Annotated in this window: 50 protein-coding genes, 1 other RNA gene and 2 pseudogenes (2 of these 53 only partly in view); 27 read left to right on the forward strand and 26 right to left on the reverse strand. The window is 73.3% G+C overall.

The genetic code is table 11. The features are described 5' to 3' along the window. Positions 1-446: the 3' end of a TIGR01777 family oxidoreductase gene (locus tag J2S41_RS25325; protein WP_310371133.1), read on the forward strand. 451 nt of this gene lie to the left of the window's left edge; only the last 446 of its 897 coding nucleotides appear in the window; the start codon falls outside the window, past its left edge; it ends in the stop codon at positions 444-446. Here the strand turns inward: J2S41_RS25325 and J2S41_RS25330 are convergent. From J2S41_RS25330 to J2S41_RS25340, 3 genes are read right to left on the reverse strand one after another with little or no spacing between them, the layout of a single operon-like run. Continuing rightward, entirely contained in the window at positions 404-1,345 is a 942-nt protein-coding gene (locus J2S41_RS25330; RefSeq protein WP_310371135.1) for an LLM class flavin-dependent oxidoreductase, read from the reverse strand. The two genes, J2S41_RS25325 and J2S41_RS25330, sit on opposite strands and share 43 nt — an antisense overlap. Continuing rightward, positions 1,345-1,740, reverse strand: coding sequence for an SCO5389 family protein (locus tag J2S41_RS25335; RefSeq protein ID WP_310371137.1), 396 nt, complete (start codon positions 1,738-1,740; stop codon positions 1,345-1,347). Before J2S41_RS25335 ends, J2S41_RS25330 begins: the two co-directional genes overlap by 1 nt. A gap of 49 nt (positions 1,741-1,789) precedes the next feature. Continuing rightward, the gene (locus J2S41_RS25340) at positions 1,790-2,761 is read right to left on the reverse strand and encodes an ATP-binding protein (RefSeq protein ID WP_310371139.1); all 972 of its coding nucleotides are present in this window, start codon (positions 2,759-2,761) and stop codon (positions 1,790-1,792) included. Positions 2,762-2,890: 129 nt separating this feature from the next. Between J2S41_RS25340 and lipB the strand changes: the two genes are divergently transcribed. Together lipB and lipA are read left to right on the forward strand one after the other, a co-directional pair. Next, positions 2,891-3,562: a lipoyl(octanoyl) transferase LipB gene (gene lipB / locus J2S41_RS25345; RefSeq protein ID WP_310371141.1), complete on the forward strand. Its 672-nt coding sequence runs from the start codon at positions 2,891-2,893 to the stop codon at positions 3,560-3,562. A 310-nt stretch (positions 3,563-3,872) separates the two neighbouring features. Then, positions 3,873-4,919, forward strand: coding sequence for a lipoyl synthase (gene lipA, locus J2S41_RS25350; RefSeq protein ID WP_374728163.1), 1,047 nt, complete (start codon positions 3,873-3,875; stop codon positions 4,917-4,919). Positions 4,920-4,938: 19 nt separating this feature from the next. On the opposite strand, the gene J2S41_RS25355 is transcribed toward lipA, so the two are convergent. The 3 genes from J2S41_RS25355 to J2S41_RS25365 form a co-directional block, all read right to left on the reverse strand. Next, positions 4,939-5,607, reverse strand: a complete 669-nt coding sequence (locus tag J2S41_RS25355) for a DnaJ domain-containing protein (protein WP_310371143.1) — start codon at positions 5,605-5,607, stop codon at positions 4,939-4,941. Positions 5,608-5,812: 205 nt separating this feature from the next. Further along, complete coding sequence (locus tag J2S41_RS25360) at positions 5,813-8,953, reverse strand: helix-turn-helix transcriptional regulator (RefSeq protein ID WP_310371146.1); 3,141 nt, start codon at positions 8,951-8,953, stop codon at positions 5,813-5,815. A gap of 160 nt (positions 8,954-9,113) precedes the next feature. After that, a complete protein-coding gene (locus J2S41_RS25365; RefSeq protein WP_310371148.1) occupies positions 9,114-9,272 on the reverse strand; it encodes a hypothetical protein in 159 nt (52 codons plus the stop codon). 212 nt (positions 9,273-9,484) lie between these two features. Here J2S41_RS25365 and J2S41_RS25370 point away from each other — a divergent pair, with 212 nt between their 5' ends. From J2S41_RS25370 to J2S41_RS25380, 3 genes and pseudogenes are all read left to right on the forward strand, one after another. Next, positions 9,485-10,177 carry a DUF4191 domain-containing protein gene (locus tag J2S41_RS25370; protein WP_310371150.1) on the forward strand — a complete coding sequence of 231 codons (693 nt, stop codon included), beginning with the start codon at positions 9,485-9,487 and terminating at the stop codon, positions 10,175-10,177. A gap of 13 nt (positions 10,178-10,190) precedes the next feature. Next, a pseudogene (locus J2S41_RS25375) lies at positions 10,191-10,424 on the forward strand (helix-turn-helix domain-containing protein); the annotation flags it as partial. 228 nt (positions 10,425-10,652) lie between these two features. Then, complete coding sequence (locus J2S41_RS25380) at positions 10,653-11,276, forward strand: ClpP family protease (protein ID WP_310371152.1); 624 nt, start codon at positions 10,653-10,655, stop codon at positions 11,274-11,276. A gap of 174 nt (positions 11,277-11,450) precedes the next feature. Here the strand turns inward: J2S41_RS25380 and J2S41_RS25385 are convergent, their stop codons facing one another. Continuing rightward, positions 11,451-11,810, reverse strand: a complete 360-nt coding sequence (locus J2S41_RS25385; protein ID WP_310376528.1) for an RDD family protein — start codon at positions 11,808-11,810, stop codon at positions 11,451-11,453. 271 nt (positions 11,811-12,081) lie between these two features. Here J2S41_RS25385 and glnA (J2S41_RS25390) point away from each other — a divergent pair, with 271 nt between their 5' ends. Further along, entirely contained in the window at positions 12,082-13,506 is a 1,425-nt protein-coding gene (gene glnA, locus J2S41_RS25390) for a type I glutamate--ammonia ligase (protein WP_310371154.1), read from the forward strand. Between the two features lie 129 nt (positions 13,507-13,635). Continuing rightward, complete coding sequence (locus J2S41_RS25395; RefSeq protein ID WP_310371156.1) at positions 13,636-15,615, forward strand: PAS domain S-box protein; 1,980 nt, start codon at positions 13,636-13,638, stop codon at positions 15,613-15,615. A 4-nt stretch (positions 15,616-15,619) separates the two neighbouring features. Here the strand turns inward: J2S41_RS25395 and J2S41_RS25400 are convergent, their stop codons facing one another. Further along, entirely contained in the window at positions 15,620-16,051 is a 432-nt protein-coding gene (locus tag J2S41_RS25400; protein ID WP_310371158.1) for a ComEA family DNA-binding protein, read from the reverse strand. 37 nt (positions 16,052-16,088) lie between these two features. Then, positions 16,089-17,672, reverse strand: a complete 1,584-nt coding sequence (locus tag J2S41_RS25405; protein WP_310371160.1) for a Ycf46 family AAA ATPase — start codon at positions 17,670-17,672, stop codon at positions 16,089-16,091. A gap of 133 nt (positions 17,673-17,805) precedes the next feature. On the opposite strand from J2S41_RS25405, the gene J2S41_RS25410 reads away from it, so the two are divergent. Together J2S41_RS25410 and J2S41_RS25415 are read left to right on the forward strand one after the other, a co-directional pair. After that, complete coding sequence (locus J2S41_RS25410) at positions 17,806-18,033, forward strand: TM2 domain-containing protein (RefSeq protein ID WP_310371161.1); 228 nt, start codon at positions 17,806-17,808, stop codon at positions 18,031-18,033. Positions 18,034-18,147: 114 nt separating this feature from the next. After that, positions 18,148-19,179 carry an ROK family protein gene (locus tag J2S41_RS25415; protein WP_310371163.1) on the forward strand — a complete coding sequence of 344 codons (1,032 nt, stop codon included), beginning with the start codon at positions 18,148-18,150 and terminating at the stop codon, positions 19,177-19,179. A gap of 123 nt (positions 19,180-19,302) precedes the next feature. Here J2S41_RS25415 and J2S41_RS25420 read toward each other — a convergent pair whose 3' ends face one another. Continuing rightward, on the reverse strand, positions 19,303-22,644 hold the full coding sequence (locus J2S41_RS25420; RefSeq protein ID WP_310371165.1) for an AAA domain-containing protein: 3,342 nt from the start codon (positions 22,642-22,644) through the stop codon (positions 19,303-19,305). 122 nt (positions 22,645-22,766) lie between these two features. Next, positions 22,767-23,204 carry an SgcJ/EcaC family oxidoreductase gene (locus J2S41_RS25425; RefSeq protein ID WP_310371166.1) on the reverse strand — a complete coding sequence of 146 codons (438 nt, stop codon included), beginning with the start codon at positions 23,202-23,204 and terminating at the stop codon, positions 22,767-22,769. 239 nt (positions 23,205-23,443) lie between these two features. Between J2S41_RS25425 and J2S41_RS25430 the strand changes: the two genes are divergently transcribed. Beyond that, positions 23,444-24,397 carry an IS481 family transposase gene (locus tag J2S41_RS25430; RefSeq protein WP_310376530.1) on the forward strand — a complete coding sequence of 318 codons (954 nt, stop codon included), beginning with the start codon at positions 23,444-23,446 and terminating at the stop codon, positions 24,395-24,397. On the opposite strand, the gene mptB is transcribed toward J2S41_RS25430, so the two are convergent. The 3 genes from mptB to J2S41_RS25445 form a co-directional block, all read right to left on the reverse strand. Next, positions 24,394-25,869 (reverse strand): polyprenol phosphomannose-dependent alpha 1,6 mannosyltransferase MptB, encoded by a 1,476-nt coding sequence (mptB, locus tag J2S41_RS25435; protein WP_310371168.1) that lies wholly within the window; start codon positions 25,867-25,869, stop codon positions 24,394-24,396. The two genes, J2S41_RS25430 and mptB, sit on opposite strands and share 4 nt — an antisense overlap. 92 nt (positions 25,870-25,961) lie before the next feature. After that, the gene (locus J2S41_RS25440) at positions 25,962-28,976 is read right to left on the reverse strand and encodes a bifunctional [glutamine synthetase] adenylyltransferase/[glutamine synthetase]-adenylyl-L-tyrosine phosphorylase (RefSeq protein ID WP_310371170.1); all 3,015 of its coding nucleotides are present in this window, start codon (positions 28,974-28,976) and stop codon (positions 25,962-25,964) included. Beyond that, positions 28,976-29,740: a type 1 glutamine amidotransferase gene (locus J2S41_RS25445; RefSeq protein ID WP_310371172.1), complete on the reverse strand. Its 765-nt coding sequence runs from the start codon at positions 29,738-29,740 to the stop codon at positions 28,976-28,978. Before J2S41_RS25445 ends, J2S41_RS25440 begins: the two co-directional genes overlap by 1 nt. 93 nt (positions 29,741-29,833) lie before the next feature. On the opposite strand from J2S41_RS25445, the gene J2S41_RS25450 reads away from it, so the two are divergent. The 4 genes from J2S41_RS25450 to J2S41_RS25465 all read left to right on the forward strand — a co-directional run bounded on the left by J2S41_RS25450 (position 29,834) and on the right by J2S41_RS25465 (position 33,614). Further along, positions 29,834-30,880, forward strand: a complete 1,047-nt coding sequence (locus J2S41_RS25450; RefSeq protein WP_310371174.1) for a sugar ABC transporter substrate-binding protein — start codon at positions 29,834-29,836, stop codon at positions 30,878-30,880. Between the two features lie 73 nt (positions 30,881-30,953). Continuing rightward, positions 30,954-32,135 carry a diguanylate cyclase domain-containing protein gene (locus J2S41_RS25455; protein ID WP_310371176.1) on the forward strand — a complete coding sequence of 394 codons (1,182 nt, stop codon included), beginning with the start codon at positions 30,954-30,956 and terminating at the stop codon, positions 32,133-32,135. Positions 32,136-32,220: 85 nt separating this feature from the next. Then, positions 32,221-32,829 (forward strand): RNA polymerase sigma factor, encoded by a 609-nt coding sequence (locus J2S41_RS25460; protein ID WP_310371179.1) that lies wholly within the window; start codon positions 32,221-32,223, stop codon positions 32,827-32,829. Further along, positions 32,826-33,614, forward strand: a complete 789-nt coding sequence (locus tag J2S41_RS25465) for a hypothetical protein (protein WP_310371181.1) — start codon at positions 32,826-32,828, stop codon at positions 33,612-33,614. Before J2S41_RS25460 ends, J2S41_RS25465 begins: the two co-directional genes overlap by 4 nt. Positions 33,615-33,847: 233 nt before the next feature. On the opposite strand, the gene glnA (J2S41_RS25470) is transcribed toward J2S41_RS25465, so the two are convergent. Next, positions 33,848-35,200: a type I glutamate--ammonia ligase gene (gene glnA, locus J2S41_RS25470; protein WP_310371182.1), complete on the reverse strand. Its 1,353-nt coding sequence runs from the start codon at positions 35,198-35,200 to the stop codon at positions 33,848-33,850. Between the two features lie 264 nt (positions 35,201-35,464). Here glnA (J2S41_RS25470) and J2S41_RS25475 point away from each other — a divergent pair, with 264 nt between their 5' ends. The 3 genes from J2S41_RS25475 (at position 35,465) to panB (ending at position 39,066) form a co-directional block, all read left to right on the forward strand. Continuing rightward, positions 35,465-36,286, forward strand: a complete 822-nt coding sequence (locus J2S41_RS25475; protein ID WP_310371183.1) for a hypothetical protein — start codon at positions 35,465-35,467, stop codon at positions 36,284-36,286. A 69-nt stretch (positions 36,287-36,355) separates the two neighbouring features. After that, positions 36,356-38,110, forward strand: a complete 1,755-nt coding sequence (locus J2S41_RS25480; protein WP_310371184.1) for an NAD+ synthase — start codon at positions 36,356-36,358, stop codon at positions 38,108-38,110. A 119-nt stretch (positions 38,111-38,229) separates the two neighbouring features. After that, a complete protein-coding gene (panB, locus tag J2S41_RS25485; protein WP_310371186.1) occupies positions 38,230-39,066 on the forward strand; it encodes a 3-methyl-2-oxobutanoate hydroxymethyltransferase in 837 nt (278 codons plus the stop codon). A 78-nt stretch (positions 39,067-39,144) separates the two neighbouring features. Here the strand turns inward: panB and J2S41_RS25490 are convergent, their stop codons facing one another. Further along, a complete protein-coding gene (locus J2S41_RS25490) occupies positions 39,145-39,591 on the reverse strand; it encodes a hypothetical protein (protein WP_310371187.1) in 447 nt (148 codons plus the stop codon). Here J2S41_RS25490 and J2S41_RS25495 point away from each other — a divergent pair. Further along, positions 39,578-41,719, forward strand: coding sequence for a hypothetical protein (locus tag J2S41_RS25495; protein ID WP_310371189.1), 2,142 nt, complete (start codon positions 39,578-39,580; stop codon positions 41,717-41,719). The genes J2S41_RS25490 and J2S41_RS25495 overlap by 14 nt on opposite strands. A 598-nt stretch (positions 41,720-42,317) precedes the next feature. On the opposite strand, the gene J2S41_RS25500 is transcribed toward J2S41_RS25495, so the two are convergent. Continuing rightward, complete coding sequence (locus tag J2S41_RS25500; RefSeq protein WP_310371191.1) at positions 42,318-42,512, reverse strand: hypothetical protein; 195 nt, start codon at positions 42,510-42,512, stop codon at positions 42,318-42,320. A 289-nt stretch (positions 42,513-42,801) separates the two neighbouring features. On the opposite strand from J2S41_RS25500, the gene J2S41_RS25505 reads away from it, so the two are divergent. Then, positions 42,802-43,068 carry a DUF3040 domain-containing protein gene (locus J2S41_RS25505; protein ID WP_310371193.1) on the forward strand — a complete coding sequence of 89 codons (267 nt, stop codon included), beginning with the start codon at positions 42,802-42,804 and terminating at the stop codon, positions 43,066-43,068. A 64-nt stretch (positions 43,069-43,132) separates the two neighbouring features. On the opposite strand, the gene J2S41_RS25510 is transcribed toward J2S41_RS25505, so the two are convergent. Then, positions 43,133-43,966, reverse strand: a complete 834-nt coding sequence (locus J2S41_RS25510; RefSeq protein WP_310371194.1) for an alpha/beta fold hydrolase — start codon at positions 43,964-43,966, stop codon at positions 43,133-43,135. Positions 43,967-44,088: 122 nt separating this feature from the next. On the opposite strand from J2S41_RS25510, the gene J2S41_RS25515 reads away from it, so the two are divergent. Genes J2S41_RS25515 through J2S41_RS25530 form a run of 4 tightly spaced genes read left to right on the forward strand, consistent with a single transcriptional unit; the run spans position 44,089 to position 47,025 of the window. Beyond that, positions 44,089-44,667: a TetR/AcrR family transcriptional regulator gene (locus J2S41_RS25515; RefSeq protein ID WP_310371196.1), complete on the forward strand. Its 579-nt coding sequence runs from the start codon at positions 44,089-44,091 to the stop codon at positions 44,665-44,667. Next, positions 44,664-45,440 carry a YqjF family protein gene (locus J2S41_RS25520; RefSeq protein WP_310371197.1) on the forward strand — a complete coding sequence of 259 codons (777 nt, stop codon included), beginning with the start codon at positions 44,664-44,666 and terminating at the stop codon, positions 45,438-45,440. The genes J2S41_RS25515 and J2S41_RS25520 overlap by 4 nt, the downstream gene beginning before the upstream one ends. Positions 45,441-45,450: 10 nt before the next feature. Beyond that, positions 45,451-46,209: a methyltransferase domain-containing protein gene (locus J2S41_RS25525; protein WP_310371198.1), complete on the forward strand. Its 759-nt coding sequence runs from the start codon at positions 45,451-45,453 to the stop codon at positions 46,207-46,209. 27 nt (positions 46,210-46,236) lie between these two features. Beyond that, on the forward strand, positions 46,237-47,025 hold the full coding sequence (locus tag J2S41_RS25530; protein ID WP_310371200.1) for an inositol monophosphatase family protein: 789 nt from the start codon (positions 46,237-46,239) through the stop codon (positions 47,023-47,025). Here the strand turns inward: J2S41_RS25530 and J2S41_RS25535 are convergent. The 6 genes from J2S41_RS25535 to J2S41_RS25560 form a co-directional block, all read right to left on the reverse strand. Beyond that, entirely contained in the window at positions 46,957-47,676 is a 720-nt protein-coding gene (locus J2S41_RS25535; protein WP_310371202.1) for a DUF2306 domain-containing protein, read from the reverse strand. The genes J2S41_RS25530 and J2S41_RS25535 overlap by 69 nt on opposite strands. Before the next feature lie 109 nt (positions 47,677-47,785). Continuing rightward, a complete protein-coding gene (locus J2S41_RS25540; protein WP_310371203.1) occupies positions 47,786-50,437 on the reverse strand; it encodes an AAA family ATPase in 2,652 nt (883 codons plus the stop codon). A gap of 9 nt (positions 50,438-50,446) precedes the next feature. Further along, positions 50,447-51,475 (reverse strand): phosphatidylinositol-specific phospholipase C, encoded by a 1,029-nt coding sequence (locus J2S41_RS25545; RefSeq protein ID WP_310371204.1) that lies wholly within the window; start codon positions 51,473-51,475, stop codon positions 50,447-50,449. Positions 51,476-51,570: 95 nt separating this feature from the next. After that, positions 51,571-51,798: a helix-turn-helix domain-containing protein gene (locus J2S41_RS25550; protein WP_310371206.1), complete on the reverse strand. Its 228-nt coding sequence runs from the start codon at positions 51,796-51,798 to the stop codon at positions 51,571-51,573. A gap of 3 nt (positions 51,799-51,801) precedes the next feature. After that, entirely contained in the window at positions 51,802-52,383 is a 582-nt protein-coding gene (locus J2S41_RS25555; RefSeq protein ID WP_310371207.1) for a DUF2975 domain-containing protein, read from the reverse strand. Between the two features lie 464 nt (positions 52,384-52,847). After that, positions 52,848-53,747: a hypothetical protein gene (locus J2S41_RS25560; protein WP_310371209.1), complete on the reverse strand. Its 900-nt coding sequence runs from the start codon at positions 53,745-53,747 to the stop codon at positions 52,848-52,850. A 176-nt stretch (positions 53,748-53,923) separates the two neighbouring features. On the opposite strand from J2S41_RS25560, the gene J2S41_RS25565 reads away from it, so the two are divergent. Continuing rightward, positions 53,924-54,388 carry a MarR family winged helix-turn-helix transcriptional regulator gene (locus J2S41_RS25565; protein WP_310371210.1) on the forward strand — a complete coding sequence of 155 codons (465 nt, stop codon included), beginning with the start codon at positions 53,924-53,926 and terminating at the stop codon, positions 54,386-54,388. Positions 54,389-54,426: 38 nt separating this feature from the next. Continuing rightward, positions 54,427-54,835: RNase P RNA component class A (gene rnpB / locus J2S41_RS25570), an RNA gene on the forward strand. 129 nt (positions 54,836-54,964) lie between these two features. Here rnpB and J2S41_RS39935 read toward each other — a convergent pair. Then, a pseudogene (locus tag J2S41_RS39935) lies at positions 54,965-55,165 on the reverse strand (GNAT family N-acetyltransferase); the annotation flags it as partial. 472 nt (positions 55,166-55,637) lie between these two features. On the opposite strand from J2S41_RS39935, the gene J2S41_RS25575 reads away from it, so the two are divergent. Next, positions 55,638-55,994 carry a hypothetical protein gene (locus J2S41_RS25575; RefSeq protein ID WP_310371212.1) on the forward strand — a complete coding sequence of 119 codons (357 nt, stop codon included), beginning with the start codon at positions 55,638-55,640 and terminating at the stop codon, positions 55,992-55,994. A gap of 401 nt (positions 55,995-56,395) precedes the next feature. On the opposite strand, the gene J2S41_RS25580 is transcribed toward J2S41_RS25575, so the two are convergent. Continuing rightward, positions 56,396-56,519, reverse strand: the final stretch of a protein-coding gene (locus J2S41_RS25580) for a hypothetical protein (RefSeq protein ID WP_310371214.1). 368 nt of this gene lie beyond the right edge of the window; 124 of the gene's 492 nt are visible here — the last part of the coding sequence; the start codon falls outside the window, past its right edge — the gene reads right to left on this strand; the stop codon is at positions 56,396-56,398.

The raw sequence follows: 56,519 nt of genomic DNA on the forward strand, positions 1-56,519 counted from the left end.
CCGAGGACGCCGGCGTGCGCGTGGTCTACCTGCGCTCCGGCCTGCCGCTGGACAAGCGCGGCGGCCTGCTGCAACCACTGGTGCTGCTGTTCCGGGCCGGGCTGGGCGGGAAGATCGGCAACGGCCGGCAGTACATCCCGTGGATCTCACTGGCCGACTGGGTGGGCGCGACCGTGTTCCTGCTGGAGCGCGACGACCTGGCCGGCCCGGTCAACGTGGTCGGCCCGGACCCGGCCACGAACGCGGCGTTCACCAGGGAGCTGGCGGCGGCGCTGCACCGGCCCGCGCTGATCCCGGTGCCCGCGTTCGCGTTGCAGGCGGTGCTGGGCGAGTTCTCCACCGAGATCCTGGCCAGCACGCGCGCGCTGCCGGGCGTGCTGCGGCGGGCGGGCTACGAGTTCCGTCACCCGACGCTGCCGGCCGCCATCCGGGCCGCGCTGGCGTAGACCGCCTCCTCCACCGCGCCGAGGTCGCCGGCCGCCTCGACCATGAGCAGCGTACGGCGTACCCCCGGTGGCTCCTCGATCGTCTCGTGGATCCGGCGGAGCCGGGCCGCGTAGGCGTCCAGGTCGCGGTGCGCGGGCGGCGAGCCGTCGATGCGCACGTAGTCGCGGGTGCGCGCGAGCAGTTCCTCCAGCATCGGCGCCGGCCCCGGGGCCAGGTGCACGGAGGCGTGGTCGGCGCGCTCGGGGTCGTGCCCGTGCGCCGCCGCGGTCGCGGACCAGCGCGCCAGCAGGTCCGCCTTCTCCGCGGCGTCGGCGTGCACGCCGAGCAGCAGCGGCAGCCCACGCCGGGCCGCCACCTCCACGGTCGCGGGCGTGGTCGCCGCGACCCAGACCGGCACGGCCGCGCGCGGCGAGACCGCCACCTCCCGAAATCTGTGGAAGTCGCCGTGGAACCCGACCCGGGGCGCGCCGGAGAGCCACGCGCACAGCAGGTCCAGCGACTCCGGGAAGCCGCGCTCGCGCCGGGACAGGCCGGTGCCGAAGACCTCCAGGTCCACCCACGGGCCGCCGCGCGCCACGCCGAGCCGGAACCGCCCGCCGGACAGCTCGTGCAGCAGCGCGGCCTCCTCGCCGAGCGCCACCGGATGCCGGGCCGGGAGCACGCAGGCGGCGGTGCCGATCTCGATCCGGTGGGTGGCGCCGAGCGCGTGGCCGGCCGCGACCGTCGCGGACGGCAGCGTGCCGTACGCCGTGAAGTGGTGCTCGGCCAGCCACACGTCGTCCAGCCCGGCCTCCTCGGCCGCACGCGCCAGCGACGGTACGGACGCGGGCCCGTGCGCGCCGAGCAGGAAGAGGCCGAGCCGCCGGCGGACCGGCGACTCGGCATCGGGACCGGACATCAGCAGTCGCGCAGCTCGGGGCTCTGGTTGGCGATCTGCGCGGTCGGCGAGATGAACCGCTGGTACGTCTCGCCACCCACCGCCGCGAGCTTGAACGCGGCAACCCGGTGGCAGTTCTGGAACGCGAGCTTCACGCCGAAGTGACGCTCCAGCCCGCCGCGGATGGCGTCGCTGGCGAGCGCGCGCAGCAGCTGGCCACGCTCCTTCTCGCTCGGCGGCGGGACGGCGTGGTCCTCGAACTCGCCGTCGCTCGCGGCGGAGCGGGACGCCACCTCGGACACGATCATCCAGGCGTACGGCAGCGACTGGCGGACGACGTCGACGAACTCGGCGTCGTTGACGACCTCGCCCCGCTCCACGCGGTCAAGCAGGGCGGTGGGTACGTCGAGGGACATACGGTTCTCCTAACGTGTTGCCCGTGAATCAGTTACCCACGGGAGTCTATTAACTCCGGAGAGCTACGTCGATGGCTGACGGATTGATAATGAAATCCGGATCGATCTGCTCCGTGAGGTCCGCGCCGACCCGCTCGCTGGCCCACGCCGCCGCGTTGCGCCGGTGGAACTCCGCGGCCTGGCGCGCGTACGTCGTCCAGTCCTTGCCGCACGCGTCCACCCGCGCGCGCATGTCGTCCAGCACCGCGCGGTTCGCCGGCTCCAGCGCCTCGATCGGCTGGAAGCGCCCACGTTCGGCCGCCTTCACGAACGCGGACCGGCCCACCCAGCCGACCAGGTCGTCGCCCACCTCCGCGCGCAGGAAGTCCACGTCGGACTCGTCGTCGACCTTGTTGCCGATCACCGCGACCCGGACCCCGAAGTCGCGGGCGTAGCCGGTGTACTGCCGGTAGACGCCCACGCTGCGCACGGTCGGCTCGCAGACCAGGAACGTCAGGTCGAAGCGGGTGAACAGGCCGGACGCGAACGAGTCCGCGCCCGCGGTCATGTCCACCACCGCGTACTCCCCCGGGCCGTCCGCGAGGTGGTTGAGCAGCAGCTCCACCGCGCCGACCTTGGAGTGGTAGCAGGCCACGCCCAGGTCCTCGGAGGCGAACGGGCCGGTCACCGCCAGCCGTACGCCGCGCACGTCGCGGACCAGCGCGTCGTACAGCGGGTTGGGCCGGTCGATGCCGATCAGCCGGGAGCCGCGGCCGGGCGGCGTGGTCTTGACCATGGCGGCGGCCGAGGAGATGCGCGGGTTGTCGCCGCGCAGGTACTCCTTGATCTCGCCGAGGTGGTCGCCGAGCGCGGGCAGCAGCACCGCCTCGTCGTCCGTGGCGCCGAGCGCGGCGGCCAGGTGCTGGTTGATGTCGGCGTCCAGCGCGAGCACCGGCGCCCCGCCGGCGGCCAGGTGACGCGCGAAGAGTCCGGCCAGCGTGGTCTTGCCGCTGCCGCCCTTACCGACGAAAGCTACTTTCACGAAATTTCCCCTACACGGCGTTGTGCGTATCAGGTCCCCCTAAATTGGTAGTCATTTCCAATAGCAGAGTCAAGCCGGAGTCACCCACGCGTGGTGATCATGGGCGGCGGGCCGGTCTACGCTGGAGCCGTGACGGACACGGTTACCGCACCGCACGCGGTGCGCGCGGGAGTCATCGGCTACGAGGCGGCCTGGGCCGAGCAGCGCCGACTGCACGACCTGGTGGTGGCGGGCGAGACGCCGGACACCGTGCTGCTGCTGGAGCACCCCAGCGTCTACACGGCCGGCAAACGCACCGAGCCGTGGGATCGGCCGGTGGACGGCACGCCCGTGGTCGACGTGGACCGCGGCGGGAAGATCACCTGGCACGGGCCGGGGCAGTTGGTCGGCTACCCGATCATGAAGCTGCCGGACCCGATCGACGTGGTCGCGTACGTCCGCCGGGTCGAGCAGTTGATGATCGACACGTGCGCGGAGCTCGGGCTGGCGGTCACCCGCGTCGAGGGCCGCAGCGGCGTCTGGGTGCTCGCGGACGAGCGCGGGCCGGACCGCAAGGTCGGCGCGGTCGGCATCCGGGTCGCGCGCGGCGCCACGCTGCACGGCTTCTCGCTCAACTGCGACTGCGACCTGACGTTCTTCGACCGGATCGTGCCGTGCGGCCTGCGCGACGCGGGCGTGACCTCCCTGAGCGCGGAGTTGGGCCGGCCGGTCACGGTCGCCGAGGTGCTGCCGATCGTCGAGCGCCGCCTCGGCACGCTCTCCGGGCCGATCGCGGCGGCGGGTGGCGAGGGCGGCGCGTAAACGCGACGTTCCGGCATCGCGCTCGATCCACCCGGCCGCCGACGCGCGACGCGGCGGTCCAGGCCACACCGCGGCAACCCGGCCACATCGGTGCCAGCCGTTGCCGCCCGCGGCAACCCGGCCACAGTGCGGCAGTGCGAGCCGCATCCGTGGCGGCGCCGGTCGTACCGTGGCGGGATTGTGATTTTTTCTGTGCGGTTCTCTGCCTTTCTGTGCACTCTTTTTCGGCGCTGAGCGGCCGTCGTGGAGATTGCCATTGGGTAACCGGCTGTTTGCCGTTTGTGGTGAGGGCCGTCACACGCGATCGGGCGTGAGCCACGTCGCGGTGCACCTCCCCGCGCCCGATGCCGGGCGTAGGCTGACTTTCGTGACGATCGAGCGCTCCGGGCCGCCGACAGCGACCGCAGTTACCAACAACTCCCACCCTGCCCCCGAGGGCCGGCGGATGTTGCGTATCGAAGCGCGCAATGCGAGCACGCCGATCGAACGCAAACCACCGTGGATCAAGGTGCGGGCCAAGATGGGCCCGGAGTACACGGAGCTGCGCGGTCTGGTCTCCCGGGAGGGCCTGCACACCGTGTGCCAGGAGGCCGGCTGTCCCAACATCTACGAGTGCTGGGAGGACCGCGAGGCCACGTTCCTCATCGGCGGCGACCAGTGCACGCGGCGCTGCGACTTCTGCCAGATCGACACCGGCAAGCCGGCCGAGTTCGACGCGGACGAGCCCCGCCGGGTCGGCGAGTCCGTCGCCACCATGGGCCTGCGGTACGCGACCGTCACCGGCGTGGCCCGCGACGACCTGCCCGACGGCGGCGCCTGGCTGTACGCGGAGACGGTCCGCCAGATCCACAAGCTCCAGCCCGGCTGCGGCGTCGAGCTGCTGATCCCCGACTTCAACGCGGACCCCGCGCAGCTCGGCGAGGTCTTCGACGCGCGCCCCGAGGTGCTCGCGCACAACGTGGAGACCGTGCCGCGGATCTTCAAGCGGATCCGTCCCGCGTTCCGCTACGAGCGCTCGCTCGACGTGATCACCCAGGCCCGCCGGGCCGGGCTGGTCACCAAGTCCAACCTGATCCTGGGCCTCGGCGAGGAGCGCGAGGAGGTCAGCCAGGCGCTGCGCGACCTGCACGAGGCCGGCTGCGAGCTGATCACCATCACGCAGTACCTGCGGCCGACGCCGCGGCACCACCCGGTCGAGCGCTGGGTCAAGCCGGAGGAGTTCATCGAGCTGCAGGCCGAGGCCGAGCGGATCGGCTTCGCCGGCGTGATGAGCGGGCCGCTGGTGCGCTCGTCCTACCGCGCCGGCCGGCTCTACCAGCAGGCCCTCGACGCGCGCTCGGCCGCGGCCGCCGCCTGACCTCCCGGGTCGTCCGCGGTCAGCGGGCGATCACGGGGCTCCGGGCACCGATGACGTAACCGCTGGTCAGCGCGATGGTGAGGACGCCGACCAGGATCAGCGCGGTGATCGCCAGGCCACGGCCCTGGGCGCCGGTACGCCGAATCCGCAACAGCGCGATCGGCGCGGTGACCAGGGCGGCCGGGGCGAACACGATGGCCAGCACGAGCGAGACGATGGCCAGGTTGTCGTAGCCGACCGGGCGTGCGGTGGAGACGAAGTCGCGGCGCGGGTCGGCCTGTCGCGGGGCGGACCAGGGGTTCGGTTCGGGCTCGTCCACCTCGGCGTCGTCGTCCCAGCGGTCCCACTCGTCGGGCTCCTGTGCGCGTTCCCACGCGTGCGGCGGGCCGGGCGCCGGCGATGCCGGGGGCGGTGAGGGCGCCGGGGGCGCCGAGGGAGCTGGAGGTGCGCCGACCAGCGAGGCCGTGCGGCGGTAGCGGTCGTACTCGCCGCGCAGCGTGGGGTCGGAGAGCGTGTCGTAGGCGACGTTCAGCAGGGACTGGACGTTGTCGCTGCCGCCGACGTCCGCGTGGTGCAGCCGGGACATGGCCCGCCAGGCGCGCTTGATCTGCTGAGCGTCCGCGTCCTCCTCCAGACCGAGCAGCGCGTACGCGTCGCGCCCGCCCAGCTCGCGGAAGTCGCGGCTCATGCCGGCCCCTCACGCGGCGGCCGGCGCTGATCGACCGTGCCGGGCGGGCGGGGCTCGGGCGTACCGGAAGCAGGCAAAGCCCCTCCACACGGCGTGAACCACTCCTTCCGGCCGAAGGAGTGGGTAACGCGAACGTTACCCAAGGCGATCCTAGATCGCCGCTCATCCACGCGGTCGGTTTCCCGTCGCATTTCGCCGCCCGCCCCTAGCCGGCCGCCGCCGGGGAGTCGAGCAGGCCCAGGCGGTGTGCGACCGCGGCGGCCTCCACCCGGTTCGCCACCTCCAGCTTCGCGATGATGCGGGAGACGTGGACGCTCGCCGTCTTCGGCGAGATGTACAGCTCGGCGGCGATGCGCGCGTTGCTCAGGCCCTCCGCGACGAGGCGCAGCACCTCCCGCTCGCGCTCGGTGAGCAGGTCGGCCCCGGGGGCGGCGGACACCGGCGCGAAGCCGGCGACCGTGCCGCGCAGGCCGAGCCGGCGGGCCAGCGTGGTGATCGCGGCGGAGAGCGGCGCGGCACCCAGCGCGCCGGCCAGCACGGACGCCTCCTCCAGCGCGGCGGTCGCGGTGTCCCGATCGCTCCCGGCGGTCACCTCGGCGAGATTGAGCAGCGCCCCGGCCAGGTGGTAGGGACGCCCGTCCAGCCGCCACGCCTCCACCGCGACCCGCCACGCGGCGACCACGTCCCCGGACCGCGCCGAGCCGGGGCCGTCCGCGAACGGACCAGCCTCGTCGCCGCCCGGCACCGCGCCTCCGGCGGACAGACCGACGCCGCCCACCGACGACCCGGCACCGCCGGTGGACGGGTCCGTGAGCGCGTCGAGCGGGCCGGGCGCGGGAGGGCAGCCGGCCGCGGAACCGTCCCTGAGAGCGGCAGCCGGGGCGCCCGACGTCGCCACGGCGGTGAGTGCGGCCAGTGCGGACGCCGGGACCAGGCCGGCGAGCAGGGCGGCCGTCTCGGCCGCGTGGGCGCGCTGGGGTGGGTGTTCGGCGAGCCAGGTGCCGGCGAGGTCCGCGATCCGGGTGGCCAGTGCGGTGTCGGACGCGTCGCGGGCGGCGGCGGCGATCGCGGCGGCCAGTGGCCAGTCGTAGCGCGGGTAGTCGCCGAGGCGCGGGTCGGCGGACGCGGCGCGTGCGGCCTCCAGCGCGGCGCGCTGGTCGCCCCGGGCGCGGGCGGCCACGATGGACAGCTCGACCAGCGGCAGCCGGAGCTGGTCCTCCAGGTAGGGCCGGGACAGGAAGGCGAGCGCCCGGGCAACGGCGTCGTCCGCGCCGGCCGCACCGCGACTCAGGCGCAGTTGCGCGCGCAGCGTCGTCCAGTGTGCGCCCAGGTTCCCGGGCGGGTCGAGCCGGGCCGTGTCGGCACAGCGCGCCTCCGCCTCGTCCCAGCGGCCCAGCGCGAACAGGGCCTCGGCCGCGTTGGAGATCAGGAAGAGGCCGACCGAGCGGCTGATGCCGACGCGTTTCGCCTCGGCCATGCCCTCGGACGCGACCCGCTCGCTGGCCGCCCAGTCACCGATCTCGAACAGCGAGTCGGAGTTGTTTATCAGCGCCTTGACCAGGCCCTCGATGTCGCCGCTGCGGCGGGCCAGCGCGATCGCCCGGCGCTGCTCGTCGATGCCGCCGCCGACCGAGTCGAGCCGGCACGCGACGCGGGACAGCGCCAGGATCGCGGCGATCTCGGCGGACGGGTCGGACGTGTCCCGCGCGGCGACCCGGACCACCTCGGCCGCGGCCCGGCCACCCTCCCGGCTGATCTTCGCCAGGTGGCCGGAGATGTCGGCCAGCAGGTGCACCCGGGCGGCCGAGGGCGGGCAGCGCATCGCCAGCTCCAGCGCGCGATCCAACTCCTCGGCGCCGTCGCTCTTGCCGAGCGTGCGCAGCAGGCGGCCGCGCTGCTCCAGCAGCCGGCCCACGCGCAGCGGCTCCGCGGCGTCGTCCGCCTCCGCGAGCGCGGCCCGGGTGAGGCTGACGCCGCGGTGGTAGTCGCCGGCCGCGGTGACCGCGCCGAGCGCCTCCTCCAGCAGGTCGAGGTGGGTCATGCCGAGCAGCGCGCCGGCGTCCGGCACCTGCTCCCACAGGTCGAGCATGCGGTCGAGCAGCCGGCTCTGCTCCGCGTACGCGTACCGCCGGCAGGCCGCGTCGGCGGCGGCGTGCGCGGAGACCAGCGCGCGGGGATGGTCGTGCGCCACGAACCAGTGGTGGGCGATCTCGGCGGGTGCCCGGGACGCGCCGACCAGCGACGCGTCCGCCTCGATGATCGCGGCGTAGCGCGCGTGCAGCCGGGTGCGCTCGCCGGGCAGCAGGTCGTCGTGGACGGCCTCGCGGACCAGCGCGTGCCGGAACTCGTAGCCACCGTCCGGGTCGGCGACCATGAGCTGGCCGGCGATCGCGGCGCGCAGCGCGGGCTCCAGTTGCTCGGCGGGCAGCCCGGCGGCCTCGACGAGCAGGTCGTGGCCGACCTGGTTGCCGCCGACGGACGCGATGCGCAGCACCCGCTGTGCCGCCTCCGGCAGCCGGTCGACGCGGGCCAGCAGCAGGTCGCGCAGCGTCTCCGGCATGGTGGCGCAGCAGTTCGGATCGCCGGTCGCGGCCAGCTCCTCGATGAAGAACGGGTTGCCCTGCGCGCGGTCGTGGATGTCGTCGACCGCGCGGGCGGTGGGCTCGGTGCCGAAGAGCTGGGCGAGCACGCGGGCGGTGCCGTCCCGGTCGAGGCGGTCCAGCTCGCGCCGCTCGACGCCGCGCACCCGGTCCAGCTCGGCCAGGTAGGGCCGCAGCGGGTGGCCGCGGTGCAACTCGTCCGACCGGTACGTCCCGACGAGCAGCACGCGGGACCGGCGCCCGGACCGGATCAGGAACGCGATCAGGTCCCGGGTGGACCGGTCGGCCCAGTGCAGGTCCTCGATCAGCAGCACCAGCGGCCGCTCCTCCGCCATCCGCGCGAACAGGCCGGCGACCAGGTCGAACAGGTAACCGCGGCTGGCCTGCGCCTCGCCGGGCTGGCCCAGCTCCGGCAGCAGCACCGCGAACTCGCGCTCGTGCCCGGCGAACAGCGGCGCGCCGCCGCGGCGCAGCACCTCGCGCAGCGCGGACGCGAACGGCGCGAACGGCAGGCCCTCCTCGCCCAGCTCCAGGCACTGGCCGGTGAGCAGTTGCACGCCCTCGCCCGCGGCCCACCGGCCGAACTCCTCGCAGAGCCGGGTCTTGCCGACGCCCGCCTCGCCGCCGATCAGCATCGCCGCGGTCTCCCCGCCGCGGGCGCGCTTCAGCGCCTCGCCGAGCGCGGCGAGGTCCGCGTCGCGCCCGACCAGCGCGGGCGGCCGGGCCGGGAGCCTGGATGCCGTCACGGGGACGAGCATGCCACGCGGGTGTGACGAATTCATCGAGGGCGCGGGCGGCGGCAGCAGGGACAGCACGGGCCGGGCGGCCGTCTCCGGCGCCCGGCCCGCGTTCCCCCGTGCCGACCCCTCAGCGGTTCCGGGGTGGTCCATCATCCGATACGCCGGTTCAGCCCCGCATCGGGGCAGGTCCGGACCGGCGCGGATGCCAGCGCCCCGCCTTCCGGGCGCGTACCCGGGCGGCCAGCGCGTCCGACCGCGCGGCGCGCATCAGGTCGGCCTCGCGGGTGCGGTGCAGGGCCAGGATGAGCTCGGAGTTCTGCAACATGATCGATCCGCCTTCCGTCTCGGTGACGTCACTTACGCTCCTCGGGAAGGCACCACCGGCGCATGGGGCGCGCGCCGCATTCCCGGGCGATATCGGCGCCTAAGACCCGCCTTAGTCCGCCCTGGTAAGGCCCTTTGGCGCCGTAAGGTACTTACGAAGTCCGGGCCGGGACGGGCGCGCGGAGCGGTGGCGCGGCACCGTAGACTCGACACATGGCAAAGCCCCAGGAGAAGGTCTCGTTCGGCCAGCGGCTGAAGCAGATCGGGATGGTGTTCCAGTTCACCGCCAAGCACGACCGGTGGTTCGCGCCGCTGCTCGCGGCCGCGCTGGTGATCCCGATCGCGCTCGCCGTGCTGGCCATCCTGCTGAACTGGGGCATCTTCACGGTCATCCTGTTGTTCCTGCTCGCGCCGCTGGCCGCGCTGGTCGTGCTGAGCGTCCGGTCGAACAGCGCGATGATGACCGCGGCCGAGGGCCAGCCGGGTGCCGCCGCGTCGATCCTGGAGCAGATGCGCGGCGACTGGCGGGTGCGGCCCGCGGCCAGCTCCACCACCAGCTTCGACATGGTGCACATCGTGATCGGCCGGCCCGGCGTGATCCTGGTCGGCGAGGGCGAGTCCTCCCGGGTCCGCAACCTGCTCGGCCAGGAGAAGAAGCGCCTGTCGAAGGTGATCGGCAACGCGCCGCTGCACGACTACATCATCGGCACCGGCGAGGGCGAGCTCTCCATCCGCAAGCTGCGGATGACGCTGCTGCGCCTGCCGCGCGACATCTCCGGCGCCGAGGTCAACGCGCTCGACAAGCGGCTCGCGGCACTGTTCGCCCGCCCGCAGATGCCGAAGGGCGCGATCCCGAAGAACATGCGTCCCAGCAAGGGCCAGTTCCGCCAGATGCGCGGACGCTGATCGGGAGGTCGTCGTGCCGCTGTTGCGCCGCATCATCGGGTCCGTTCTGCGCCGGCTCCGGCTCGCTCAGGGCCGCACGCTGCAGGACGTGGCCCGCGACGCCGACGTCTCGCTGCCCTACCTCTCCGAGATCGAGCGAGGGCGCAAGGAGGCGTCGTCGGAGATCCTGGCCGCGATCTGCCGCGCGCTCGGCATCGGGCTCGGCGACCTGCTCGACGAGGCCCGGCGCGAGCTCGCCCGCACCGATCCGCGCCGCACCGCGCCCCGCGCCATGGCCTCGGCCCGTGGCTCCGCCGGTGCGCCGCGCAGCGCGGCCCGGCTCTGCGGCGGCAACGCCGGGCGGCTGCGCGCCACCGTTGCGCTGGAAGCGATTCTCCGCTCAGGAGAAACCTTCGAGGGTACGGCGATGAGCGCCGCACGCTGAACGAAAGCGACCGGGTGGGTCCGTCCCACCCCCGACTTTCGGGAGCGTGCCATGCACTCCGTCCACCCCCAGCCGGTCCACGCGCGCGGCCGTGAGGAGGCCCCCGGGCCGGGCCTGTTCGAGGGCCAGGTCTTCGAGCGCCTCCTCCGGGAGCGGATCATCTTCCTCGGCCGCGAGGTCGACGACGCCATCGCGAACACGATCTGCGCCCAGATGCTGCTGCTGGCCGCGGACGACCCGGAGCGCGACATCGTGCTCTACATCAACTCCCCCGGCGGCTCGGTCAGCGCGGGTATGGCCGTCTACGACACCATGCGCTTCGTCCCCAACGACGTGGCGACCGTGGCGCTGGGCATGAGCGCGTCCATGGGCCAGGTGCTGCTCTGCGCGGGCACGGCCGGCAAGCGGTACGCGCTGCCGCACGCGCGGATCATGATGCACCAGGTCTCCGGCGGCATCGGCGGCTCCAGCGCCGACATCGCGGTCCAGGCCCAGAGCATGATGCACGTGCGCCGCACCACCATGGAGCTGATCGCCAAGCACACCGGCCAGACCACGGAGCAGATCGCCGAGGACTGGGACCGGGACCGCTGGTTCACGGCCCGGCAGGCGCTCGAGTACGGCATGGTCGACCACGTGGTGACCACGGCCGACGAGCTGGCCACCGCGCGCTGACCGCCCGGGCCCGTGAGCCGCGGGGGCGCCGCGGCTCACGGGCCCGGGTCTTTCTCGCCGCCACCCACGGCACCGGCGGGAGCCCGGCCGCCGCCCCGGACCGGAGTAAACGCTCTGCCCATGCGGCCCACCGGTGCCCGCCGGAGCATGCGGACCACACCACGGCGGAAGCGGTTAAGCCTTTTTGCGCGGCGCCGGGACGACGATCGAGCCGGCCAGCCGGTCGTGCAGGCCGCGACGGCGGTCGTCGAACACCAGCATCGGCAGGACCAGGCAGATCAGCAGGCCGCGGATGAGGCCGCGGAGCGGGCCGATCGCGCCGCCGCGGTCCACGTCGACGACGGCGATGCGGGTGAGCGCCATGCCGGGTGTCTGGGCGAAGAAGCCGGCGAAGACCGTGTAGATGAAGATCAGCGCGACGACCGGGGACCAGCCGTCGCGGGTGGGCTCGCCGTAGAGGTTCGCGATCAGCAGGCAGAGAGCCCAGTCGATCGCGAGCGCGCCGAATCGGCGGCCGAGCGTGGGGAGTTCGATTTCGCCGTCGGGCGGATCATTCGACTTTTGCTGTTTATTCGAGGGATTCGCGGCCACGAAACCGAGGTTAACGGTCAGTATTCGGGAGGCGTGACGCCGGGCAGCGTACGGGTTGTATGGTCCGTTCAGGCCGTTACCGCGTACCTGTTCGGTGGATAATCCAGCAGCTCCCGGTCGTAACACGGCAGAAACAATCGAGACATGCTCGGGCAACCCCGCAGCCATACGGTCGCGCTCAGCCTAGCCAAAAGTGGACGTGCCAGGAGGACGTGTGTTCGCCAATTCCGAGGAGCTGCTGCGATACCTCAGGGATGAGGACGTAAAGTTCGTCGATGTTCGGTTCTGTGACCTGCCCGGCGTGATGCAGCACTTCACGCTGCCGGTGGAGAGCTTCGACGACTCCGTCTTCACCGACGGCCTCGCCTTCGACGGGTCGTCGATCCGCGGGTTCCAGGCCATCCACGAGTCCGACATGCTGCTGCTGCCGGACGTCGCGTCCGCCTTCGTCGACCCGTTCCGGATCGCGAAGACCGTCGCGCTGAACTTCTTCATCCACGACCCGTTCACGCGGGAGCCCTACTCGCGTGACCCGCGCAACGTCGCGAAGAAGGCGGAGGCCTACCTCGCCTCCTCCGGCATCGCCGACACCGCGTTCTTCGGTCCCGAGGCGGAGTTCTACATCTTCGACTCGATCCGCCACAGCACCTCCGCGAACGAGGCGTTCTACCACATCGACTCGATCGAGGGCTGGTGGAACTCGGGCAAGGAGGAGCCGGGCGGCAACCGCGGCTACAAGACCGCGTACAAGGGCGGCTACTTCCCGGTCCCGCCGGTCGACCACTACGCCGACCTGCGCGACAAGATGGTCACCAACCTGATCAACTCGGGCTTCACCATCGAGCGGGCGCACCACGAGGTCGGCACCGCCGGCCAGGCCGAGATCAACTACAAGTTCTCGACGCTGCTGCACTCGGGCGACCAGGTCCAGCTGTTCAAGTACATCGTCAAGAACACCGCGTGGGCCGAGGGCAAGACCGCCACGTTCATGCCGAAGCCGCTGTTCGGCGACAACGGCTCGGGCATGCACACCCACCAGTCGCTCTGGGCGAACGGCGAGCCGCTGTTCTACGACGAGACCGGCTACGGCGGCCTCTCCGACACCGCCCGGTGGTACATCGGCGGCCTGCTGACCCACGCCCCGTCGCTGCTCGCGTTCACCAACCCGACGGTCAACTCGTACCGTCGCCTGGTGCCGGGCTTCGAGGCGCCGGTCAACCTGGTCTACTCGGCGCGTAACCGGTCCGCCTGCACCCGCATCCCGGTCACCGGCACCAACCCGAAGGCCAAGCGCGTCGAGTTCCGCGTGCCGGACCCGTCGAGCAACCCGTACCTGGCGTTCTCCGCCATGCTGCTGGCCGGCCTGGACGGCATCAAGAACAAGATCGAGCCGCCGGCCCCGATCGACAAGGACCTCTACGACCTCCCGCCGGAGGAGGTCGCCAACGTCAAGCAGGTGCCGGGCTCCCTCGACGCCGTGCTCGACAAGCTGGAGACCGACCACGAGTACCTCACCGCGGGCGGCGTCTTCACCGAGGACCTGATCGAGACCTGGATCGACTACAAGCGCACCAACGAGGTCGACGCGGTCCGCCTGCGCCCGACCCCGCACGAGTTCGCGATGTACTACGACTGCTGATCCGGTCGCGCCGTAGGGCGCGGTCGTTTCCGGTGGAGGCCGGGCCCCTCGGGGTCCGGCCTTCGTTCGCTTCCCCGGCGGCCGGCGGCGAGTCCTCAGGTTGTCAGGTTCCGGGCCGATCAGCCGAACGTGCCGGATCAGATCTTCCTTCTGGCCAACGTCGCCATCACGGTCGCCTACGCGGCGATCGCGGTGGCGATCGCCGTGCCCGTGGGCCGGGCCGGGCAGTTGCGCACGAACAAGCTGGCGGTGGCCACCGCGATGATCTTCTTCAGCTGCTCGGTCGGGCACGGCCTGCACGCGGTGATGGCGACCCGGGCGGTGCTGGGCCTGCCCGGCGCGCACGCCGGGCACGTGGCGGACCTGGGCTGGACGTGGAGCTCGGCGGCCTGGGACACGCTGACCGCGCTGATCGGCCTGTACTACTGGACGCTGCGGCGCGGGTACGGCGTGCTGCTGGGCCGTGGCGCGATCTACGTCGATCCGGGCGGGCAGCGCAATCTGGCCGAGGCCGCCGGCCGGGAGCAGCGGGCCCGGGAGCAGGCCGCCCAGCAGCGGGCGTGGCTGACCGCGGTGGTCGAGCACAGCGACGACGCGATCATCGGGCTCACCCCGGAGGGTGTGATCACGGCCTGGAACCGGGGTGCGGAGCGGACGTTCGGTTATCCCGCCGAGGAGGTCCTCGGCCGGCCGGCCCGGATGCTCGCGGACGGCGACGGCAACGCGCAGCAGGACGACGTGCTGGCCCGGATCAGGGCGGGCGAGGACCGCGTCCGGTACGAGACGCAGCGGGTGCGCAAGGACGGCACACCGATCGACGTGGCCCTCAACGTCGCGCCGATCCGGGACTCCGGCGGCACCGTGATCGGCGTGTCCGTGGTCGCGCGCGACATGACCGCGGCCCGGGAGGACGAGGACCGGCGGCGGGCGCTCCAGGAGCGGACCAACCAGGCGCAGCGGATGGAGAGCCTGGGCCGGCTCGCCGGCGGGGTCGCCCACGACTTCAACAACATCCTGGCGATCATCACCAACTACACCGAGTTCGCGATCGAGCAGACCGCCGACCGGCCGGCGGCCCACGACGACCTCGTGCAGGTACGCGCCGCGGCCGGCCGGGCCACCGCGCTGACCCGGCAGTTGCTGACGTTCACCCGCGGCGACACGGTCCAGCCGCGCGACGTCGACCTCAACGACGCGATCGAGGAGGTCCGGGCCATGCTGGACCGCACGATCGGCGAGGACATCACGCTGCTGGCGGTGCCGGCGGAGCAGCCGCCGATCGTGCACCTCGACCCGGGCCAGCTGCACCAGGTGCTGCTGAACCTCGCGATCAACGCCCGGGACGCGATGCCCGGCGGCGGCACGCTCGTGCTCGAGGCGGGCCTCGTCACGCTGGACGGCGACGAGTTCGACATGCAGCCGCCGCTGCCCGCGGGCACGTACGCGCGGCTGCTGGTCTCCGACACCGGCGAGGGGATGCCGCCGCACGTGGCGGAGCACATCTTCGAGCCGTTCTTCACCACCAAGCAGCGCGGCAAGGGCACCGGCCTGGGCCTGGCCACCGTCTACGGCATCGTCACCGAGGCCGGCGGCAGCCTCAACGTCTACACCGAGCCGGGCATCGGCACCACGTTCCGGATCTACCTGCCGACGGTCACCGCGCCCACCGTGCACGACCCGGCGCGCGAGGCGGCGCCACCGCGCGGCGCGGGCCGTACCGTGCTGGTGGTCGAGGACGAGACGGCGCTGGCCCGGGTGATCGTGCGAATCCTGTCCGGCCACGGCTACCGGGCGCTGGCGGCGGCCGGAGGCGCGGAGGCACTGGAGATCCTGGCCGGGCACGACTGCGACCTGCTGCTCACCGACGTGATCATGCCGGAGATGTCCGGCACCCGGCTCGCCGACCTCGTCCACCGGACGCATCCCGGCCTGCCGGTGGTGTTCATGTCCGGCTACAGCAACGGGCTGCTCGGCTCCACGCACGTCATCGACGGCGACATCGTCCTGCTGGAGAAGCCGTTCACCGGCGCGGAGCTGCTGCGCAAGGTGGGCACCGCGCTCGCCGGCCGGCGTCGCTCGGAGCCGCGGTCGACCGTCGATCTGGAGTAGACGGTCAGACGTCCAGAATCCTCGCGTCCGGCAGGTACGGCTCGCCGCGCCGGTACGGCTTCTGCGGCTTGTGACAGGCCAGCAGGTCCAGCAGCCGGGGGTGCTCGCGCAGATCGACGCCGGCGGCGGTGGCGAACTCGGTCACGTCGGTGAACGGGCCGCCGAGGTCGCGCAGGTCGACCGCGCGGGAGGCGCCGGCGAGCGTGATGCCGGGCAGGACGGCGAGTTCCGCCGCGGTGGCGGCGTTGACGTCGACGCGGTCGACGAACGTGGGCGGCCGGGTGCCGGGCGGCACCACCGGGCGGACCAACTGCTCCTCCGCGGCCGGCGAGCTGGGCGGCGGGAGCGGCGTGGGCCGGGGCACGGGCACCCCGGCGGCGAACCCGGACGCCCCGGACGGCTCGGACGGGGTGGTAAAGCGTTGCCACCAGCTCACCGGAACGCAACCTCCGCAGATGTGCACGGGCCAGAGATCAGAACTCTACGGGCCGCCCGTTGCCGGTGCCCATATCCCAGTCCTCCGGCGCGGTCGCGGCGACCGCGCGGTTGGCGGCCCAGGTGCGAATGGCCTCTATCCGTTCCGACTGGGTCACGCTGAGCGGCACCGTGTTGGAGACGGCGCGCACCAGGTCGTCACGCTGGAGCGGGCGGCGTTCCGCGAACGCGTCGTAGAGCGCGGAGACCACGGCCTGCTCGATCTCGGCGCCGGAGAACCCGAGCGTCAGCTTGGTCAGCTCGTGCAGCAGGTCGGGCGTGAGGTCGAGGCGGCCGGCCACGGCGGGACGGCTGAGGCGGCGGGCGAGGTGAACGGTCCAGATGGCGGTGCGCTCCGGGCCGGTGGGCAGGTCCACGAAGAAGATCTCGTCGAAACGTCCCTTGCGGAGCAGCTCGGCGGGGAGGCGGTCGATGTCGTTCGCGGTGGCGATGACGAAGACCGGGCGCGTCTTCTCCTGCAGCCAGGTGAGGAACGTGCCGAGCACGCGCGCGCCGGTGCCGGTGTTGTCGCCGGTCGAGGAGCCGGCGGCGGCCAGGCCCTTCTCGACCTCGTCGACCCAGAGCACGCACGGCGAGGTGGCCTCGGCGGCGCGGATCGCGGTGCGCATGTTCTGCTCGGACGAGCCGACCAGGCCACTGAAGACCCGGCCCAGGTCGAGGCGGAGCAGCGGCAGGCCCCAGCCGGCCGCGACGGCCTTGGCGGTGAGCGACTTGCCGCAGCCGGGCACGCCGGTGATCAGCACGCCGCGCGGCGCGGGCAGGCCCCAGGCGGCGGCCTCGTCGAGCCAGGTGCCGTCCCGGCGGAGCAGCCAGCGCTTCAGGTTCTCCAGGCCGCCGACGTCGGCCAGCCCGGTGTGCGGCTCGACGAACTCGAGCAGGCCGGACTTGCGTACCGCCTGGCGTTTCTCCTCGTGGACGACGGCCAGGTCGGCCGGGGCCAGCACCGCGTCGTCCACCATGGCCCGGGCGAACGCGTTCTCCGCCTCGTGCAGCGTGAGCCCGAGCGCGGCCTTGGCGAAGCGCTCCCGGTCGCCGGGCGTGAGCGTGACCGTGATCCGGCCGGTGGCCACGTTGTCGTCGATCATGCGGTCCAGCAGCGCCCGGATCTCGGTCTCGGCCGGGAGCGGGAAGTCCAGGATCGAGACCTCCTTCTCCAGGTCGTGCGGGATGTGCAGGCCGGGCGCCAGGATGATCAGCGTGCGCGGGACCGGGCCGGCGCGGAACGCGACCGCCACGTCGCGGAGCAGCCGGACGACCGCGGGGCCGAGCGTGCCGTGCAGGTCGCAGAAGACGAACACGCTGGGCTCGTCGGTGCGCAGCGCGGCGACGAGCGCGTCCTCCGGGTCGATCGCGCCGCGCACGGCCGTGCCGTCCGGCTGGATCAGCCCGCTCGTCGGCGACCACGTGAGCAGCACCCGCGGGGTACGGACCAGTTCCGGATCGCGGGCGACCGCGGCGATTTCGGCGAGCGCGCGATGTTCCTCGTACGACTCGACGTAGAGGATCGGAATCCGCGCGCGGAATGCCTGCGAGAGGTCGCCCCTGAAACCGCCCGACGGCATCGCATTTCCTCCCCGCAGACGTTCGACCGGCAGAAGAGTAGCAATGAGCCGAAGAGGTGTTGCCTATGCACACCCGGCCCCGTTATTGTGCATCGATTTTCCAGGGAACTTTCAGCTAGGAGATACTCGAATCATGTCCACCACCCCCGTCGCCGTCGGTCAGAAGTCCTGGGTCGTCACGCTTCTGCTTGAGATCTTCCTCGGCACGCTCGGCATCCACCGCTTCTACGTCGGCAAGATCGGCACCGGCATCCTGATGCTGATCACCCTCGGTGGCTTCGGCCTCTGGTGGCTCATCGACCTGATCCTGATCGTTACCGGCAACTTCAAGGACAAGCAGGGTCTCGCGCTCGCGCGCTGAGCCGTGGCGTCCGGCCCCCGGGATCACCTCGCGATCCCGGGGGCCGATCCGTCTCCGGCAGGGAAGATCGTCGGTACGATGCGGGCAGGGTTCCGGCGTACGGCGGAGGCGACGATGGTCTTGGTCAAGGGTCCGGTGGTCGTCGGCATCGACAACGGCGGCACCGCCAACAACGCGACCGTCCTCACCGCGGCCGGCGAGTTCCTGGTCGACCGCATGGTCGAGATCCCCAGCCGGGTCAAGGAAGGCCCGGAGCAGGCCGTGACCGCGCTCTCCGACGCGCTCGACAACATCCTGACCGTCACCGGCGTGCCCCGCGACGCGGTCGTCGCCGTCGGCCTGGACACCCCCGGCCCCGCCACCGCGGACGGCGTGATCTCGCAGAAGGGCTCGACGAACTTCTCCGAGCCCGCCTGGCACGGCTTCGACATCCGCGGCGCGCTGGAGGCCCGGCTCGGCCTGCCCGTCGTCTACAACAACGACGGCAACGCGGCCGCGCTCTACGCCCACCACGTCTACTTCGGCGCCGCCGCCGCGGACACCTCGTCCATCTCCGCGATCGTCGGCACCGGCCTCGGCGGCGGCGTCGTCGAGAACGGCCAGGTCGTCCGGGGCGCCGCGGGCATGGCCGGCGAGCTCGGCCACGTCACCATCCCGCTGCACGGCCTGATCGAGGACGACCAGCCGCTGCCGACCTGCAACTGCGGCTTCACCGGCGACTCGGAGAGCATCGCCTCCCTCACCGGCATCGCCAAGAACCTCCTGCCGTACTGGCTGGCCCGCTACCCCGACCACCCGCTGCACGACGAACCCTCCATCATGGCCGCCGCCAAGAAGCTGCGCGGCATGGCCGAGGCCGGCGACGAGATGGCCCTGCGCGTCTTCGAGCAGCAGGCCACCGCCATCGGCCGCCTCTTCACGGTCGCCGCCAACTTCACCGACCCACACGCCTACTTCGTCGGCGGCGGCGTCGTCGAGACCCAGCCCCACTTCCGCGAGTGGTTCATCAAAACCGTCCGCGACCACACCCTGCTCCGCGCCGAACAATCCGCCGTGGCGACGTTCGCCCTGGTCCCGGACCTGGACATGGCCGGAGCACGGGGCGCGGCGATCGCGGCGCTGGAGCGCCACGTACCGGGCGAATAACAGCCTTCATTTCATTCTCCCGCTTCCGGCGGGTCCGGTTCCGCTTGCTCGGAGCGGGCACCGGTCGTCGCTGGCGCTCCTCCCTGCCGGATCCGTGGGCGGCCGGGGTCGCCCGCGAGCCGTTCAGGGATGACGGGGCGCCCCGGTCTTCGGGCGTCCCGCGACTCCGACACGTCGCGGCGATGGTCCGGCACCGACCCCGACATCCTGGGTCCAGTTCGCACGGCCGCCCGGCCGCCACAGCGGGCACCGTTCCGAGTAGCAGCGCCAGTACCAGGCACCGTTCCGCCTCCGGCGCAGGGCGATCCGGCTCTGCCCGCAGGCGCCGCAGAGCGGTGGCCGGCTGAACTCCCTGGCGTGCTCGTGTTCGAGCAGCTTGCGTGCGAAGTACGCCCCGCGCATGGTCACCATGACCTCACGCGTCCACGACTGGGAGAGCACGTTGAGGCTTCCGAGCAGCACCAGTTGCTCGTCGATCACCACGATCTTCTGGTGCATCTCGTTGACCTCGACCACGGTGTCCAGCACGGATCGCAGATCGGCCAGGAACCGCTGATGCGCGGGCTTCTGCTGCAATTGGTCGCTCTCGTCGCGGACGAACAGCGTGACGCGCACGCCACGGCCCACCGCGTCGCGCAGGACCGGCAGGATCGTGCGGACCCGCGTGGCGGTCCACGGCGCCCACAGCCAGATCGAGTGCCGTGCCGCCGCGAGGTGGTCGGCGAACGTGGTGTAGAACTCGCGCTCGTCCTGAATGTCGCAGACCCGGACGTGCTGGGCGAGCAGTTCCGCGAGCTCGCCGGTGAACGTCCCGGCGAGCTTGGTGAGTTCACCGCTGGGCGTGCTGGTGGGGCTGACCAACTGGTTCGCCCGGATGACGCGCGCGCGTCGCTGCGCGACGAGATCCGCGATGTAGTGGAACGGCGTACCCTCCGCCGCGGATGCGAGCCGCGTCCGGCTGCCGATCAGGTACAGCCGGTGCTGCGTGCGGGTGACGGCCACGTTGAAGAGCCGGATGCCGTCGCGCAGGTAGTGGTCCTCGCCCCGGGTCGCCTTGGCCATCCAGCGTTCACCGTAGCCGTCCTCGACCATGTCGAAGATGACGATCGGGAACTCACGCCCCTGGAAGCGGTGCGCGGTGCCGACCTCCGTGACGGCCGAGGAATCGGCCTCGTGGTCGCGCAGCGCTTCCAGCGTCGCCTCGACCTGACGGCCGTACGGCGTGACGATGCCGGTCCGTTCGCCCCGGGCCCGGTGGTAGTCGGACAGCACCCGGGCTAGCAACGCGCCCGCCGGCCACCAGCCCTTGTGCCAGCCGTCCGGCCGGACGCGCGAGATGTCGCCCAGCTCGTCGACGTCGATGAAGAGGATCTCCGGATCGTTCGCGGGGTGCGGCCGGACGGACCCGCCCGCCTTGAGGCGGCCGTCGTAGGCGATCGCGTTGGCCAGCCCCATGATCTCGGGTCCGAATCGATGCTGGACGTCCAGCATGGTGCAGCCCGGGTGCCGTTCCGCGTCGTCCGGCGCCTTTATGCCGCAGTGCGCGAACACGTCGCGGAGGAGCCAGGTCCTCACCTCTTGCCGGTCGGACTCCTTGACCTGCTTCTCGTCTATGACGGCACCTAGCTGCATGAAGTCGCCGAAGAGCACCGCCGCCCCGGTGGCGCGGGAGACCGCGAGCAGAACCTCCGGAAGGTTGGCGGCACCGGCCTCGTCTACCAGCACGACGTCGTACGGTCCGTCCATCAGCGGCTTGCTCGTGCGGAGCCGGGCTAGCGTGGTCGCCACCAGCCGGGCACTCTTGATGATCTCGCCCTCGGCGTCCCGGCTCAGGCGGGCGTACTGCTCATGCACCGTGGTGAACGCCTGCTCCAGCCGGCTCCGCTCCTCCTCGGCGGCGCTCACACGCGTCCGGAGCACCCGGGCCTGGGCGTCGAGGGCGGGCAACTCGCGCGCGTCTGCGTCCGCGACGAGTGCGCGCTGCGCCTCGGTCGGCGCCGCCGCCTCCGCGGTGAGCAAGCGCTGCTGGGCCGCGTCGAGGGCGGTCTCCGCCGCCTCCGCGAGCCCGGTTCGGCGGGCCGCCTCCGCGCGCGCGTCCCGCAGCGCCGCCTCCAGACGGTCGAGGTCCTGACGGGTGTGGCCGGCCGCGTCGGCCGTCCTCCGGATGCGATCCGCCGTCTGCCGGCGATGCCGCTCGACGAGTTCCCTGGCCTCCTGTGCCCGCAGCCGCGCGTGCTCCGCCTCCGACCGGGCCTGCTCCAGTTCCTGGGCGAGCTTCCTCAGACGGCCCCGGTTCGTCAGTCGGGACAGCCGGTGGCCGGCGCTCAGCTCCCGGATCTCGGTGTCGATCAGGTCCGCGGCGTGCCGGGCGCGGAGCGCCTGAGCGGCCTGCCCGTCGGCGGCCTCCTCCAGCGTGGTCAGGTCCTGCCGCATCCGGTCGATGTCCCGGTACGCCTGCCGCGCGGGTTCCCCGGCGGCCCAGCTCTGTTCGGCGGCGGCACTCCGGCGGTTCGCCTCGTCGGCGCGCGACCGGGCCGACCGTGCCACGTCACGTGCCTCCGATGCCGCCTCGGCGAGCCCGGGCACCGCCGCTGCCGAGGTGATGGCGCGCCGTGCGAGGTGGTACGCGGCCACGTCGAAGCCGGCCAGCGCGCTGTCGAGCCGGGCCAGTTCGTCCCGCTCCGTACGGATCCGCACAAGCTGCCGTTCGATCCGGGCGCGCTCCCGGGCGACGGACTCCAGCCGACTCTCCACCAGGGCGGGAAGGCAGACGTCGGGATGCGCGAGCACCTCCGGGTGATGCGGCGGTCCGACCCGCAGCAGGGCCCCGGGGCGGTGCCGCTTGCTCTTGACGGCGCCGAGCAGGGCGTTGTCCACGGCGATATTGGTGGCGGAGACCAGCAGCACCCGCTTGCCGCTCCGTACCAGCGTGTCGATCGCCTCGGTGATCACCCTCGTCTTGCCGGTGCCGGGCGGCCCCCAGACCAGGTGCACGCCGTGGCCGAGGCAGGCGGAGTAGGCCGCGTTCTGCGCCGGGGTGAAACCGCTGATCTCCCTGGTAGCGGCGGGAGACGGCGCGAGCCGTCCGGCCGCCAGCTCGTGCGCCAGTCCGGCGTCGCCGAGCCCGACGATCCCATCGCGCAGCGCGATCAGCAGGTGGATGGGGTCCTGTTTCTCCTGCCAGAGGTGCGGGTCTTCGATGTCCGCGAACTCCGGGGCCCGGAAGCGGACCGCCTCGCCCTCCTGCACGGCTTCCAGCACCGGATGGGCCGGACCGGACTCGGGGCCGCCGGGCCCGGCCAGCCGCAGCGACTCGATCTGATCGAGACCGGAGAACCTGGTCCCCCGGAGATCCACCGAGTACCACCCCGGCTCGACGAGCCGGGCCCGCCCGATCCTCGACGATGTGCCGGACCGCCTCGGGCTCTCCTTCGCGGCGATCCAGACGTCGAGTGCGATGCCCACGAATTCACGCCAGTCCGGCAAGACCGACCCCCACCGCGTCTCAGCGAACAACCGCCACGACACTACCGTCAGCAACCGGCCAGGCACTACTACATTTCGATCTACCAGGAGAGGTGCGTCACTCAGTCGTCCACGAGTGCGGCGGTGTGGGCCTCGGCCAGGTCGGGGCGTTCGTGGTATTGGGCCGGGGTGTTCTGCAGGAGTGCGATGCGCCAGCCGGCCGGGGTGTGCACGGCGACCACGGACTGCACGGCGTTGAGCGCCGGATGCGGCACGTCCGCGCCCGGCGGCAGCATGCCGGCGATCGCGCGCAGCAGGGCCACGCCGTCGGCGAGCGGGCGGACCTCGCGGACGCGCCACACGTACGCGGCGGTGGCGTGGCCGGAGAAGACGGGGGTGAGGTGTGCCTCGATCTCCGCGGCCGGGACCTGGCTGCCGTCGAAGCCGACGAGCTGGCCGCCGTCCGCGAACAGTGCGGCGAAGGCCGCGGCGTCACGCGTGTTCCAGGCGGTGAGCACGGCCGCGTGCAGCGCGGTCACCGCCTCCTCGAATGACTCCATCCGCCGATGGTGACATCAGAGCCTGTGTCGGCGTCGGGAGTCGGAGCGCGGCGAGGTCCAGGTGTCGTCCGGGTGCGCGGCGCCCGGGTCGCGCCGCAGCCCGGCATCCCACGCCGACACAGGCTCTAGGTGTGCTGTCTCGGGACGTTGGTGACGGGTACGGGATCTTGATGAGGTGAGGACCTTCCGGATAGGTGTGGAGCTACCACAACAGCCGCACCGATCTCAGGAAGGTCCTCATGACGCACGCTAATGCATCCCTGACACCGACCGGGCGGCTGCGCCTGGCGCGTTGCGTGGTCGATGACGGATGGCCGTTACGGGCCGCCGCGGCACGGTTCCAGGTCTCACCGACCACCGCACAGCGGTGGGCCCGCCGCTACCGCGAACACGGACCAGCCGGGATGACCGACCGTTCCAGCCGGCCGCACCACAGCCCCGCACGCACCCCCGCCCCGATCGAGGCACACGTCCTCGCGATGCGCCGCGCGCACCGCATCGGCCCTGCCCGCCTGGCCACCCGCGCCGGTATCGCACCGTCGACCGCACACCGCATCCTCATCCGGCACGGCGAACCAGTCCTGGCCTGCCTGGACCGAGCCACCGGCGAACCCGTACGCCGCTACGAACGCGACCAGCCCGGCGAACTCGTCCACATCGACGTCAAGAAACTCGCCCGTATCCCCGACGGCGGCGGACACAAAACCCTCGGCCGACCCACCGGCCGCACCAACCGCAACGGCGCAGGCTACGCCTACATCCACACCGCCCTCGACGACCACAGCCGCCTGGCCTACTCCGAAATCCTCCCCAACGAAACCGCCGCCACCTGCGCCGGATTCCTACGCCGCGCCACCGCATGGTTCACCGCACACGGCGTGCGCGTCCACCGCGTCCTGACCGACAACGCCTGGGCCTACACCAAAAACACCTGGCACAACACCTGCGCAGACCTCGGCATCCAACCCCGCCACACCCGGCCCTGGCGACCCCAAACCAACGGCAAAGTCGAACGCTTCCACCGCACCCTCACCGAAGAATGGGCCTACCACCAGCCCTACACCACCGACACCGCCCGCAACAACGCCTACCCACACTGGCTCGACTGGTACAATTACCACCGACCCCACACCGCACTCGGCGGCCACCCACCCGCCCACCGCGTCACCAACCTGTCGGGACAGCACATCTAGGCGGCGGCGATTCGCCGCTCTTCGCGCAGGCGGCGTGCCAGCCGGAGGATGAACCAGACGGAGAACGCGACCATCAGCGGCGCGCCGGGGATGCGGGTGAAGTAGGCGAGGCCGGTGCCGTCCGGCATGATCAGGAACGGGCCGGCGACCGTGACGACGGTCAGGCCGAGCAGGCCGCGACCGGACGCGGCGGCGATCGCCAGCAGCGCGATCGGCCAGGTCATGTACCAGATGTTCACGACCGGGGAGAGCGCGAGCGTGGCGGCCAGGGCCAGGCCGGCGTGGTGCAGCACCCGGGCGTCGGTCTGCTCGTGCCGGGCGTGCCACCAGATCGCCACCAGCACCGGTATCAGCAGCACCAGCGCGATGACCCGGAACGCGCCGAACGCGCGCAGCCGCACGCCGACCAGTTGCGCCAGCCACTCGATCGTCAGGCCGAACGAGGTCGGCGGCGACTGCCACACCACGGAGTCGCCGGTGCTGGAGAGCGCGGCCAGCCAGCCGAAGTCGAGCCCGGCGGCGAGCGTGGTGCCGGCCAGCGCGGCCACCGCCCCGCCGGTGAGCACCGCGGCGACCGGCCAGAGCGCGCGCCAGCGGAACGGCGCGCCGAGCGCCAGCAGCGCCGCGAACGGCAGCACGACCAGCGCGGTGCCCTTGACGCCGACGGAGAGTCCGATGAGCGCGCCGGCCGCGGCGAGCCGCCACCACCAGGTGGGCGTACGGTCGTCGGACGGCCGCGGCGTGACCGCGAGCCCGGCCAGGAACAGGCCGATCATCAGGGCGTCGTTGTGCGCGCCGGACAGCAGGTGGATCGCGACCAGCGGCGTGGTCAGGCCCAGCCAGAGCGTGCGGGCCGGGTCGGCGCCGGCGCGGCGGGCCAGCGCGGGCAGGCTCACCGCGGCGAGGAGCAGGCCGGCCACGGCGGCGACCCGGAAGCCGGCGATCGAGGCCCAGAGCGTGCCGGTGACGTGCGCGACCAGCCCGGCGACCGCCATGAAGACCGCGCCGTACGGTGCCGGGGTCTCCCGCCACATCGGAGTGACCAGGTCCAGCCATTCGCAGGGCAGCGCGGCGACGCCGTTGCGGTACGGATCGATCCCGGCCGCGAACACCTCGCCCTGGCAGGAGTACGGGTAGACGTCGCGGCTGGCCAGCGGCGGCGCGACGATCAGCGGCAGCGACCACAGCGCGGCCGTCACCGCGACCCAGCGCACGGTCAGCGCGCCGGTCCGGGCCTGCCACCAGCCCAGGATCAGCAGGATCACGCCGGCGAAGTACAGCACGACGGAGGCCGGCCCGTTCTCCGTGTGCCAGATCGTGACCGGGGAGACCCAGGCGGGCTGCGGCACCGGCAGCGCGCCGCCCAGGTAGGCCGCGACGCCCAGCAGCACCGCGCCGGCGAATCCGGACCAGCGGGCCGTGGTCAGCGGTGCGAGCAGCGGCTTCTTCACAGCAGGCGGTGCGATGGTCACGGTGAGATCTGCTTCCGGGTCGTCGGCGTTGCCGGAGAAAGGCTAAGCCACCGCGCTCCGGCTCACCCGCCCGCCATGAGGAAGGACACCCGTCACGAGTCGAGCACGCGTTCGGTCGCCGCGCGCGCCCGCCGGGTGGTCCGCAGGTACTCGTCCACGAACTCCTGCGGGTCGGCGGCGCCGAGCAACTGGACCACGCCGGCCAGCTCCGGGCCGTGCCGGGGCAACTGGTCGGTGGGCCGGCCGCGGACCAGCGTGAGCGCGTTGCGCACCTCGGCGGCGAGCGTCCAGCCGGCCCGCAGCGCGGCCGCGTCCGCCGCGTCGACCAGGCCGGCGTCCCGGGCGGCGTCGAGCGCGTCGAGCGTACGGGTGGAGCGCAGCCCCGGCACCGCGTGCGCGTGCCGCAACTGGACCAGCTGCACCGCCCACTCGACGTCGGCGAGCCCGCCTCGGCCGAGCTTGGTGTGGGTGGCCGGGTCGGCGCCGCGCGGCAGCCGCTCGTTCTCCACCCGCGCCTTGATCCGGCGGATCTCGGTGATCTGCTCGCGGCTGAGCCCGCCGTCCGGGTAGCGCAGCGTGTCCGCGAGCGCCAGGAACTCGGTGCCGAGCGCGGTGTCGCCGCAGACGTACCGGGCGCGCAGCAGCGCCTGCGCCTCCCAGATCTTGGACCAGCGGCCGTAGTACGACCGGAACGCGGCGAGGCTGCGCACCAACGGCCCCTGCCGGCCCTCCGGGCGCAGGTCCGCGTCGATGCCGAGCGGCGGGTCGTGCGCGGGCATGCCGAGCAGCCGGCGCAGCTCCTCCGCGACCGCGTGGGCGGCGGCGGCCTCTCCGCCGTCGAAGACGAACAGCACGTCCGCGTCCGAGGAGTAGCTCATCTCGTCGCCGCCGAGCCGGCCCATGCCGATCACGGTGAACCGCAGGTCCGGGTCGACCCGGTGCACCTCGCGGGCCACCCGCACCGCGGCGGCGAGCGTGGCGTCGGTGACCGCGGAGAGCCCGCGCGCGACCTCCAGCATGCCGGCGGGCTTGGCCGGGGCCAGGTCGCCCGCGTTGACCAGGATGTCCGCGCAGGCCAGGCGCAGCAGCTCGCGGCGGCGCAGCGCGCGGACCGCGCCGATCGCCTGGTGCGGGTCCGCGGGTGCGAGGTGGCGCGCGGCCGCGGCGGCGAAGCCGGGTTCGAGCACGTCCCGGTCGCGCGGCGTGAGTTCCGCGTCGTCGGCCAGCAGGCGCAGCGCCTCCGGGTCGCGGGCGAGCAGGTCGGCCGCGTACCGGGAGAGGCCGAGCAGCCGGGCCAGCCGGCGCACGACCGGGCCCTCGTCGCGGAGCAGGCGCAGGTACCAGGGCGCGCTGCCGAGCTTGTCGGACAGTTGCCGGTAGCTGAGCAGGCCGCGGTCCGGCTCGGGCGCGTCGGCCAGTTCCTCCAGCAGCACCGGCAGCAGCGTGCGCTGGATCGCGGCGGTGCGGGACAGGCCGCCGGTGAGCGCCTCGATGTGCCGCAGCGCGCCGGCCGGGTCCGCGTAGCCGAGCACCTGGAGGCGGCGGCGGGCCGACTCCGGGTACATCCGGAGCTGCTCCGCGGGGACCCGGGCCACGGACTCCAGCAGCGGCCGGTAGAGCAGCTTGGCGTGCAGGCGGCGAACGCCGGCCGCGTGCGCGACCCAGTCCGCGCGGAACGCCTCGACCACGTCCCGGCCGGGCAGCGGCGCGTAGCCGAGCGACTGGGCGAGCCAGCGCTGCGCCTCCGCGTCGGCCGGCACGGTGTGCGTACGGCTGAGCTGTTGCAGTTGCAGCCGGTGCTCGACCGCGCGCAGGAACCGGTAGCCGCGCAGCAGCGTCTCGCCGTCCTGCCGGCCCACGTATCCGCCGTTGACCAGCGCGCGCAGCGCCGGCACCGTGCCGCCGACGCGCAGCGACTCGTCCACCCGCCCGTGCACGAGCTGGAGCAGCTGCACCGCGAACTCGATGTCGCGCAGTCCGCCGGGGCCGCGCTTGATCTCCCGGTCCTTCTGCTTCGGCGGGACCTGGTCGATGATCCGGCGGCGCATCTTGCGGATGTCGTCGACCGCCTCCGGCCGCTCGGCCGCGTGCCAGATCAGCGGACCGAGCTGGGTGAGCCACTCCTCCCCCAGCGCCCGGTCGCCGACCGCGACCCGTGCCTTGAGCAGCGCCTGGAACTCCCAGGTGCGCGCCCACCGGTGGTAGTAGGCGAGGTGGCTGGCGAGCGTGCGGACGAGCGGGCCGCGCCCGCCCTCCGGCCGCAGCGCGGCGTCGACCTGCCAGGCGACCTGGCCGCAGATCTCGATCAGCCGGGCCGCGACCGTGGTGCCGGCCGCGAGATCCTCGTCGCCGCGGCACACGAAGATCACGTCCACGTCGGACACGTAGTTCAGCTCGGTCGCGCCGCACTTGCCCATCGCGATCACCGCGAGGCTCGGCTCGGCGGGCACCTCCGACACCGCCAGGTCGTACGCGGCGGCCAGCGTCGCGTCGGCCAGCGCGGTGATCGCGGCCATGGTCTGCTCCAGGCTGCGGCCCGCGGTCAGGTCCGCCGCGGCGATCCTCAGCAGTCCCACGCGGTACGCCCGGCGCAGCGCCGCCACCGTCGGCGGCCCCTCCACGTCGAGCGTGCCGTCCGCGTCCGGCGCCACGCCGTTCTTCTCCGTGCACAGCACGCGCCACCGGTCCGGGTCCGCGACCAGGTCGTCGCCGAGCGGGCCGGACGCGCCGAGCACCGAGAGCAGGCGCCGGGCCAGCCCGCGGTCCCGGCGCAGCGTGCCGAGCAGACCGTCGTCGACCGGCTCCTCGTGGTGGCGGTGCAGGTGCAGCGCGCGGCGCAGGCGGCCCTCCGGCGGCGGGGGCGGCGTCTCGGCGGGCGGGTGCGCGCGGCGCTCGGCCTCCACGACGCGGTGCAGCTGGCGCAGCGCCAAATTCGGATCGGCGACCCGGGACAGCACGGTGAGCAGCTCGCCGGCGACCTCGTCGGCCGGCTCCTGGGCGTCCGCGTTCCACAGGCCGAGGTCGCCGAGCAGGTCCGCGGCCTTCGGGCCGGTGCCGGCGAGCGTGAAGCCGTAGCGGGCCAGCCGCGCGCTGGTGGGCCGGGTCATCACTGTCCCAGCAGCGGCAGGGAGCGGCCGGCGCCGCTGAGCGTGCCGAGCGCGAGCGCGGCGAACCGGGCCGCGAACGGCTGCCAGACCTCCTCCACGTCGGCGAGCGCGGCCGCGCAGGCGTCCACCACGTCCTGCGGCGCGTAGCCGAGGTCGGCCAGCAGCCCGTCGTCCTTGGCGGCCCAGCGGGCGATCATGTCGGCGTCGCACTCGATGTGGAACTGCACGCCCCACGCGCGGTCGCCGAGCCGGAACGCCTGGTGCGGATATCGGGTGGAGGCGGCCAGCAGCACCGCGCCGGCCGGCAGCTCGGTGATCTCGTCCAGGTGCCACTGCAGCACGTCGGGCAGCAGCGGTACGTACCGGAACAGCGGATCGGTGTCCGCGGCGTCCCGCCGGCCGACCAGGCCCGGGCCGATCTCCGGCCCGGACGGGCTGCGGACCACCGTGCCGTTGTGCGCGGTGGCGAGCAGCTGCGCGCCGAGGCAGACCGCGAGCGTCGGCGTCCGGTGCCGGACCGCCTTGCGCAGCAGGCTCTCCAGCCGCGGGAACCAGGGCGCCCCGGGTGTGCCGGCCGCGTCCGGATAGGCGCTCTGCGCGCCGCCGAGCACCACCAGCGCGGCGTAGCCGTCCAGCGTCTCGGGCAGTTCGTCGCCCGCGTGCGGGCGCCGGATCTCCAGGGTCAGGCCCGCCTCGGTCAGCCACTCGCCGAGTCGCCGGACGTCGTCCGCGGGATCGTTCTCCACCACCAGCGCCGTACTCACGTACCGAGGCTATCTGTTTCGGCGCCGTTTCCCGCGTCTCGCGGCCCGCGCCGTTTCACCATCAAACCGGTCCGAAACAGCTTGAATGGAGTCATGAGATCCACTCGCCGCCGGGTGCTCGCCGGGTTGGCGGCGCTGGCCGTGCTCGGCGCGTGCCGCGATCCCCGGCGCGACGGGACGCCGCGGATCGCGTACGTGGTGCCGGACACCGCGTCGAACTTCTCCGTGGAGCTCACCCTCGGCTACCAGGCCGGTGCCGCACGGGTCGGCGGGGTGGAGGCGTCGGTATCCGGCCCGGAGGTGGTCGACGGCACGCGCCAGGTGCGGCGGTTCGAGGAGATGGCGGACGACCGGATCGACGGCATCTCGGTCACCACGCTCTCGCCGGAGCTGTTCGCCCGCCCGATGGCGGCCGCGGTGAAGGCCGGCATCCAGCTGATCGCGGTCGGCGTGCAGGCGATGCCCACGTCCGGCGTGCCGCTGCTGGTCAGCAACGACAACTACGAGCTGGGCCGGATGCTGGCGGACGCGATCATCGAGCGGCTGCCGGCACGCGCGACCGGGACCGTGGTGCTCGGCACGATCGCGCCCGGCGTGCCGACGATGGACTACCGGACGCAGGGCATGCGGGAGCGGTTCGGCGAGCGGCTGCCCGGGGTGACCGTGACCGGCCCGTACGACACCGCGCAGGACGGGCCGGCGAACCGGGCGGCGTGGGTGCGGCTGGCGACCGCGAATCCGAACGCGCTGGCCTTCCTCGGCAACGGCGACCCGGACGCGTACAACCTGGCCTCGGTCCGGACGGAACTGGGCGCGCGCTGGCTGGCCGGCGCGTTCGACCTGGACGCGCAGTCGCTGGCCGCGGTCCGCGACGGCACGCTGACCGCGGTGGTCTCGCCGGAGCACTACCTCAAGGCCGCGGTCGCCGGGTGGATCCAGGCCGAGCACGCCACGAGCGGCGACCCGCTGCCGGACGGCTGGATCTACGTCCCCGGCCTGCCGGTGACCGCGGAGAACGTAGAGTCGATCATCGTTCGCCAGGCCTCCGCGGAGGCGCGGGCGGCCCAGCTCGGCGCGGGGGTCGAGCGGCTGCGGGCGGAGGCCGGGTCCCGGCTGCGGCCGATCACCGACGCGCGCTAACCCTCAGGCCCCGGCACGCCGATCCGATCGGTAGCTCCACAGGGCCGCACGAATCGCACGGGAGGTGGGCCGCATGCCGGCGCGGTTTCCCGGCGGGCGCGGCGCCGCCCGGACGGCCATCGTGGGCCTGGCGCTGAGCCTGCTCGCGCTGGCCGCGCTCGCCATGGCCTCGAACCTGGTGATGCAGCGGGCCACGTCCGGCGTCGGGCGCCTCAACCAGATCAGCGACGAGTGGGGACAGGTCTTCCAGAGCCTCAACGCCGAGCAGGACGCGATGCGCGACTACCTGCGGGCCGGCAGCGACGTCGGGCGCGAACCGCTCGCCTCGGCCATCGGTGGCGGCGAGCCGCACCTGCTCTGGCTGGCCGGGCACGCGGACGCGGACGACCGCCGGGCGGTGACCGTGGTGCTGCCCGCCTACCGGTCGTACGGCCGGACGCTGCGCCAGCTGATCGAGCTGAGCGACGGTGGCGCGGACGCGCAGGTGCGGCTGCAGGCCGGGCAGGCGGACCTGGCCGAGCAGGCGCTGCGCAAGCAGATCACCGCGCAGATGGATCGCACCCGGCTGGAGACCACCGCGTTCCTGGAGTCGGCGGAGCGGCAGAACGACCGGTTGCGTACCGCCTCGTTGATCATGATCGTGCTGGTGTTGCTGCCGCTCGGCCTGTCCGCCGCCGTGCTGGTCGGCTACCAGCGCCGGATCGAGGGGCAGGCCGAGGCGAGCCGCCACCAGGCGTTGCACGATCCGCTCACCGGCCTGGCGAACCGGCTGCTGCTGCACGAGCAGACCGACCGGGCGGTACGCGAAGCCGCGCGCCACCACGACCGGATCGCGCTGCTGCTGATCGACCTCAACCGGTTCAAGGAGGTCAACGACACGCTCGGCCACGCGGTCGGCGACCTGCTGCTGCAACGCGTCGCGGAACGGCTCAGGTCCGCGGTCCGCGACTCGGACACGCCCGCGCGGCTCGGCGGCGACGAGTTCGCGGTGCTGTTGCCGCGGCTGTCCGCGCCCGGCGACGCGCTGCTGGTGGCGCGCCGGATCGCGGACGCGTTCGGCGAGCCGATCGTGCTCGGCGACGGGCAGGTGCTGCGCACTCACGGCAGCATCGGCATCTCGATCTTCCCGACCGACGCGGCGGACGCCAGCCAGTTGCTGCAACACGCGGACATCGCGATGTACGCGGCGAAGCGCGCCGGCCTCGGCCCGACGATCTACACGGACGCGCTCGACGAGGAGCCCGTGGCGCTGTAACACTTTCCCGCCGTCCGGCGCTGGGACGTGAGGGACCTTCGGTCCTCGGCCGGCAGTCGGACATCACGGGCGTGGAGGTCGTCGCATGCAGCAACCGGAGGACCTCGACGTCGCGCTGCGCGCCGCGCAGTCCGGCGACGAGGAGGCGTTCCGGCTGCTCTACCGCCTCCAGCAACCGGCACTGCTGCGCTACCTGCGCGTGCTGGTCGGCGACGACGCCGAGGACGTGGCCTCCGAGGCGTGGCTGCAGATCGCGCGCGACCTCGGCGGCTTCGCCGGCGACTGGGACGGCTTCCGCGGCTGGACCGCCACCATCGCCCGGCACCGCGCCATGGACAGCCTGCGCGCGCAGCGCCGCCGCCCGGTCTCCGCGCTGCCGGTCGAGGCGCTGCCCGAGCCGCGGCTGACCACCGGCGAGGACGCGGCGGACCGGGCGATGGAGCTGCTCGGCACGGAGGCGGCGGTCGCGATGATCGCCTCGCTCCCCCGCGACCAGGCCGAGGCGGTCATGCTGCGCGTGGTGATCGGGCTGGACGCGAAGGCCACCGGCCGAATCCTCGGCAAGCGCGCCGGCGCGGTGCGCACCGCGGCGTACCGGGGGCTCCGCACGCTGGCCGAACGCCTCACCCCGCCGCCGCGCCCGGCCCCGCGCGTGACACATTCGGCCACCCCGGCGCTGAGGGAGGTGAGATGAGCGAGAGCGGGAAGATCGATCGGGCGGCGGCGGAGGACCTCCTGCGCGAGGGCCGGTTCCGCCGTTCCCGCGAGCCGCTGGCCGCGCTGCTCGCCGCCGCCTCCGCGCCCGCACCGGCCGACCGGGAGTTGCCCGGCGAGGCCGACGCGCTGGCCGCGTTCCGCGCCGCCCGCGCCGCCGCACCGCCACGCCGTCGCCGGTCCGCGCTGCGCGACGCGCTGTCCCGCGTGCTGACCGCGAAGATCGCCACGTTCGGCCTGGTCGCGGTCGCCGGCGTGGGCGGCGTCGCGCTGGCCACCGTGGCCGCGCCGCTGCCGGGCGGCACCGAGGCCCGCGAACGGCCCGCGCCGGCCCGGTCACAGACCACCCGTCCGCTGCCCTCCACCACCGGCCCCGGCGTCACGGCCGGGCCGCCGGTCGCCCCGGCCACGGCCACCCCGTCGACGGCCGCCCCGTCGCGGTCCGCGCCGGCCACCGGCCGCCGCGCGCCGGACCGGGACGCGGCGGGCGACGGCCAGCTCTGCCGCGAGCTGACCGGCATGGACGACCGGCAGCGCGACCGCGCGCTGCGCGACGCCCGCTACCGCGACCTGGTCCGGGACGCGGGCGGCGCTGACCGGGTCGACCGGTTCTGCGACGGCCGGCGCGACGGGTGGACCCCGTCCTCGCCGTGGCCGTCGCACTCCGGCCGGCCGCGCGACGGCGGACAGGACAGCTACCCCGGCGGCGAGCCGAGCACGCCTCCCAGCGTCTCGCCGGCCCCCAAACCCCCGCCGCGGGGGTAGCTCCGGCGCCGGCGGGGGTGATCCACGGCAGCGTTCACCCCCGCCGGCCGCCACCCGGAACAGCCGTCCCGCGGGCGTCCCTAACCCCGCCCGCGGGACGGTGCCGGCATCCGAATCGCACGGTCCTGTATTGCCTGACGGTCGTGCCACGGGCGGGCACCGCGATGGACCGGGCCGAGACGGCGGGGAGGGGCCGCTTCAGCCTGGCGGAGGCGTTACGGCCCGGGACCCCGCTACAGCGCGCCGAGGTAGCGCTGGCGCTCGTACGGCGTGACCTCGCGCCGGTACTGCTCCCACTCGCTGCGCTTGTTGCGCAGGAAGAAGTCGAAGACGTGCTCGCCGAGGACCTCCGCGATCAGCTCGGAGCCGGCCATCGCCTCGACCGCCTCGGAGAGGTTCTCCGGGAGCGCCTCGTAGCCCATCGCCTTGCGCTCGGCGTTGGAGAGCGCCCACACGTCGTCCTCCGCGCCCGGGGGCAGCTCGTACCCCTCCTCGATGCCCTTGAGCCCGGCGCCGAGCATGACCGCGAAGCCCAGGTACGGGTTGACGGCCGAGTCCAGCGAGCGGATCTCCACGCGGGCGGAGTTGGGCTTGCCGTACGCCGGGACGCGCACCAGCGCAGAGCGGTTCAGGTGGCCCCAGCACACGTACGCCGGCGACTCGGTGATCTGGTTCGGCAGCTGCTGCGGGAAGAGCCGCTTGTACGAGTTCACCCACTGGTTGGTGACGGCCGTGTACTCCCGGGCGTGCACCAGCAGGCCGGCGATGAACGCCTTGGCCACCTTGGACAGCTTCATCGGGTCGCTGGCGTCGTGGAAGACGTTGCGCTCGCCCTCGAACAGCGACAGGTGCGTGTGCATGCCGCTGCCCGGCTGGTCGGTGAACGGCTTCGGCATGAACGTGGCGCGCACGCCGTGCGACAGCGCCACCTCCTTGACCACGTGCCGGAACGTCATGATGTTGTCGGCCGTGGTGAGCGCGTCCGCGTACCGCAGGTCGATCTCCTGCTGGCCGGGCGCGACCTCGTGGTGGCTGAACTCGACGGAGATGCCGATCCGCTCCAGCGCGAGCACGGCCTGGCGGCGGAAGTCGCGCGCGACCGCGTGCGTGGTGTGCTCGAAGTAGCCGCCGTAGTCGACCGGCGTCGGGACCGAGCCGTCCAGCGGGCCGTTCTCCAGCAGGAAGAACTCGATCTCCGGGTGCGTGTAGAAGGTGAAGCCCTTCTCCGCGGCCTTGGAGAGCATGCGGCGCAGCACGTGGCGCGGGTCGGCCCAGGACGGGCTGCCGTCGGGGAGCAGGATGTCGCAGAACATCCGCGCGCTCTCGCCGCTGACGCCGCCCTCGAACGGGAACACCTGGAACGTGGTCGGGTCCGGCATGGCGACCATGTCGGACTCGAAGACCCGGGCGAAGCCCTCGATCGCCGAGCCGTCGAAGCCGATGCCCTCCTCGAAGGCGGACTCCAGCTCGGCCGGCGCGACCGAGACGCTCTTCAGCGTGCCCAGCACATCCGTGAACCAAAGCCGGACGAATCGGATGTCGCGCTCTTCCAGCGTGCGGAGCACGAACTCCTGCTGTCGGTCCACCTCTGTAACCCCTCGCAACGACGTGCCATGTCCCGGACGGCCGTCGGATACGGGGCGCCGACCGCCTGATGGAGACCTTACGCCCACCTAGGCCGGAGGGCCTGGCGCACGATGTAAACCCCCACCGGAGCGCTCAGCGGCGCAAGTGTCTCCCGGTCGGGTTTCGTACGTGTTACGCCGCATTCAAACCTGCCGATATTCACGCCCGGCGCGCAACCTGCCCGGTTTGTAGCCGTTGGTACTAATCGGACGGAGGGAGCGCACATGCGACACCTGAGCGGGCGGCCCCTGACGGTCGCCGGCGGCCTGCTGGCCGGGCTGCTGCTCGCCGCCCTCCTGCTCGCGCTGAACGTGATGGGCGTGCACGTCGACGAGGGACCGCCGCCGCGTGCCGCCGCGCCCAGCTCGCCCGGCGCACCGCTCACCGGCAACCAGCCGGAGCTGTCCCGCGCGCTGCTGTCCCGCACGGACCTGGGAGAACGCCGGACGCGCGGGCCGTCGGCACCGGTGCCGACCACGCGCGCACCCGAGCCCGCCGCACCACCCGCCGCGCCCACCCCGGCGCCGGCCGCGCGCGCCGAACGCTGCCGCCTGCTGTTCGACGCGCCGTGGGAGCTGGTCCCCAGCGGGCACGAGCTCACCGACCGGGCCGTGACCGACCTCGACCCCACCGGCGGTACGGGGGGCGGCGCGCCGGCCCTGCCGCTGGCGCCCCGGCTGCGGCAGACGCTGTCGCTGTTCGCGGACGACGGCGCGGCCGCGGCGTACGAGGCGATCCGCACCTCGGTCACCGACTGCCGGACGTTCCAGACCACGCTGGAGGACGGCACGCTCGCCACCGTCTCGCTCCACGAGCTGGAGGTGACCGGCGACGGCGCGGACGGCGCGTACGCCGTGCGGATCACCGCGCTCGGCGAGGACCGCACGCTGACCGGCTACCTCGCGGTCGGCCGCGTCGGCCCGATGCTCTCCGTGCTGCGCACGGTCGGGCCGGAGGGCACGGTCGAGTCCGGCGACGCCGACCTCACGCTGGACGTGGCCGTGGAGAAGATGGAGCTGCTCGAGGGCTTGATTGACTCGGAATGAGTCGAACGTGGCCGGGTTAACACCCTCCGAATGCGGCGTGACCGGGGTCCGGCAGGGAAAGATGAGCACATGGCCACGTTGCGACTCGCGCTCGCCCAGGTGAACCCGACCGTCGGTGACATACCCGGAAACGCCGCCCTGGTGCGCCGGTGGACGCGCGCCGCCGCCGGCTCCGGCGCCCATCTGGTCGCGTTCCCCGAGATGATGCTGACCGGCTACCCGGTCGAGGACCTGATCTACCGCGAGTCGTTCGTGGCCGCGTCCCGCGCCGCGCTCGACGCGCTCGCCGCCGGACTGGCCGAGGACGGCCTCGGCGACCTGCCGGTGATCGTGGGCTACCTCGACTCCGACGGCCCGGCCCGGATTCGCGCGGACGCCACGCCCGGCCGCGGCCCGCGCAACGCGGCCGCGGTGCTGCACGGCGGCGCGGTCGTCGCCCGCTACTTCAAGCACCACCTGCCGAACTACGGCGTCTTCGACGAGGACCGCTACTTCGTCCCCGGCGCCGACCTGACCGTGGTGCGCGTCGGCGGCGTGGACGTGGCGCTGACCATCTGCGAGGACATCTGGCAGGCCGGCGGCCCGTTCGCGGTGGCGCGGGAGGCCGGCGTCGGGCTGGTCGTCAACATCAACGGCTCGCCGTACGAACTGGACAAGGACGACGTGCGCCTGCCGCTGGTGCAGCGCCGGGCCGCGGAGGCGGGCGCGACCGTCGCCTACGTCAACATGATCGGCGGGCAGGACGAGCTGGTCTTCGACGGCGACTCGATGATCGTGGCCGCGGACGGCACGCTGCTGGCCCGCGCGCCGCAGTTCACCGAGACCATGCTGATCCACGATCTGGACGTACCCACCGGTGAGGCCGATCCCCGTCCGGTGGAGGGCGCCATGGGCGTCGTCCGCGCGCACGTCTCGGACCGGCTCACGCCGCTGGACCCGGCCGGGCTTGCGGGCGGCGTGGTGGAGCGCTGCACCGCGGCGGAGGAGATCTGGCGCGCACTGGTCCTCGGCCTGCACGACTACGTGGAGAAGAACGGCTTCTCGTCCGTGGTGCTGGGCCTGTCCGGCGGCATCGACTCGGCCGTGGTCGCCACGATCGCGGTCGACGCGCTCGGCCCGCAGCGGGTGACCGGCGTCTCCATGCCCAGTGAGTACTCCTCGGAGCACTCCCGCGACGACGCCGCCGACCTGGCCAAGCGCCAGGGCCTGGACTACCGCGTGCAGCCGATCGCGCCGATGGTGGACGCGTTCCTGGCCAACCTCACGCTCTCCGGGCTCGCGGTGGAGAACCTCCAGGCACGGGTACGCGGCATCACGCTGATGGCGCTCTCCAACCAGGAGGGCCACCTGGTGCTCACCACCGGCAACAAGAGCGAGCTGGCGGTCGGCTACTCCACGCTCTACGGCGACTCGGTCGGCGGCTTCAACCCGATCAAGGACGTGCCGAAGACGCTGGTCTGGAAGCTGGCCCGGTGGCGCAACGAGGAGGCGCTGCGCCGCGGCGAGACGCCGCCGATCCCGGAGAACTCGATCTCCAAGCCGCCGAGCGCGGAGCTGCGCCCCGGCCAGCTGGACTCCGACTCGCTGCCGGACTACGACGTGCTGGACGCGATCCTGGCCGGCTACGTCGACGGCGACCTGGGCCGGGACGGCCTGGTCGCGGCCGGGCACGACCCCGCGGTCGTCGACCGCACGCTGCGCCTGGTGGACATCGCGGAGTACAAGCGCCGCCAGTCCGCGCCCGGCCCGAAGATCTCGATCAAGGCGTTCGGCCGGGACCGGCGCCTGCCGATCACGAACCGCTTCCGGGAGCGCGATTCGTAACAAGGCATCAACGCGTGTGAAATCTTCCACTACCTCTCCGGCCCCGGCGCTCCCGGTGGGACCATTCCGCTAGGAGCCCGGGGACCGCGAGCGCGGCCTCGAGGTGAGAGGAGACTCCCATGTCCGAGGAAGTACCCACGCTGTACGGCATCGCCGCCAACCGGCGCATCCGCACGCGGGACCTGATCGCCGCCAAGCAGCGCGGCGAGCGCTGGCCCATGCTGACCTCGTACGACCAGTACACCGCGTCGATCTTCGACCAGGCCGGCATCCCGGTCCTGCTGGTCGGCGACTCCGCCGCGAACAACGTCTTCGGGTACGAGACCACCGTCCCGGTCACGGTCGACGACCTCCTGCCGCTGGTCCGCGCCGTGGTGCGCGCCACCAGCAGCGCGCTGGTCGTCGCGGACCTGCCGTTCGGGTCGTACGAGGAGGGCCCCACGCAGGCGCTGCGCACCGCCGTCCGGTTCATGAAGGAGGGCGGCGCCCACGCGGTGAAGCTGGAGGGCGGCCGCCGCGCCGCCGCCCAGATCGCCGCGATCACCGACGCCGGCATCCCGGTCATGGCCCACATCGGCTTCACGCCGCAGAGCGAGCACGTCATCGGCGGCTACCGCGTGCAGGGCCGCGGCGACGACGCCGAGCGGGTGCTGGCGGACGCCCACGCGGTCGCCGAGGCGGGCGCGTTCGCCGTGGTGCTGGAGATGGTGCCGGGCGAGGTCGCCAAGCGCGTCACGCACGACCTGGAGATCCCGACCGTCGGCATCGGCGCCGGGCCGGACACGGACGCGCAGGTGCTGGTCTGGCAGGACATGGCCGGCCTGCGTACCGGCAAGGCCCCGCGCTTCGTCAAGCGCTACGCGGACCTGGCCGGCGAGCTCACCCGCGCCACCCGCGCGTTCGCGGACGAGGTCCGCGGCGGCGAGTTCCCGGCGGGCGAGCACACGTTCCACTGACCCGTTCTCGTCGAAAGGGGCCGCGCTCCGGCGCGGCCCCTTCGCACTTCACGATCATCCGGCGGTACGCCGTGCGCGTCATCGCCTCGCGGCCGTGGCCTTCTTCGCCGCGTCGCGGCCGGTGGTGGCCCTGGTCGCGGAACGGGCGGCCGCGCTCTCGGCCGCGGCCACCTTCCCCGGCGTGACCTTGTCCGCCGGAGCCCGGCCGGCCGGGCTCCGGCGTGCCGCGGAGCCGGGGACCGCCTTCGCCGGCGTGCTCTTGGCCGTCGCCTTACCGCTGTGCGACGACTCGGCGACCACGGTTCCGGCCGTCTTGCGCGGCGTCCTGCTGGTTCCCGAGGAGCGGCCGGCGGCGGCCGCCTTCGCCGTGACCTTCTGCGCCCCGGCCCGGTTCCCCGTCGACGCGGCGACCGCGTCCTTGGCCGCGGCGGCCTTGGCGGCCGTCGTCTTGTTCGCCGTGGTCCTGGCCGCGGCCGGCGTGGCGGTCTTGCCGGCCGTGGTCTTCTTCGCCGTGTTCTTGGCCATGGTGGCGGTCCTGCTCGCCGATGCGGTCTTCTTCGCGGCCGTGCCGGTCTTCGCCGCCGTGGCCCGCCCGGCATTCGCGGCGGTCCTGCTCGCCGACGCCGTCTTCTTCGCGGCCGTGCCGGTCTTCGCCGCCGTGGCCCGCCCGGCATTCGCGGCGGTCCTGCTCGCCGCCGCGGTCTTCTTCGCGGCCGTGCCGGTCTTCGCGGCCGTGGCCTGCCCGGGATTCCCGGCGGTCCTGCTGGTCGCCGCGGTCTTGCCCGCCGCCGTGGCCGTCCCGGCGATCTTGCGCGCCGGCGTGGTGTGCGCCACCATCGTCCTGGCCGCGGCCGTTCTGGCACCCACCTCGCGGACCGTCGCCGCTCTGGTGGCGGCCTTCGCACCGGCGGCCCGCGCCCCCGGCACCGTCGCCGGAACGGTCGCCTTGCCCTTCGCGCCACCTCCGGCGTTGGCCGTGTTCCGCGCCAGCGACGCACGCGGCCTGCCGGACCCGGCCGCGTTGCCGCCGGCGTTGGCCGTGTTCCGCGCCGCGGAGGAACGCGTCCCCGACTCCCCGGAGGTGGCCCTGACCTTGACCGCCCGCGACGCCGGCGTGCTTCCCGACTCCGCCGCCAGCGCCTTCCGCGACCTCCCGCCGGCCGCGACCGGCTTCGCCACCCCGGTGGCCTTGCCCGCGGCCGTGGTCTTCGCCGCCCTGCTCCCCGCCGCGTTCGCCGCCGAGGCCGCCCGGCCCGCCGCGGTCGCGGCCTTGGCCGCCGTCGTACTCCTGGCCGCATTGGCCGTCGAGCCCACGCGTCCGGCGGCGGCGGTCTTGGTCGTCTTCGACACCCGCGCCCCACCCGCGTTAGCGGTGGACGCCGCCCTGGTACCGGCCGCGCCGGCGGTCGCCGCCGCCCGTCCGGCACCGGCGCTCTTGGCCGCCTTCGCGCCACCCGTCGCGGTCTTCGCGGCTCCGGCACCGGCCCTGCCGGCGGTCACCGTCGCACGGCCGACGCTCTTCGCCGCTTCAGCCGTTCCGACCGCCGCCCCGGTCCCGGCGACAGAACTCTTGACCGCCTTCGCGGTCCCGCTCCGGGCCGGCGCCGCCTTCCCGGCCGCGCCGGTGACACCTGCGGCCTTCACGGCCCCGGTGCCGGAACCCTTGGCGGTCTTCGTGGCCCTGGTCCCGGTGCCGGAACTCGTCGCGGTCCTCGTGGCCCTGGTCCCGGCCGCGTTGGCCGTCGAAGCCGACCGGCCCGTCGCCTTCACGGTCCGGGCGGCCCCGGCCGCGTTGGCGGCCGACGCCGACCGGCCGGCGGCCCGTGTGCCGGTGGTGGCGGTCTTCGCCGAGGTCGAACCGGACCCCGCTGCGGTGCGCCCGGCGGCGCTCTTGATCGCCGTCGCGCCCCCGGTGCCGGCAGCCGTGGCCTTCCTGCTCCTGGTCGCGCCCGTGTTGGCGGTCGACGCCGTACGCCCGGTGGCGGCGGTGTTGGCACTGTTCCGGGCCGCGGTGGTCCGGTTCCGCGCGGTGGACGCGGCCGGACTCCGCTCCGCGGACGCGGGGGTGGCGGTCGTCCGCGAGGCCTTTCCGGCGCCCGCCCGGGACTTGGCCCTCTCCACGTCACCGGCGGTGAAGGCAGCGGCCTGGCGAGCGGTGGCAGCCGTCCGCCGCGACGTCGCGGTCTCCACGTCGCCGGCGGTGAAGGACGCGGCCTTCGCCGCCGAGCTCCGCGCCCCGGACCGCGACTTCGCCGCCGCGGCACCAGCGTTCCGTGTGGTGGAGCCGGCCCCGGCGGACTTCGCCCGCGATGGCCGAGCGGTGCTCGCCGGGTCGATGGTTCGGCCGGAGCCGTTGGCAGACCGCGAGGCCGCCGCGACGTCGTCCGCCGTGAAGGCCGCGGTCTTCGCCGTGCGGGACGACGGCTTGGCGGCCGACGTGCGCGCGGGACGCGACGCCAGGGCGTCGAGGCCGGCGGCGGCGTCCCCGGCCTTCGTCGCGGCCGATCGCATCTTCGTGGCCGCGGTCCGGGCCTTGGCCGAGGCGGTCTTCGCGGTGTCCGCGGCAGTCTCGGCCGACCGTCGCGCGGTGGCGGTGGCCTTGACCGCGGTCCGCGCGGCCGCGGCGTCCCCCGCGGCCGCCGATCCGGAATAGCCCGTTCGCGAATCACCATTTCTACTGATATTTCGCCCAGCGGCCGAAGTAGCCGCGGGTGTCTCGGCGCCGGAGGAGCCGGACGATCCGGCGGATCGGCCGGCGCGCGCCGCGGTCCGCGGCACCCGCGCGGCCCGCCCGATCGCCGGCGCGGTCGGCTCCAGCACGCCCGCGGCCGGTTCCGTCCCGGCGCCGTCGTCGGCGTCCCGCGCGGAGATCATCGCCGCCTCCGCCATCGACGGCATCGGGGCCAGGCCGGTGGCCGGTGCCGTGTGGTCGGCCGCCGCGCGTGCCGCACCCGACTCCGCCGGATCCATCGGTGGCATCGGCGTCCCGGCCTGCTCCGGCGCCTCGCCCGAGATCGGCATCGCGGCCGCCCCGGCGCCCGGCCCCATGGAGATCGCGCTCTGGTCCGTACCGCCGGAGGGCTTCGCTTGTGCGCGGGCCGATCGCGAAGACGTGGTGGCCGAGGTCCTGGTGGACTTTCTCGCTACGGCCATGGTCGGTCCTCCCTGGGACTCCTGTGCATGCGCCATCGCGCCCGGTACCCACGTACCGGTGCGGTTGTGTTGCGGCACGTTCCGGATGCCGCTCCGGCCTAACGCTCCCCCGTCCAGCGTGCGTCCTCGGCCTCCCACGCCTCGTTGCGCTCCTGGACCTTCTCCAGGGCGTGCGAGGCGTCGTCCGCGGAGGCGAAGGGGCCGATCCGGTGTTTGGCCGGGCACAGCTCGGGCTCGGTTTCCACCCGGTTGTGCCGTATGCACCAGAAGAAGCGGCCGACACTGTCGCTCATGACATCACTGTGCACCGCAAAGCGGCCATGCGCTACCGATTCGCGCAAATAGCCGGTTCACCTCCACGGTAGAGGCGGACGGGCCGTCTCGGGTCGAGTCCCGGCAACCGGCGACGAAGCCACCCCATCGGATGACAGAGTCGACAGGGGAGCCGGTAGATCGCATGATGTGCAACCCGCTGGCCGAATCAGCATGATCTGCGACACAGTGGGGTAACGAGGCTCAACCATCCCGGCTCCGGCGCGTGTCGAGATGGTCGGGACGGCGCAACAGGGAAAGGCGGCCAGCATGCTCAGTCAGGAGGACAACCGCCGGCTCAGTGAGATCGAGGAACACCTGGTCCTCACGGACCCGGCGTTCGTGGCGCGGATGCGTGCCGCGCGTGGCAACCGCCCGGGCATCGGCGCCCTGGCCGGCATCGCCGTCATGTGGGCGGTCGTGCCGATCATCGGAGTCGCCGGCGGGTTGGTGCCGGCGCTGATCGCGGGCCTGGCGTTCGTGGCCGGCACCGTGCTGGTGCTGCGCCGGCCGTTCCGCCGGGCGAAGACCGCTTGAGACCCGGAAAGACCCACGAGGGGGTACGGCGCGGGCCGTACCCCCTCGTCGTGTGCGCGTCCGGTCAGGACCGCAGGAAGTCGAGCAGCGCCTCGTTGACCTCGGTGCCGTGCGTCCAGAGCAGGCCGTGCGGCGCGCCCTCGATCTCCACGTAGGTGGCCTGCGGCAGCCGCTTGCGGAACTCCCGCGCGGTGGCGTCGATCGGCAGGATGTTGTCGGCCGTGCCGTGCAGGATCAGCGCCGGTACGTCGATCTTCGGGATGTCCCCGCGGAAGTCGGTGACCCAGGTCGGGACCGCCGCGCTGGAGGCGAACCAGGACGCGCCGGCCGCCACGTTCCAGCTGTTGCGCAGCGCCTCCTCGGAGAGCCGGCCGCCGAGGTTCTCGTCCGTGTTGTAGAAGTCGCGGTAGAAGTCGGTGAAGTACTTGTACCGGTCCGCCTTCACGGCCGCGCTGATCCCGTCGAAGACCTCCTGCGGCACGCCCGTGGGGTTGTCGTCCGTCTTGAGCAGGAACGGCTCCAGCGAGGCGAGGAACGCGGCCTTGGCGACCCGGGCGGAGCCGTACCGGCCGAGGTAGCGGGCGACCTCGCCGGTGCCCATCGAGAAGCCGACCAGCACCACGTCCGTCAGGTCGAGCTTCTCCAGCACGGTGTTGAGGTCCGCGGCGAACGTGTCGTAGTCGTACCCGGTGGTGGGCTGGCTCGACTGCCCGAAGCCGCGGCGGTCGTACGCGATGACCCGGTATCCGGCCGCAAGCAGCGCCGCCTGCTGCTTCTCCCAGGAATGGCCGTCGAGCGGGTAGCCGTGGATGAGCACGACCGGCTGCCCGGATCCGTGGTCCTCGTAGTAGAGGTCGATGCTGGTGCTGTTCTCGGAACCGACGGTGATGTACGGCATCGCTGCCTCCGGTGAACTCCGTGGAGAACGTTCGTTCTCCGCTCACCACGTACTCTAGAGAACGGACGTTCTCGATCGCCAGTGCCGATGCGGTGAGAGGCGTCACGGACCATGGAGGGAACATGACCACGCCGACCGACGACGAGATCCGCACTCGGGTGCTGGACGCCGCGGACCGCCTCTACAACGCCCGCGGCATCCAGGCCGTGGGCATGGACGCGCTGCGGGCCGAGGCGGGCGTGCCGCTCAAGCGTATCTACCGGCTATTCCCGGCCAAGGACGCGATCGTCGAGGCGGTGCTGGACCGCCGCCACCGGCTGTGGAACTCGCTGGTCGAGGAGGCGGTGGCGAGCACGCCGGCGCCGCGCGACCGGCTGCTGGCGATCTACGACATGCTGGCCCGCTGGTTCGACGAGGACGACTTCCGCGGCTGCGTCTTCATCAACACCTTCGGCGAGCTGGGTACGGCCTCGCCGCGGGTGGCGGAGATCGTCCGCGCGCACAAGGCGGAGTTCCAGGCGCGCGTGGCCCGGCTCTGCGCGGAGGCCGGCGCGCCGGAGTGGCTGGCGCCGCAGCTCGCCATCCTGGCGGAGGGCGCGCAGACCACGGCCGCGATCGCCGGCACCAACGCGGCGGCCGGGCACGCCCGCGCCGCCGCGGAGATCCTGATCGGCACCGCCCTGAGTGAGGAGCGCACGTGACGCCCGAGGAGATCACCTACACCAGCCCGCGCGCGGTACGGCATTCGATCCTGGTGCAGCGCTGGCACGACCTGTCGTTCCTGCACTGGCCGGTGGATCCGGACGAGGTCCGCCCGTTCCTGCCGCCGGGCACCGAGCCGGACACGTTCGACGGCGTCGCGTACGTCGGGCTGATCGGCTTCATGATGGTCGGGCTCGGCCCGCTGAGCGGCCCCGGCCTGCCCTACCTCGGCACGTTCTGCGAGACGAACGTGCGGCTCTACTCGGTGGACGGGCACGGCCGCCGCGCCGTGGTGTTCCGCTCGCTGGACGCGGCGCGGCTGCTGCCGGTGCTGGTCGCTCGGTCGGTGTTCCGGCTGCCGTACAAGTGGTCGCGGATGTCGCTGCGCCGCGACGGCGACGTGTTCACCTACACCAACCACCGCCGCTGGCCCGGCCCCGGCCGCCCGCGCAGCCGGATGGTGGTGCGGGCCGGGGCGCCGATCGCGGAGCCGACGCCGCTGGAGCACTTCCTCACCGCGCGCTGGGGCCTGCACGTGGACGCGTTCGGCCGCGGCGTGCACCTGCCCAACGTGCACCCGCGATGGCCGCTGCACCGCGCCGAGCTGCTCGACCTCGACGACGAGCTGGTCGCGGCCGCGGGCTTCCCGTCGGTCTCCGGCCCGCCGGCCAGCGTGCTGTACTCCCCCGGCGTGCCGGTGCGTTTCGGAACTCCGAACAGGGTGCCCGGGGGGACGTCGAACGGTGTCGACAGGACTCCGCGGGGTAACTAGTCTGCTCCCCATGACTCCTTACACGTTCGACGGCGCGGCCTGGCAGGAGAGTTGGGACCGGCAGCAAGAGGCCTACCTCCCGGACCGTGAGGAGCGGTTCGCCGCGATGCTGGACGCGGTGGAGGCGGTCACCGAGTGGCCGGCGCCGCGCATCCTCGATCTGGCCGGCGGCACCGGCTCCATCTCGCTGCGCGCCCAGCGCCGCTTCCCCCAGGCGAACACCACGCTGCTCGACCTGGACCCGGTGACGCTCACCATCGCGCGCGCCACGCTGGACGAGCGGTCCACGGTGGTCTCGGCGAACCTGAACACGCCGGAGTGGACCGCCGCGCTGCCGCACCGCGACTACGACGCCGTGCTGGTCGCCACCGCGCTGCACTGGCTGACGCCGGAGCGGCTGGCCACGCTCTACACGGAGATCCGTACCGTGCTGCGCCAGGGCGGGCTGCTGGTCAACGCGGACCACATGCCGGACGACGGCCTGCCCGACCTGTCCAAGCGGCTCGGCGACCGGGCGCGGAACCGCCGCGAGGCCCGGTACGCGGCCGGCGCCGTGCTCTCCTGGGACGCCTGGTGGGAGCACGCGAAGTCGGACCCGACGCTCGGGCCGCTGGTCGCCCAGCGCGCCGAGCTGTTCGCGGCCGACCACGCCCAGGAGTGGCTGCCGCCGGCGTCCTGGCACGTCCGGGCGCTGCGCGACGCCGGCTTCACCGAGGTCGGCCTGATCTGGCGGGGCGCCCAGGACGCGGCGGTCGCCGCGGTCCGGTAACGCGACGGCCCGCCTAAGATCAACCTCATGTCCGCGATCGACACGCTGCTCCCGGCCGCCCACGAGGCCGTCGACCTGGCCCGCGACCTGATGCGCACGATGCTGCCCGGCGTGCTCACCGCGAAGGGCGACCGGGACATGGCGTCCGAGGTCGATCTCGCCATCGAGCAGCGGGTCCGCGCGTTCCTGGCCGAGCGCACCCCCGGCGTCGGCTTCCTCGGCGAGGAGGAGGGTGCGCGCGGCGCCCGGGGCGGGTTGACCTGGTCGCTGGACCCGGTCGACGGCACGGTCAACTTCGTGCACGGCTCGCCGATCTGCGCGGTGTCGCTGGGCCTGATCGAGGACGACCGGTCCGTGCTCGGCGTGATCGACCTGCCGTTCCTCGGCAACCGCTACTGGGCCTCGCCGGCCGGCGGCGCGTTCTGCGACGGCGCGCCGATCCGGGCCAGCGGGGTGTCCGAGCTGCCCGAGGCGCTGGTGGCGGTCGGTGACTTCGCGGTCGGCGAGGACGCGGACGCCAAGAACCGCGAGCGCTTCGCGATCCTGGAGGCGCTGGTGCCGCGCATCCAGCGAGTCCGCATGCTGGGCAGCGCCGCCACCGACCTGGCCTGGCTCGCCGCCGGGCGGCTGGACGCGCTGGTCATGCTCTCCAACAAGCCGTGGGACACCTCCGCCGGGACCGCGATCGCGTACGCGGCCGGCGCGCGCGTCGTCGACCGGGACGGCAGCGACCACACGTTCCGCTCGTCAGCGACGATCGCCTGCGCCCCCGGCCTGGCCGACGAGCTCCTCCCGCTGCTGGCCGGCGTGCTCTGAGCGTCCGCGGCGGCGGGCCAGCGGCGCCAGCGTGCGCTGGATGATGAAGTACTCCGCGATCACCGCGTTGCCGAACAGCGACGCCCACGCGCTGGCGATGTAGACCTGCTGGTACTCCAGCGCCGGCCACACCTCCATCAGCTGGAGCCCGGCCAATTGGTAGAGCCGCAGCGTCACGGCGGCGAACGTGAGCGCGTAGTTGCGGATCATCCAGATCCGGTGCAGTCGCACCTCGCCGCGCCGGATCGTGCGGTACGCCATCGCGCCCGTGTACAGCCACGCCGCGATCAGCAGGTAGAACGCGACCTGCAGCGAGAACCCGCTCTCGGTGACCGCGGACGAGTAGGCGGCGGCCGCCGCCGCGATCACGACGGAGATCAGGTACACCCGGCCGGCGATCCGGTGCGCCCGCGGCCAGCGCAGCCGCAGCCGCGTCACGAACTGGAACGGCCCGATCGCCAGCGCCAGCCCGGCCGGCACCGCGTGGATCACCAGGCTGACGTAGTAGCCCGGGATCGCCCGGTTCAGCCCCGGCACGGTCGTGCCGCCGACCAGGTAGGGCGGCACGAACACCGCCGTGATGCCGAGCGCCGACACGGTGAGCAGGCCCCAGAGGACCCACCACCAGCGCCGGCGGACGTCCCGTGACATGGCTGCAGCGGACACGCGTGCACCTCTCGATCTTCCCGATGGATCATCGGGTCGATCCTGCGGTGCTCACGGGGCGGTACGCGTCGGCAAGCGCTGCCTAACCCGGTGCCTACAGCCTCCCGGCAAGCTGCGCGCGGGACGTGATGCCGAGCTTGCGGAAGATGTTGCGCAGGTGCGCGTCGACCGTGCGCTTGCTGATGAACAGCTGACCCGCGACCTCCTTCGAGGTGGCGCCGGCCGACACCAGCCGCGCGACCGCGATCTCCTGCATGGTCAGGGTCTCGTGCGCCGGCGCGGACGGCCGGTCCGCGACCCGCTCCCCGGCGGCGCGCAGCTGCGCGGCGGCCCGGGCGGCGAAGGCGTCGGCCCCGGCCGCGGCCAGCGTCTCGTGCGCGGCGCGCAGCTGCGCCACCGCGTCCCCGCGCCGGCCGGCCTCCCGCAGCCACTCGCCGTAGAGCAGGTGGGCGCGCCCCCGGTACGGCACCAGCGGGCTCTCCGCCAGCCGCTCCACCGCCTCCCGGAAGTGCTCCTCCTCGCCGGTCACCAGCCCGCGGACGTAGGCGACGACGCCCGCGACCGGCCCGCCGCCGGCCGCCCGGGTGTGCTCGGCCAGCGCGTCCAGCGCCTGGGCGGCGAGGCCCGGCTCGTCGCCGCGGACCGCGGCCTCGACCAGCTCGGGCAGCACCGCGCCGGTGAGGAACAGCGCGCCGGGCGCGGTGGCCCGCCGGGCGGCGGCGAGCGCGGCCGGGTGGTCGCCGAGCCCGTTGTGCAGCAGCGCCGTGGCCCAGTGCAGGTTCGTGACGTACGCGGAGCCCTCGGCCGCCGCCCCGGCCAGCGCGCTCACCTCGCCGGCGCGGCCTCGGTGCGCGGCGAGCAGCAGCCGGTGGTACAGCACCGGGGAGCCGCCGGCGTCCGGGATCGCCTCCTCCTCCGCGGCCGCGGCGAGCGCCTGCCCGATGTCGCCGGTGAGCGTGGCGTTGTGGGCGCGCTGCGCGAGCCCGAGCCGGAGCATCGACGGCGAGCCGGACTCGCGGCCGGCGCGCACCAGCCACGCGGCGATCGTGTCCAGCGTGTCCAGGTCGAACAGCTCACTGGCGATCATGATGGCCAGCGCGGGACGGTGCGTCCACAGCGGGCGGCCGGCGTCGTGCAGGACGTCGTGCAGCACCGGGGCGGCGGCGCGGTGACCCTTGGCGGCCAGCAGGATCAGCGCGTCCAGCACGTCCGGCGTGCTCGGCGGCGGGGCCTCGGTCCGTACCGTGGCCATGATCTCCTCGACGACGCCACCGGCGCGCCCGACCAGCAGGCCCATCTCGACCGCGTCCAGGAAGCACTCGCGTGCCGCGTCCGGGTCGCGGGCGGACAGCCGCCGCGCCGCGCGCACCATCAGCGCCGGGCCGGAGTCGTCGCCGGGGCGGGTGAACGCGAGCCGGCCGTGCAGCATCTCCACGCGGGCCCGCTGCGTCTCGTCCAGCACCGCGGGGTCGACGCTGGTGAGCAGTTCCGCCGCGGTACGGAGGCCACCCGCGTCCAGGTGCGCGCGGGCCGCGTCCAGCGTGCGCTCGATCCGCCGGCCGGGGTCCAGGGACAGCGCGGCGGCGCGTTCGAGGAACGCGGCAGCGGCCGCGACCCCGCCGCGGGCCCGGGCGCGGACGGCACCGCGCTCCAACTCGGCCGCGACGTCGTCGTCCGGCGCGCCACCGGCCAGCGCACGGTGCCAGGCGCGCCGGTCCGGCGCCGTGACCGGGTCGGTCACCTCGGCCAGCGCGCCGTGCGCCGCGTGCAGCGTCTCCGGGTCCGCAGCCCGGTAGACCGCGGACCGCGCCAGCGGATGGCAGAAGCGCACGCGCGCGCCGAACTCGGCCAGCCCGGTGCCGGCCGCGTCCGGAGCCGCGGCGGAGACGTCCAGGCCGAGCGCGCCGGCCGCGGCCCAGAGCAGGGCCGGGTCGCCGGTCGGGTCCGCGCCGGCCAGGACGAGCAGCATGCGGGCGTCCGCGGACAGGCCGGTCAGCCGCGCGGCGAACTCGCGCTCCACCCGGGAGGGCGCCGAGGCGGCGCCGGGCGGCGCGAAGCCGCCGGCCCGGGGCAGGTGCAGCAGCGCCAGCGGGTTGCCGCGAGCCTCCGCGACCAGCCGGTCCCGGACGCGCTCGTCCAGCGGGAACGGGCTGCGCTCGGCCAGCAGGCCGCGGGCGTGCTCGTCGCTGAGCCCGCCGACGGTCAGCTCCGGCAACTCGTCCAGCTCGCCCGGCGCGGCGGACGGCCGCGCCGCGAACAGCACGACGACCGGGTCCGCGCCGAGCCGCCGGGCCAGGAACAGCATCGCCCGCGACGACGCCGCGTCCAGCCACTGGGCGTCGTCGACCCGGCACAGCAGCGGCCGCTCGCGGGCCGCCGCCGTCACCAGGTCCAGGATCGCCAGCCCGACGCGCAGCGCGTCCGGCTGGCCCGCGACCAGCCCGAACGCGACCTCCAGCGCCTCGCGGTGCCGCGCGGGCAGCTCGCCGAGGTGGCCCAGGATCGGCCGGCAGAGCTGGTGGAGCGCGGCGAACGGCAGCTCCTGCTCGAACTCGGACCCGGACGCGCGCAGCACGCCGAAGCCGTCCGCGATCTCCTCCGCGCGGTCCAGCAGCGCGGTCTTGCCGATGCCGGCCTCGCCGCGCAGCACCAGCGTGCCGCCCCGGCCCGCGCGGGCGCCGGTGATCAGCTCACCGACGCTCCGCAGCTCCTCTGATCTGCCGATGAGCAGACCCGATATCCGCATGCCCCGACGTTACACACCCGGGTTCAGCGCGATGATCCGCGAGATCAGGCCGCCGCCGGGGAAGTCCATCAGCACCATGCCCGCGCGCACCACCGGCGGGTGCACCTCCGGGCCCTCGTTCAGGTAGACCAGCAGGAACGGGTTCACGCCCTGGACGCCGAGCGCGCCGCCGGCGACCGCCTCCGGGGTGGCGAAGACGCTGGCCCCACTGGTGAAGTTCACGTACATCTTCGCCGGGTCGCCGGCACTGGTTCGGTCCAGGTGCCGGCGGACCTGGTCGCGCTTGGTGGCGATGGCGCCCACGTTCGGCACGGTGTACTCGTCCTGGACGTACGTGGACGAGCCGTCCCCCCACTCCGCCGTGAACTGGGACAGGCCGTACTGCCCGTACCGCCCGCCGAACGGGCCGTGCATGACGGCCAGCACCACCTTGCCGCGCACCGCGCCGAGCGTGGGCGTGGCCGCGGCGGCGGACCGGGTCACGGACGGCGCCCAGAACAGGCCGGGCCGCGCGTCCCGGTACCGGTCGAAGATGTCCGGGAACGCCAGCTGCCCGCTCGCGTCCGTGCACGAGCCGGTCTGGGCGGTGCACTCGTGCTTGAACCGCATGATCACGGTCTCGGTCGGGTGCGCGCTCAGGAAGGCGGACAGCACGGTCAGCACGTCGTCGAAGTTCGCGTTCTGGTACGTGGCGCCGTGGTGGATCGTGAACGTGTTGCCGCTGTTGATCCGCGCGCGCACGTCGATCACCCGGATGCCGGCGTCGAGCTGCGCGGTCAGCGTGGCGCCGCTGTTCCCGTGGTTCTCCTGCGTCTGCGTCCAGGTGCCGCCGTGGATGGAGAGCGTCTCGTGCGTACCCGGGATGGACATCGCGGCGATGCTGGTGGCGCCCGGCACGCGCGCCATCCAGTCCGGGTTGCTGGTGCTGCGCAACGTCCGGTAGGACGCGTCCGCGGCGGACGCGGCGCCCGGCGAGAGCAGCACGCCCGCGGCGGCGAGCACCGCCGCGGCACCGATGGTCAAGATCCGTCGCCTCATCTGCCGCCTCCGGGGGTGTGGGCGCGAGTACGGGTACACCGTGGACCGCCGGGGCACCGGGCACCAGATGCCGCATCAACGCAGAGGAATATCCCTCATGAACTCTTCCGGACCGTGAACAGGTCGCCCGGCTGGCAGTCGAGCGCCTGACAGAGCGCGGTCAGTGTGCTGAACCGGACGGCGCGGGCCCGCCCGTTCTTCAGGATCGACAGGTTCGCCAGCGTGATCCCGACCCGGTCGGCCAGTTCGGTGAGCGTCATGCCGCGCGCCGCGAGCAGCTCGTCGAGGTGCACGTCGATCCGGTGTTCCTCCTCCGGCGGCACCGCTCAGACCACCTCCTCGAGCTCGGCCCGCATCGCCGCGCCCCGGCGGAGCACCTCGCCGACCGCGACCAGACCGAAACCGAGCAGGAGCCACCACCAGCTGTACGACGCGGAGAGCGCCCAGCCGTCGTCGTAGACCAGCGTGGAGCCGAGCGCGCCCGCGACCGTCCTCAGCACGTCCGCGACCAGGCCGCCCACCAGCGTGCCGATGCCCAGCCGCCGCAGGCCGCGCGCCGGCCCGGCCGCGAACGGATCGGTACGCAGCGCCGTGCGCACGATCCGCCAGAGCGCCACGATGATCACCATGCCCAGCAGGTACGAGGGCACGCCCACCGCCACCGACGCGAACCGCTCGGCCCAGGTCGGATCCGCCACGGTCACGTCCATGGCGCCACCGTCGGACAGCGAGACCCGGGGCGGCAGCCCGGGATACGGCGGCGCGCCCGCGGTCTGGATCGTCAGCTCCACGGCGTCCGCGGTCACGGCCTGCGCCACCGTGCCGATGCCCGCGACGGCGCCCAGCACGGTGGCGACGGTGAGCGCGGTCCGCAGCTCACCCAGCCAGTCCCGATACCCGTCGATCATGTCCAGCCTCCCCGTCTTATCGAAAAACGATATCTCGATAATCGATAAGACAGCGACGCTTGTCAAGGCCCCGGGCACTTGGCCTCTGGCACCACCGAAGCCCGCCGGCCGATCACGCATCCAGACCCGGCCGCACCCGTCGTGCGGCCGGCACCCACCTCACGCATCGCCGCGACACGCCCGCCGGTCGTGCATCGCGGGCCGGCGATCCCGGTCGTGGATCGTCCCCGCAGCGGTCAGGTGACCAGCCACGGGGGCCGCGTGGTTCTCTGGTGCGCACACGGACACCGGCTCCGACCGGCGGACCGGAGCGGAGCGCCAGCGGAGTCGGAGGGGAGCCGGAGGTTTGCCCGCGGGAGCATGCGGGCCGAGCCGGGCCGGGAGCGGGAAAATCGGGGTCCGGGGTTGGCCCTCCCCGGGCCGGGCGCCGTACCCGCGGGCCGGACAACGGCGGAAGCGGGCTCTCAGTCCTGGCTGTTGACGCGGGCGCGGCCGACCGCGGGGCGGTTGACCGTGGCGCGGCCGGCGGGACGGCCGGCGGACCGGGGCGTGGTGCCGGCCGGGCGACGACTGAGCGGGGTGCCACCGGTAACCGCCGTAGCCGGAACGCGGGTGTCGGGCTCGGGCCGCGCCGCCGCGCTCCTCGGCGGGACCGGCGCGGCGGCCACGGTCTCCGGGGACTCGTCGGCGGAGTCGTCGAACTCGGGCTGGAGCTCCTCCGGCGACTCGCGGAACGGGCGGATCTCGCCGGTGAGCAGGCCGGCGTCGCGGGCGGCGGCGTGCCAGCGCAGGCTTTTCATGCCGGTGGTGGCGGCGGTGGCGGTCTCGACGATGCCGACCGCGAGCGCCGCCACCGCGACCGTGGCGGCGGGCAGGTGGCCGGAGAGCGCGCCGGCGCCGGCCGCCAGCGCGGCCGGGAGGTACACGGCCGCGCGCGCACCCACGCGGCTGCGCAGGCCCCGGCGGGTCGCGGTGGACACGTCCGCGGCCGCGATCAGCGCCAGCACGAGCGTGACCGCGATCGCGAGCGGCCGGTCCACGCCTACCAGACCGCGCAGCACCACCAGCGCGGTGGTCAGCGCGGTCGCGGTGGCGATCCGGGCGGGCAGCCGCCGGCCGCGGGTGGCCGCCCGCGGATCGGTGAGCAGGTCGGACACGCGGCAGAAGGCGACGCCGAGCAGCCACATGCCGACGAAGACGCCACCCCACAGGTGTACGGTCGCCGGCCAGAGCGCGATCACCAGCCCCAGCGTCGCGGACAGCCCGCCGAAACTGATCCCCAGCCACCAGGCGAGGAGTTCGCGGACCTGGCCCCCCAGGTAGGCGGCCTCGTGACGGGCGTGCGTGACCAGTTCGTGCGGCATATTCGGACCAACCTCCGTTTCGGTACGCGGGATACTGCTTCACCCGGGAGACCGGGCACACATCCGAGGCACGCATCAACCCTTCGACTGATCGCGGCACTCACTGTGCGGCTCACGGGCACACCGACCGTCGATTTACCATGGGTTGCCGGATTCCATGCAGGCGGGACGATGTGATGAACGACAGCAGTGACGAGGTTCTCGGCGCCATCGAGACCGAGATCGCGCTGCTCATGCGCATGGGCGAGGCCACCCGGCGGGCCACCCCGGTGGAGCCGCACCGTGCGCTCGACCGCGCCGCCTACGTGATCCTCCGGCAGCTCGACGAGGCCGGCCCCACGAACGTGTCCACGCTCGCCGCCCGCCTCAACCTGGACGGCTCCACCATCACCCGCCAGGTCACCGCCATGCAGCGCGACGGCCTGGTCACCCGCGCCCCCGACCCCGCCGACGGCCGCGGCACGCTCATCTCCCCCACCGCACACGGCCTGCACTGCGTGTCCGTGGTCCGCGCCGCCCGCCGCGAGATCTACGGCAAGATCCTCGCCGACTGGAACGCCGCCGACCGCGCCACGCTCGCCACGCTCATGCACCGCCTGAACGTGTCACTCTCCGCACACAAACCGACCGCGCGCAACTGAGCCCCGCCGCCCGTTTGTAGGATGCTGCTTGCGATGAGCGAGTCGGCCGGGCGGTCGCGTTGATGACTCCCCAGAGTCATCGCCGAGGAACGTCCGGACTCCACAGGGCAGGGTGGTTGCTAACGGCAACCCGGGGCGACCCGCGGGACAGTGCCACAGAAAACAGACCGCCGCCACACACCTGTCGTGGCGGTAAGGGTGAAACGGTGGGGTAAGAGCCCACCAGCACCCCGGGTGACCGGGGTGGCTCGGTAAACCCCACCCGGAGCAAGGCCAAAAAGGGCCCCCGCCGCAAGGCGGGGACCTGCGCAGGCGTTCGAGGGCTGCCCGCCCGAGCCTGCGGGTAGGCCGCTCGAGCCCGCCGGCAACGGCGGGCCTAGATGGATGACCGCCACCGGCGACAAACCTCGCCGGCCACAGAATCCGGCGTACAGGCCGGCTCGCTCATCGCCTTCCTGACCGCGTCGCCGCATCGGACCGCCGACGGAATCGGGGGTTTTCGCGCCATGATGTGAGAGCGAATCCGCATATCACGATGAGGAGATAATCGAGGAGAGAAGAGAATCGCGCCACGCGTTATCGGTGAATAACATGATTTCGCAATCGGCCCTCATACTCCATGCCGACTCTATTCGCAATCGCGAGAGATCCCATGCTCACGGGACCGGTCGCAGCCGTGATTACACGCGGGTTGAGCTGATTGAATGCAAGGGCGACGAGGATGCGAGCCGCATCGGCAGCATAGCTCTTGCCCCACTGGTCCGCTCGTATGGCATAACCGGAGTTTGGCCGCCTTCACACCGCCGGGCGCGAGGCGCACGAAGCCGATAACCCTATCTTCAGGCGCATCGCCGCGGTGAAATAGGAAGCGCCCGGGAAAGTCGGTCGCAAGGCCGCCTCCCTGTACGAGGAACACCGTCCGGGACGGACTCACGCCGCTGCCGGGGGAGATCCCAGGTTGACGTCTCCGTCGTTCCCACCCCCGGCGACGTCCCCGGGCCGCGTCGTGGACTGCCGGCCGGGCCGGATGCGAGCTGGATCACTGGTCAGAACCTACGACTCACCAGTGGTCTGCTGGTCTGACCGTCATCAAGACGAACTGAGCTGGCAAAACGGACTCCGGCGGACATCGCCGACACGGCCGGCCGGCAGCCCAAGACTGGTTGAACGGTCAAACTTATCGTTGACAAGTAAATCTGTCGGAGGAAGGCTCTGATCGAAGCGGATCACTCGGACGCTTGAAGGGACAATGATGCGCACCAACATCAAGAAGGTCGCCGCCGGTCTTGCCGCGGTCCTGACCACGACGCTGGCCGTGATGCTGCCGGGGTCACCCGCACAGGCCGGCGAGCCGTTCAAGAACCCCGACGTGGGCCTCGTCTTCTACTCGTCCAACCCGCTCGAGGTGGTCGGCCGCCAGGCAGCCCCGGACGACCTGTGCCGCCCGATCCCGGCCAAGGCGACGTGGACGATCGACTGGAACAACGCGTTCCCGAACGGCGTCGTCGGCTACACCAACGCCGACTGCAGCGGCGAGTCTCGGTACTACATCGACACGTTCCACAGCTGGCCGGAGAACTACCTGCTGTCCTACAAGTCGCTCTGACCGCGAACGCCGGTGGTCGCCCGCGGACGACCACCGGCGTCGCAGCGGGATCGCTGGCCTGCTGCCCAGCGCCGACCGAGGTCTCGCACCGGTTTCCGGGGGACGTCGAGTGTGGCGGGATGGGCGGTCACGCAGAGCCGCTCGGCGGCTCCGCGCCCGCCAGAGCCTGGACCGAAGTGGGAGGCCGGGCTGCGGCGCGGCCCAGGCGCCGCCGGGCCGCACGTCGCGGAAGCCCACATACAACACCGGTATGCGGCGGTGCCAGCCGATCCAGAAACGGCCTGCGAAGTTGGTCGAGGCGCTTCCGGGCCGGCGACGACCGTTCGGGTACTCGGAGCGCCAAGCGCCGTCGTTCGTGAGAAGAGGGCCGCGGCTGCGGGACCAGGAGCGGGACGAGCGCCTCACGTTCTGCTTCTCGGGCGGGCCGGAAGAGAGCCGGTGAGGGCGAGCGGGGCGAGGCCCGCGCCGATGGCGAGAGCGGCCACCGGGAGCAGCGCGGGAACCGCGGTGAGGCCGAGGCAGCCG

This window comes from Catenuloplanes atrovinosus (genome assembly GCF_031458235.1).
Taxonomy (GTDB): Bacteria; Actinomycetota; Actinomycetes; order Mycobacteriales; family Micromonosporaceae; genus Catenuloplanes; species Catenuloplanes atrovinosus.

Bases quoted from the DNA above. Each gene is read 5' to 3' on its own strand.
- J2S41_RS25330 (WP_310371135.1), bottom strand. From the start codon at position 1,345: ATGTCCGGTCCCGATGCCGAGTCGCCGGTCCGCCGGCGGCTCGGCCTC.
- J2S41_RS25335 (WP_310371137.1), bottom strand. From the start codon at position 1,740: ATGTCCCTCGACGTACCCACCGCCCTGCTTGACCGCGTGGAGCGGGGC.
- J2S41_RS25355 (WP_310371143.1), bottom strand. From the start codon at position 5,607: ATGAGCCGCGACTTCCGCGAGCTGGGCGGGCGCGACGCGTACGCGCTG.
- J2S41_RS25365 (WP_310371148.1), bottom strand. From the start codon at position 9,272: ATGTTGCAGAACTCCGAGCTCATCCTGGCCCTGCACCGCACCCGCGAG.
- J2S41_RS25370 (WP_310371150.1), top strand. From the start codon at position 9,485: ATGGCAAAGCCCCAGGAGAAGGTCTCGTTCGGCCAGCGGCTGAAGCAG.
- J2S41_RS25380 (WP_310371152.1), top strand. From the start codon at position 10,653: ATGCACTCCGTCCACCCCCAGCCGGTCCACGCGCGCGGCCGTGAGGAG.
- J2S41_RS25405 (WP_310371160.1), bottom strand. From the start codon at position 17,672: ATGCCGTCGGGCGGTTTCAGGGGCGACCTCTCGCAGGCATTCCGCGCG.
- J2S41_RS25410 (WP_310371161.1), top strand. From the start codon at position 17,806: ATGTCCACCACCCCCGTCGCCGTCGGTCAGAAGTCCTGGGTCGTCACG.
- J2S41_RS25415 (WP_310371163.1), top strand. From the start codon at position 18,148: ATGGTCTTGGTCAAGGGTCCGGTGGTCGTCGGCATCGACAACGGCGGC.
- J2S41_RS25425 (WP_310371166.1), bottom strand. From the start codon at position 23,204: ATGGAGTCATTCGAGGAGGCGGTGACCGCGCTGCACGCGGCCGTGCTC.
- J2S41_RS25430 (WP_310376530.1), top strand. From the start codon at position 23,444: ATGACGCACGCTAATGCATCCCTGACACCGACCGGGCGGCTGCGCCTG.
- J2S41_RS25440 (WP_310371170.1), bottom strand. From the start codon at position 28,976: ATGACCCGGCCCACCAGCGCGCGGCTGGCCCGCTACGGCTTCACGCTC.
- J2S41_RS25450 (WP_310371174.1), top strand. From the start codon at position 29,834: ATGAGATCCACTCGCCGCCGGGTGCTCGCCGGGTTGGCGGCGCTGGCC.
- J2S41_RS25455 (WP_310371176.1), top strand. From the start codon at position 30,954: ATGCCGGCGCGGTTTCCCGGCGGGCGCGGCGCCGCCCGGACGGCCATC.
- J2S41_RS25460 (WP_310371179.1), top strand. From the start codon at position 32,221: ATGCAGCAACCGGAGGACCTCGACGTCGCGCTGCGCGCCGCGCAGTCC.
- J2S41_RS25465 (WP_310371181.1), top strand. From the start codon at position 32,826: ATGAGCGAGAGCGGGAAGATCGATCGGGCGGCGGCGGAGGACCTCCTG.
- J2S41_RS25475 (WP_310371183.1), top strand. From the start codon at position 35,465: ATGCGACACCTGAGCGGGCGGCCCCTGACGGTCGCCGGCGGCCTGCTG.
- J2S41_RS25480 (WP_310371184.1), top strand. From the start codon at position 36,356: ATGGCCACGTTGCGACTCGCGCTCGCCCAGGTGAACCCGACCGTCGGT.
- panB (WP_310371186.1), top strand. From the start codon at position 38,230: ATGTCCGAGGAAGTACCCACGCTGTACGGCATCGCCGCCAACCGGCGC.
- J2S41_RS25490 (WP_310371187.1), bottom strand. From the start codon at position 39,591: ATGGCCAAGAACACGGCGAAGAAGACCACGGCCGGCAAGACCGCCACG.
- J2S41_RS25500 (WP_310371191.1), bottom strand. From the start codon at position 42,512: ATGAGCGACAGTGTCGGCCGCTTCTTCTGGTGCATACGGCACAACCGG.
- J2S41_RS25505 (WP_310371193.1), top strand. From the start codon at position 42,802: ATGCTCAGTCAGGAGGACAACCGCCGGCTCAGTGAGATCGAGGAACAC.
- J2S41_RS25510 (WP_310371194.1), bottom strand. From the start codon at position 43,966: ATGCCGTACATCACCGTCGGTTCCGAGAACAGCACCAGCATCGACCTC.
- J2S41_RS25515 (WP_310371196.1), top strand. From the start codon at position 44,089: ATGACCACGCCGACCGACGACGAGATCCGCACTCGGGTGCTGGACGCC.
- J2S41_RS25525 (WP_310371198.1), top strand. From the start codon at position 45,451: ATGACTCCTTACACGTTCGACGGCGCGGCCTGGCAGGAGAGTTGGGAC.
- J2S41_RS25530 (WP_310371200.1), top strand. From the start codon at position 46,237: ATGTCCGCGATCGACACGCTGCTCCCGGCCGCCCACGAGGCCGTCGAC.
- J2S41_RS25535 (WP_310371202.1), bottom strand. From the start codon at position 47,676: ATGTCACGGGACGTCCGCCGGCGCTGGTGGTGGGTCCTCTGGGGCCTG.
- J2S41_RS25540 (WP_310371203.1), bottom strand. From the start codon at position 50,437: ATGCGGATATCGGGTCTGCTCATCGGCAGATCAGAGGAGCTGCGGAGC.
- J2S41_RS25545 (WP_310371204.1), bottom strand. From the start codon at position 51,475: ATGAGGCGACGGATCTTGACCATCGGTGCCGCGGCGGTGCTCGCCGCC.
- J2S41_RS25555 (WP_310371207.1), bottom strand. From the start codon at position 52,383: ATGATCGACGGGTATCGGGACTGGCTGGGTGAGCTGCGGACCGCGCTC.
- J2S41_RS25560 (WP_310371209.1), bottom strand. From the start codon at position 53,747: ATGCCGCACGAACTGGTCACGCACGCCCGTCACGAGGCCGCCTACCTG.
- J2S41_RS25565 (WP_310371210.1), top strand. From the start codon at position 53,924: ATGAACGACAGCAGTGACGAGGTTCTCGGCGCCATCGAGACCGAGATC.
- J2S41_RS25575 (WP_310371212.1), top strand. From the start codon at position 55,638: ATGATGCGCACCAACATCAAGAAGGTCGCCGCCGGTCTTGCCGCGGTC.